General features: G+C 73.1%; 45 protein-coding genes and 1 pseudogene. 32 read left to right on the top strand and 14 right to left on the bottom strand.

Going from position 1 to position 45,364, the window contains the following annotated elements; all coding sequences use genetic code 11:
- Positions 1–185 precede the first annotated feature (185 nt).
- Both A6Q81_RS04940 and A6Q81_RS04935 read left to right on the top strand, forming a co-directional pair.
- Positions 186–2,699 carry an ATP-dependent Clp protease ATP-binding subunit gene (locus tag A6Q81_RS04940; RefSeq protein ID WP_253026947.1) on the top strand — a complete coding sequence of 838 codons (2,514 nt, stop codon included), beginning with the start codon at positions 186–188 and terminating at the stop codon, positions 2,697–2,699.
- 106 nt (positions 2,700–2,805) lie between these two features.
- On the top strand, positions 2,806–3,039 hold the full coding sequence (locus A6Q81_RS04935; RefSeq protein ID WP_286689730.1) for a hypothetical protein: 234 nt from the start codon (positions 2,806–2,808) through the stop codon (positions 3,037–3,039).
- 26 nt (positions 3,040–3,065) lie between these two features.
- Here the strand turns inward: A6Q81_RS04935 and A6Q81_RS04930 are convergent, their stop codons facing one another.
- Entirely contained in the window at positions 3,066–3,965 is a 900-nt protein-coding gene (locus A6Q81_RS04930) for an iron-sulfur binding domain-containing protein (RefSeq protein ID WP_286689729.1), read from the bottom strand.
- Between the two features lie 47 nt (positions 3,966–4,012).
- Between A6Q81_RS04930 and A6Q81_RS04925 the strand changes: the two genes are divergently transcribed.
- Entirely contained in the window at positions 4,013–4,777 is a 765-nt protein-coding gene (locus A6Q81_RS04925) for a hypothetical protein (protein WP_286689728.1), read from the top strand.
- A gap of 509 nt (positions 4,778–5,286) precedes the next feature.
- Here the strand turns inward: A6Q81_RS04925 and disA are convergent.
- The 4 genes and pseudogenes from disA to A6Q81_RS04905 all read right to left on the bottom strand — a co-directional run bounded on the left by disA (position 5,287) and on the right by A6Q81_RS04905 (position 9,312).
- Positions 5,287–6,354, bottom strand: coding sequence for a DNA integrity scanning diadenylate cyclase DisA (gene disA / locus A6Q81_RS04920; protein ID WP_286689727.1), 1,068 nt, complete (start codon positions 6,352–6,354; stop codon positions 5,287–5,289).
- 145 nt (positions 6,355–6,499) lie between these two features.
- Positions 6,500–7,690: pseudogene (radA, locus tag A6Q81_RS04915) on the bottom strand (DNA repair protein RadA); the annotation flags it as partial.
- Between the two features lie 145 nt (positions 7,691–7,835).
- Complete coding sequence (locus A6Q81_RS04910) at positions 7,836–8,474, bottom strand: VOC family protein (RefSeq protein ID WP_286689726.1); 639 nt, start codon at positions 8,472–8,474, stop codon at positions 7,836–7,838.
- Between the two features lie 79 nt (positions 8,475–8,553).
- Complete coding sequence (locus A6Q81_RS04905) at positions 8,554–9,312, bottom strand: DUF3109 family protein (RefSeq protein ID WP_067854498.1); 759 nt, start codon at positions 9,310–9,312, stop codon at positions 8,554–8,556.
- Positions 9,313–9,374: 62 nt separating this feature from the next.
- On the opposite strand from A6Q81_RS04905, the gene A6Q81_RS04900 reads away from it, so the two are divergent.
- From A6Q81_RS04900 to A6Q81_RS04890, 3 genes are all read left to right on the top strand, one after another.
- The gene (locus tag A6Q81_RS04900; RefSeq protein WP_067854501.1) at positions 9,375–10,286 is read left to right on the top strand and encodes a Ppx/GppA family phosphatase; all 912 of its coding nucleotides are present in this window, start codon (positions 9,375–9,377) and stop codon (positions 10,284–10,286) included.
- 2 nt (positions 10,287–10,288) lie between these two features.
- Positions 10,289–11,074 (top strand): sugar phosphate isomerase/epimerase family protein, encoded by a 786-nt coding sequence (locus A6Q81_RS04895; RefSeq protein ID WP_286689725.1) that lies wholly within the window; start codon positions 10,289–10,291, stop codon positions 11,072–11,074.
- Between the two features lie 141 nt (positions 11,075–11,215).
- Positions 11,216–11,863 (top strand): LysE family translocator, encoded by a 648-nt coding sequence (locus A6Q81_RS04890; protein WP_286689724.1) that lies wholly within the window; start codon positions 11,216–11,218, stop codon positions 11,861–11,863.
- A 13-nt stretch (positions 11,864–11,876) separates the two neighbouring features.
- Here A6Q81_RS04890 and A6Q81_RS04885 read toward each other — a convergent pair whose 3' ends face one another.
- A complete protein-coding gene (locus A6Q81_RS04885) occupies positions 11,877–12,830 on the bottom strand; it encodes a bile acid:sodium symporter family protein (protein ID WP_067854510.1) in 954 nt (317 codons plus the stop codon).
- A 56-nt stretch (positions 12,831–12,886) separates the two neighbouring features.
- Between A6Q81_RS04885 and proC the strand changes: the two genes are divergently transcribed.
- From proC to A6Q81_RS04855, 6 genes are all read left to right on the top strand, one after another.
- Positions 12,887–13,744 (top strand): pyrroline-5-carboxylate reductase, encoded by an 858-nt coding sequence (gene proC / locus A6Q81_RS04880; RefSeq protein WP_083516214.1) that lies wholly within the window; start codon positions 12,887–12,889, stop codon positions 13,742–13,744.
- Between the two features lie 9 nt (positions 13,745–13,753).
- The gene (locus A6Q81_RS04875) at positions 13,754–14,986 is read left to right on the top strand and encodes an acetoin utilization protein AcuC (RefSeq protein ID WP_083516215.1); all 1,233 of its coding nucleotides are present in this window, start codon (positions 13,754–13,756) and stop codon (positions 14,984–14,986) included.
- A gap of 185 nt (positions 14,987–15,171) precedes the next feature.
- Positions 15,172–15,357, top strand: coding sequence for a helix-turn-helix domain-containing protein (locus A6Q81_RS04870; RefSeq protein ID WP_067861267.1), 186 nt, complete (start codon positions 15,172–15,174; stop codon positions 15,355–15,357).
- Between the two features lie 66 nt (positions 15,358–15,423).
- Positions 15,424–15,525, top strand: a complete 102-nt coding sequence (locus tag A6Q81_RS04865; RefSeq protein WP_012359487.1) for a 30S ribosomal protein bS22 — start codon at positions 15,424–15,426, stop codon at positions 15,523–15,525.
- 5 nt (positions 15,526–15,530) lie between these two features.
- Complete coding sequence (locus A6Q81_RS04860; RefSeq protein ID WP_067854513.1) at positions 15,531–16,520, top strand: NAD-dependent epimerase/dehydratase family protein; 990 nt, start codon at positions 15,531–15,533, stop codon at positions 16,518–16,520.
- Complete coding sequence (locus A6Q81_RS04855; RefSeq protein ID WP_193786276.1) at positions 16,517–17,890, top strand: lysophospholipid acyltransferase family protein; 1,374 nt, start codon at positions 16,517–16,519, stop codon at positions 17,888–17,890. The genes A6Q81_RS04860 and A6Q81_RS04855 overlap by 4 nt, the downstream gene beginning before the upstream one ends.
- Before the next feature lie 71 nt (positions 17,891–17,961).
- Here the strand turns inward: A6Q81_RS04855 and A6Q81_RS04850 are convergent, their stop codons facing one another.
- The 3 genes from A6Q81_RS04850 to A6Q81_RS04840 all read right to left on the bottom strand — a co-directional run bounded on the left by A6Q81_RS04850 (position 17,962) and on the right by A6Q81_RS04840 (position 20,842).
- A complete protein-coding gene (locus A6Q81_RS04850) occupies positions 17,962–19,065 on the bottom strand; it encodes a DUF5667 domain-containing protein (protein ID WP_286689723.1) in 1,104 nt (367 codons plus the stop codon).
- Between the two features lie 100 nt (positions 19,066–19,165).
- Entirely contained in the window at positions 19,166–19,864 is a 699-nt protein-coding gene (locus A6Q81_RS04845) for a sigma-70 family RNA polymerase sigma factor (protein WP_286689722.1), read from the bottom strand.
- Between the two features lie 96 nt (positions 19,865–19,960).
- On the bottom strand, positions 19,961–20,842 hold the full coding sequence (locus A6Q81_RS04840; RefSeq protein ID WP_067854522.1) for an HAD family hydrolase: 882 nt from the start codon (positions 20,840–20,842) through the stop codon (positions 19,961–19,963).
- A 157-nt stretch (positions 20,843–20,999) separates the two neighbouring features.
- On the opposite strand from A6Q81_RS04840, the gene A6Q81_RS04835 reads away from it, so the two are divergent.
- From A6Q81_RS04835 to hemB, 7 genes are all read left to right on the top strand, one after another.
- A complete protein-coding gene (locus A6Q81_RS04835; protein WP_067854525.1) occupies positions 21,000–22,568 on the top strand; it encodes an AMP-binding protein in 1,569 nt (522 codons plus the stop codon).
- The gene (locus A6Q81_RS04830; protein WP_353681408.1) at positions 22,565–22,903 is read left to right on the top strand and encodes a glutaredoxin family protein; all 339 of its coding nucleotides are present in this window, start codon (positions 22,565–22,567) and stop codon (positions 22,901–22,903) included. Before A6Q81_RS04835 ends, A6Q81_RS04830 begins: the two co-directional genes overlap by 4 nt.
- A 167-nt stretch (positions 22,904–23,070) precedes the next feature.
- Positions 23,071–23,760, top strand: coding sequence for a redox-sensing transcriptional repressor Rex (locus tag A6Q81_RS04825; protein WP_083516218.1), 690 nt, complete (start codon positions 23,071–23,073; stop codon positions 23,758–23,760).
- A gap of 100 nt (positions 23,761–23,860) precedes the next feature.
- Positions 23,861–25,171: a glutamyl-tRNA reductase gene (locus tag A6Q81_RS04820; RefSeq protein ID WP_067854528.1), complete on the top strand. Its 1,311-nt coding sequence runs from the start codon at positions 23,861–23,863 to the stop codon at positions 25,169–25,171.
- Positions 25,168–26,127 (top strand): hydroxymethylbilane synthase, encoded by a 960-nt coding sequence (gene hemC / locus A6Q81_RS04815; RefSeq protein ID WP_067854531.1) that lies wholly within the window; start codon positions 25,168–25,170, stop codon positions 26,125–26,127. The genes A6Q81_RS04820 and hemC overlap by 4 nt, the downstream gene beginning before the upstream one ends.
- Positions 26,124–27,797: a bifunctional uroporphyrinogen-III C-methyltransferase/uroporphyrinogen-III synthase gene (locus tag A6Q81_RS04810; protein ID WP_286689721.1), complete on the top strand. Its 1,674-nt coding sequence runs from the start codon at positions 26,124–26,126 to the stop codon at positions 27,795–27,797. Before hemC ends, A6Q81_RS04810 begins: the two co-directional genes overlap by 4 nt.
- Position 27,798: 1 nt before the next feature.
- On the top strand, positions 27,799–28,812 hold the full coding sequence (gene hemB, locus A6Q81_RS04805) for a porphobilinogen synthase (RefSeq protein ID WP_286689720.1): 1,014 nt from the start codon (positions 27,799–27,801) through the stop codon (positions 28,810–28,812).
- Positions 28,813–29,525: 713 nt separating this feature from the next.
- Here the strand turns inward: hemB and A6Q81_RS04800 are convergent.
- Entirely contained in the window at positions 29,526–30,728 is a 1,203-nt protein-coding gene (locus A6Q81_RS04800) for a lytic transglycosylase domain-containing protein (protein WP_286689719.1), read from the bottom strand.
- A gap of 212 nt (positions 30,729–30,940) precedes the next feature.
- Here A6Q81_RS04800 and hemL point away from each other — a divergent pair, with 212 nt between their 5' ends.
- The 7 genes from hemL to A6Q81_RS04765 all read left to right on the top strand — a co-directional run bounded on the left by hemL (position 30,941) and on the right by A6Q81_RS04765 (position 37,998).
- Positions 30,941–32,254, top strand: coding sequence for a glutamate-1-semialdehyde 2,1-aminomutase (gene hemL / locus A6Q81_RS04795; RefSeq protein WP_286689718.1), 1,314 nt, complete (start codon positions 30,941–30,943; stop codon positions 32,252–32,254).
- A gap of 40 nt (positions 32,255–32,294) precedes the next feature.
- A complete protein-coding gene (locus A6Q81_RS04790) occupies positions 32,295–32,951 on the top strand; it encodes a histidine phosphatase family protein (RefSeq protein WP_067854547.1) in 657 nt (218 codons plus the stop codon).
- Positions 32,952–32,954: 3 nt separating this feature from the next.
- Positions 32,955–33,539 (top strand): TlpA family protein disulfide reductase, encoded by a 585-nt coding sequence (locus A6Q81_RS04785; RefSeq protein ID WP_067854550.1) that lies wholly within the window; start codon positions 32,955–32,957, stop codon positions 33,537–33,539.
- Positions 33,536–34,282 (top strand): cytochrome c biogenesis CcdA family protein, encoded by a 747-nt coding sequence (locus A6Q81_RS04780; protein WP_067854553.1) that lies wholly within the window; start codon positions 33,536–33,538, stop codon positions 34,280–34,282. Before A6Q81_RS04785 ends, A6Q81_RS04780 begins: the two co-directional genes overlap by 4 nt.
- On the top strand, positions 34,282–35,973 hold the full coding sequence (gene resB / locus A6Q81_RS04775) for a cytochrome c biogenesis protein ResB (protein WP_286689717.1): 1,692 nt from the start codon (positions 34,282–34,284) through the stop codon (positions 35,971–35,973). Before A6Q81_RS04780 ends, resB begins: the two co-directional genes overlap by 1 nt.
- A complete protein-coding gene (gene ccsB, locus A6Q81_RS04770) occupies positions 35,970–36,902 on the top strand; it encodes a c-type cytochrome biogenesis protein CcsB (RefSeq protein WP_067854559.1) in 933 nt (310 codons plus the stop codon). Before resB ends, ccsB begins: the two co-directional genes overlap by 4 nt.
- A 151-nt stretch (positions 36,903–37,053) precedes the next feature.
- Entirely contained in the window at positions 37,054–37,998 is a 945-nt protein-coding gene (locus tag A6Q81_RS04765; protein ID WP_286689716.1) for a DUF559 domain-containing protein, read from the top strand.
- A 35-nt stretch (positions 37,999–38,033) separates the two neighbouring features.
- On the opposite strand, the gene A6Q81_RS04760 is transcribed toward A6Q81_RS04765, so the two are convergent.
- Positions 38,034–38,309, bottom strand: a complete 276-nt coding sequence (locus A6Q81_RS04760) for a PLD nuclease N-terminal domain-containing protein (RefSeq protein ID WP_067854565.1) — start codon at positions 38,307–38,309, stop codon at positions 38,034–38,036.
- Between the two features lie 122 nt (positions 38,310–38,431).
- Between A6Q81_RS04760 and A6Q81_RS04755 the strand changes: the two genes are divergently transcribed.
- Together A6Q81_RS04755 and cds1 are read left to right on the top strand one after the other, a co-directional pair.
- Complete coding sequence (locus A6Q81_RS04755) at positions 38,432–38,698, top strand: DUF4229 domain-containing protein (protein ID WP_286689715.1); 267 nt, start codon at positions 38,432–38,434, stop codon at positions 38,696–38,698.
- Positions 38,679–39,764 (top strand): L-cysteine desulfhydrase Cds1, encoded by a 1,086-nt coding sequence (cds1, locus tag A6Q81_RS04750; protein WP_286689714.1) that lies wholly within the window; start codon positions 38,679–38,681, stop codon positions 39,762–39,764. Before A6Q81_RS04755 ends, cds1 begins: the two co-directional genes overlap by 20 nt.
- Positions 39,765–39,770: 6 nt before the next feature.
- Here the strand turns inward: cds1 and A6Q81_RS04745 are convergent, their stop codons facing one another.
- Positions 39,771–40,286, bottom strand: coding sequence for a metallophosphoesterase family protein (locus A6Q81_RS04745; RefSeq protein ID WP_286689713.1), 516 nt, complete (start codon positions 40,284–40,286; stop codon positions 39,771–39,773).
- Entirely contained in the window at positions 40,283–41,173 is an 891-nt protein-coding gene (locus A6Q81_RS04740) for a 1,4-dihydroxy-2-naphthoate polyprenyltransferase (protein ID WP_286689712.1), read from the bottom strand. Before A6Q81_RS04740 ends, A6Q81_RS04745 begins: the two co-directional genes overlap by 4 nt.
- Positions 41,174–41,222: 49 nt before the next feature.
- On the opposite strand from A6Q81_RS04740, the gene A6Q81_RS04735 reads away from it, so the two are divergent.
- Both A6Q81_RS04735 and A6Q81_RS04730 read left to right on the top strand, forming a co-directional pair.
- Positions 41,223–41,429 (top strand): hypothetical protein, encoded by a 207-nt coding sequence (locus A6Q81_RS04735; RefSeq protein WP_286689711.1) that lies wholly within the window; start codon positions 41,223–41,225, stop codon positions 41,427–41,429.
- Complete coding sequence (locus A6Q81_RS04730; protein ID WP_286689710.1) at positions 41,411–42,511, top strand: AMP-binding protein; 1,101 nt, start codon at positions 41,411–41,413, stop codon at positions 42,509–42,511. Before A6Q81_RS04735 ends, A6Q81_RS04730 begins: the two co-directional genes overlap by 19 nt.
- A 236-nt stretch (positions 42,512–42,747) precedes the next feature.
- Here A6Q81_RS04730 and A6Q81_RS04725 read toward each other — a convergent pair whose 3' ends face one another.
- Positions 42,748–43,401: an SDR family oxidoreductase gene (locus A6Q81_RS04725; protein ID WP_286689709.1), complete on the bottom strand. Its 654-nt coding sequence runs from the start codon at positions 43,399–43,401 to the stop codon at positions 42,748–42,750.
- Between the two features lie 126 nt (positions 43,402–43,527).
- On the opposite strand from A6Q81_RS04725, the gene A6Q81_RS04720 reads away from it, so the two are divergent.
- Both A6Q81_RS04720 and A6Q81_RS04715 read left to right on the top strand, forming a co-directional pair.
- The gene (locus tag A6Q81_RS04720; RefSeq protein WP_502692804.1) at positions 43,528–44,457 is read left to right on the top strand and encodes an o-succinylbenzoate synthase; all 930 of its coding nucleotides are present in this window, start codon (positions 43,528–43,530) and stop codon (positions 44,455–44,457) included.
- On the top strand, positions 44,454–45,364 hold a 911-nt coding region (locus A6Q81_RS04715; RefSeq protein ID WP_286689707.1), incomplete at its 3' end, for a thiamine pyrophosphate-binding protein. The genes A6Q81_RS04720 and A6Q81_RS04715, both read left to right, overlap by 4 nt.

The following is a 45,364-nucleotide window of genomic DNA, read 5'->3' as shown; positions in this document are numbered from 1 at the left end:
CTGCCACTGCGACGCGGGCCCCTCGCACGTCCGTCGAACGACCCGGCACGAGGCCAGTTACGCCCAGGGTGAACAACGGAACAGCGCACCCCGTGTTCCAGTTGTGTGACGTACGTGGACGTCGCGCAGTGCGGCGAGGCGGCCGCACCTAGACTGAAGAGAACACACCCGATCAAGGGGGCCACATGTTCGAGAGGTTCACCGACCGCGCCCGTCGCGTCGTCGTGCTCGCCCAAGAAGAGGCGCGCATGCTCAGCCACAACTACATCGGCACGGAGCACATCCTCCTCGGCCTCATCCACGAGGGTGAGGGCGTCGCCGCCAAGGCCCTGGAGAGCCTCGACATCTCGCTCGAGGCCGTCCGCGGGCAGGTCGAGGACATCATCGGCCAGGGCCAGCAGGCGCCGAGCGGGCACATCCCGTTCACGCCGCGGGCCAAGAAGGTCCTCGAGCTCAGCCTGCGCGAGGCGCTCCAGCTCGGCCACAACTACATCGGCACCGAGCACATCCTCCTCGGCCTGATCCGCGAGGGCGAGGGCGTCGCCGCCCAGGTCCTCGTGAAGCTCGGCGCCGACCTCAACCGCGTCCGCCAGCAGGTCATCCAGCTGGTCTCCGGCTTCCAGGGCAAGGAGGCCGAGACCTCCGGCGCCCCCGCCGAGGCCGCGCCCAGCACCTCCGCCGTGCTCGACCAGTTCGGTCGCAACCTCACGCAGGCCGCCCGCGAGGGCAAGCTCGACCCGGTCATCGGTCGTGAGAACCAGATCGAGCGCGTCATGCAGGTCCTCAGCCGTCGCACCAAGAACAACCCGGTGCTGATCGGCGAGCCCGGCGTCGGCAAGACGACGGTCGTCGAGGGCCTCGCCCAGGACATCGTCAAGGGCGACGTCCCCGAGACGCTCAAGGACAAGCAGATCTACACGCTCGACCTCGGTGCGCTCGTCGCCGGCTCGCGCTACCGCGGCGACTTCGAGGAGCGCCTGAAGAAGGTGCTCAAAGAGATCCGCACCCGCGGCGACATCATCCTGTTCATCGACGAGATCCACACGCTCGTCGGTGCCGGTGCCGCCGAGGGCGCGATCGACGCCGCCAGCATCCTCAAGCCGATGCTGGCCCGCGGTGAGCTGCAGACCATCGGCGCCACCACGCTCGATGAGTTCCGCAAGCACTTCGAGAAGGACGCGGCGCTCGAGCGCCGGTTCCAGCCCATCCAGGTGCCGGAGCCGTCGATCGCGCACACGATCGACATGCTCAAGGGCCTGCGCGACCGCTACGAGGCGCACCACCGCGTCACCATCACCGACGACGCGCTGGTCGCGGCGGCCACCCTGGCCGACCGCTACGTCTCCGACCGGTTCCTGCCGGACAAGGCGATCGACCTCATCGACGAGGCGGGCTCGCGGTTGCGCATCCGCCGGATGACGGCTCCGCCGGACCTCAAGGAGTTCGACGAGAAGATCGCCGACGTCCGCCGCCGCAAGGAGGGCGCCATCGACGCGCAGGACTTCGAGGCCGCTGCCTCCCTGCGCGACGAGGAGAAGAAGCTCATCCTCGCCAAGGCCGACCGTGAGAAGGCCTGGAAGGCCGGCGACATGGACGTCGTGGCCGTCGTCGACGAGGAGCTCGTCGCCGAGGTCCTGGCGCTCGCCACCGGCATCCCGATCGTCAAGCTGACCGAGGAGGAGTCCGGCCGTCTGCTCAACATGGAGGCCGAGCTCGGCAAGCGCGTCATCGGCCAGAACGAGGCCATCAAGGCGCTCAGCCGGGCCATCCGTCGCACGCGGGCGGGCCTGAAGGACCCGCGCCGTCCGGGCGGGTCGTTCATCTTCGCCGGCCCCTCGGGTGTCGGCAAGACGTGGCTCTCCAAGGCGCTCGCGAACTTCCTGTTCGGCGACGACGACGCGCTGATCCAGCTCGACATGAGCGAGTACAGCGAGAAGCACACGGTGGCGCGGCTGTTCGGTGCGCCTCCCGGCTACGTCGGGTACGAGGAGGGCGGCCAGCTCACCGAGAAGGTGCGCCGCAAGCCCTTCAGCGTGGTGCTGTTCGACGAGGTCGAGAAGGCCCACCCGGACATCTTCAACTCGCTGCTGCAGATCCTGGAGGAAGGTCGCCTGACCGACTCCCAGGGCCGCGTCGTCGACTTCAAGAACACCGTGATCATCATGACCACGAACCTGGGGTCGCGTGACATCGGCAAGGGCGTCTCGCTCGGCTTCGCCGACGCCGGCAACACGGTCGGCTCGTACGACCGGATGAAGGCGAAGGTCTCGGAGGAGCTCAAGCAGCACTTCCGTCCGGAGTTCCTGAACCGTGTCGACGAGATCGTCGTGTTCCCGCCGCTGACGCAGGACGAGATCATCCAGATGGTCGACCTCATGGTCGGCAACCTGGAGACCCGTCTGAAGGACAAGGACATGGGCATCGAGCTCACGCCCGCAGCCAAGGACCTGCTCGCCCGTCGTGGCTTCGACCCCGTGCTCGGTGCGCGCCCGCTGCGGCGCACCATCCAGCGCGAGATCGAGGACACCCTCGCCGAGAAGCTCCTCTTCGGTGAGCTGCGCGCCGGCGAGATCGTCCTGGTCGACGTGGAGGGTGAGGGTGTGGACGCGGTATTCACCTTCCGCGGCACGCCCAAGGCCGACCTGGAGCTGACCGAGGGCCACGACCCGCTCGCGGTCGAGGCCGGCACCTCCGAGTAGCCAGCACGCGCAGTCCGCGCGTCAGACGAGGCCCACCACCCCGACGGGTGGTGGGCCTTCGTCGTTCGACTGGACGCGACGAGCAAACCAGGACAGTCTTCTCAGCATGAGCCCCAAGGCACGCAACCTCCTGGTCGTCGGCGCGGTCCTGATCCTTCTCGGCGTCCTCGCCTTCGCCCTCCAGCCGGGCGAGCCGAAGGCCGTCTGCACCTCCGAGAACGGCCCGACGTCGGGCTTCGTCGACGCCGAGCAGGACTGCCCGATCTCCCAGGAGAGCTGGAACGAGATCGCCGACTACCGCTCCTCCCCGAAGCCCCGCCGCTCCCGCACGACGGAGTAGTCCCTCCCTCGCTCCGATACGGGCGACTAGAGGGTGAAGGTCCCATCGGCGTGGACCTGGGCGAGGCCTTCGTCGAGGAGCGCGTCGAGGCAGCGCTCGCGCTGCGCGGCGTCGTCCCAGACCGCGTCGAGCGCAGCCTTCGGCACCGGGTCGGTCGCGTCGCGCAGCACTGCGAGGAGGCGGCCGCGGCACTGGCGGTCGGTGCCGGCCCACGCCTGGCCGCGGCGTGGGGGACCGTCGTGGTCGGGGCGGCCGAGCGCGAGCCAGCGGCAGCGGTCGGCGACGGGGCAGACGTCGCAGCGGGGGGCTCGGGCGGTGCACACGAGGGCGCCGAGCTCCATCGTCGCGGCCGCCCACCGGTGGGCGTCGTCGGCGGGCAGCAGCGCCTGCGCCAGCCGTCGCTCCGCGGCCGTGATCGACGTCGACGGGTACGCCTGACCGAGGACGACCCGCGCCAGCACGCGTCGGACGTTCGTGTCCATCACGGCGTGCCGCTGGCCGAACGCGAACGACGCGACCGCGGCGGCCGTGTACTCGCCGACACCGGGCAGCGACAGCAGCGCGGCGTGGTCGCCGGGGACCCGTCCGCCGTGCTCGGCCGTGATCGCGACCGCGGCCGCGTGGAGGCGCAGCGCGCGCCGTGGATAGCCGAGCCGGCCCCACGCCCGCACGGCCTCGCTCGACGGCTCCGCGGCGAGGTCGGCGGGTGTCGGCCAGCGCTCCATCCACGCCTCGAAGACCGGCAGCACCCGCACGACCGGGGTCTGCTGCAGCATCAGCTCCGACACGAGCACCGGCCACGGGTCGGGGAGCACCTCGGACGTCCCGCGCCAGGGCAGGTCGCGGGCGTGATCGTCGAACCAGCCGACGACGGCGTCGTGAAGTCCGGCGAGGTCGTCGGGGAGGGGAGCGGACGGGGTCGGCATGGCGCGTCGATCCTCGCACGCGCGTCCACGCGAACTACCCTCGGAGCGTGAGCACGCGACCGACCCGCCGTCCGTTGCCGCGGGCGGTCTACTGGCGTCGTCGCTTCCTCCTCCTCGCCGTCGTGCTGCTCGTGGTCTGGCTCGTGGTGACGCTGTGGCCCGGCGGCTCCGACGACGCCCGTCCCGCCGCGGCGCCCTCCCCGAGCCCCTCGACGAGCGCGACGGCGTCGTCGTCCCCGTCGCCCAGCCCGACCCCCTCGCGGGCGGCCCAGAGCGACGCCCAGGTGACCCTGACGGCCACCAGCACGGCCTGCACGCCGGAGTCGGTGCGCATGACGCCGACGGTGCCGGAGGACCAGTCGGCGCGGCAGGCGGTGCGCGTCGAGCTGCTCATCTCGACTACCGCCAAGAAGGGCTGCACGCTCGACCCGGGCGACACCGACCTCATCGCCGTGATCAAGAGCGGCGACACCGCCGTGTGGGACTCCACGGTCTGCAAAACCGCTCTGCTCGACGAGTCGGTGGCGCTCAGCCCCGGGTGGGCGACGGCGGCGTCGGCGCGGTGGTCGGGCCGCGGCTCCGGCCCCGCCTGCTCGCCGCGCGAGGGCTGGGCGTCGCCGGGCACCTACACGTTGCGCATCGGCACGCTCGGTGGCGAGCCGGGCGCGACGACCTTCAAGCTCGTCCAGCCGAAGCCCAAGCCCCGACCCAGCGCCTCCCCGACGCCCAGCGCGAGCGCGTCGACAAAGCCGTCGGCGAAGCCGTCCGCCTCGGCCAGCCCCACTCCGAGCGCGTCGCCGAGCCGGGACTGAGTCGGGCCCTCCGCGTGCCTGGGCCGGTGCGGCTGGCGCGGTGTCCGGTCTCCGAAAGGGCTTCGACCGGCAGCGGGCCTGGAGGTGGCTCCGGCTCTCGGGGCCTGGTCGGGGCTCCCGTGTGTTGCACGATTCTTCGCTTCTGCTGTCTCGGGCCGGAGTTCTGCGGTGGCGCGTCCGGGCGGTGGATCGTGCGCGAGGTCGAACGCTTCTGCGTTCGCGACGGGATCACGTAGCAAAGGCAGAAGCGTCGGACCCCGGTGCACGAACGCAGAATCTAGCGTCCATCCCCAGCACGAACCCGCAGCCCGAGACCCCGGACCAGCGCCGCCGCCAGCTGCCCGGTCGAGGCCCTTTCGGAGGCCACCCCCAGCGAAGGCCGAGGCAGCGCACCAGAGAGCCCAGACCCCCTGCGGCAGCGCACGGGCGAGTCGCGACGACGGCAGCCGCGGGACCCGACCCGCGCCCCGAGCGCAAGCCGGTCCGACGTCAGCGTCAGACGTCGAACGTCAGACGTAGCGCTCGAGGATGCTGGACTCCGCGAGACGCGACAGGCCGTCGCGGACCCCGCGGGCGCGCAGGTCGCCGACGCCCTCGACGGTCTGCAGGTCGTCGATGCTGGCCGCCAGCAGCTTCTGCAGCGTGCCGAAGTGGTCGATGAGGCGGTCGATGACCGTCTGCGGCAGTCGGGGCACGCGGGCGAGCAGCCGGTAGCCGCGCGGTGCGAGCGGGTGGTCGAGGGAGTCGCCGGCGCCGATGCGCAGCGCCGTCGCCACGCTCGTGAGGTCGACGAGCTCGGTGGAGTCGATCTCGGCGAGGTCCTGCAGGACGGTGCTGACCGCCCGGCCCCGACGCCCCGACGGCATGTAGTCGCGGATGACGAGCTCGCGCTCGGCGTCGACCCCGCTGATCAGCTCCTCCAGCTGCAGCGCGAGCAGACGACCGTCGGTGCCGAGCTCGAGCACGTACTGGTCGATCTCCGCGGCGATCCGGCTGACCATCTCCAGGCGCTGCGCGACGGCCGCGACGTCGCGGACCGTGACGAGGTCCTCGATCTCCAGCGCCGACAGCGCGTCGGACACCTCGTCGAGGCGGCTGCGGTACCGCTCGAGGGTGGCGATGGCCTGGTTGGCGCGACCGATGATGGCGCCGGCGTCCTCGAGCACGTGGCGGGTGCCGTCGAGGTAGAGGGCGATGATGTGCATCGACGCCGACACGGAGATGACCGGCAGGCCGGTCTGCCGGGCGACCCGGTCGGCGGTGCGGTGCCGGGTGCCGGACTCGTCGGTCGGGATCGACGGGTCGGGCATGAGGTGCACGGCGGCCTGCAGGATCCGCTGCGCGCCGGAGTCGAGGATGATCGCGCCGTCCATCTTGGCCAGCTCGCGCAGACCCGTGGCCGTGAAGGGCACGTCGAGCGCGAACCCGCCTGTGCTGACCGCCTCGACGACCTTGTCCTGGCCGAGCACGATGAGCGCGCCGGTACGGCCGCGCAGGATGCGCTCGAGGCCCTCGCGCAGCGAGGTGCCGGGCGCGATCGCCGCGAGGACGGTGCGCAGGTCTGGTCGAGGGGCCACGGGCGACAGTGTAGGGGGAGGGTCCAGGTTCAGGACGGCTCGCCGCGTCCGCGGGCGCTCGGCAGGGCCAGCAGGCGTCGACCACGGCCTCGCGCAGCCGCTCGGCGGTGTGCCGCACGGGCCGCACCTCACCGGCGAGCCCGACCTCGCCCAGGACGACGAGGCCCGCGGGTGCGACCCGGTCGGCCTGGGCGGAGGCTGCGGCGACCAGGACTGCGAGGTCGACGGACGGCTCGACGAGACGCGCACCGCCGACGGAGGCGGTGTAGACGTCGTGGCGCGAGAGGTTGACGCCGCAGTGTCGGGTGAGCACGGCGAGGATCATGGCCACGCGCGAGGAGTCGAGGCCGCTGGAGGTGCGCCGCGGCGACGGCGCGTTGGTCTCGACGGCCAGCGCCTGCACCTCCGCGAGCAGCGGCCGCCGGCCCTCCATCGTGACGGTGACGCAGGTGCCGGGCACGGGCTGCTCGTGCCGGCTGACGAACAGGCCCGTCGGGTCGGGCACCTCGACCAGACCCGAGTCGGCGAGGTCGAAGCAGCCGATCTCGTCGACGGGACCGAAGCGGTTCTTCACCGCCCGCAGGAGCCTCAGGCGCGACGCGCGGTCGCCCTCGAACTGCAGGACGACGTCGACGAGGTGCTCCAGGACGCGGGGCCCGGCGACGGCGCCGTCCTTCGTGACGTGGCCGACGAGCAGGGTCGCGATGCCCTCGCTCTTCGCGCGCTGGATGACCGCGGACGCGACCTCGCGCACCTGGGTGACGCCGCCGGGGACGCCGTCGACGTCGGCCGAGCCGATGGTCTGCACGGAGTCGACCACCAGCAGGCTCGGTCGCACCTGCTCGACGTGGGTGAGCAGCGCGCCGAGGTCGGTCTCGGCGGCGAGGTACAGCTCGTCGTGGACCGCGCCGGTGCGCTCGGCACGCAGCCGCACCTGGCCGGCCGACTCCTCGCCCGAGACGTAGAGGGTGCGCCGGCCCTGCCGCGCCCAACGGGCGGCGAGCTCGAGCAGCAGCGTGGACTTTCCGACCCCCGGCTCGCCGGCCAGGAGTAGCACGCCGCCGGGCGTGACGCCGCCGCCGAGGACGCGGTCGAGCTCGCCGATGCCCGAGGAGACGGCCCGCGACGACTCGACCTCGACCTGCGTGATGGGGCGCGCCGGGGTGACGGTGGCGGCCGGCGCGGTGCGGCCGGCGCGTGCCGCCGGCGACGCGACGTCGACGGTGCCCCAGGCCTGGCACTCCCCGCACCGGCCCACCCACTTGCTGGTGGTCCAGCCGCACTCGGCGCAGGCGTAGACGGGCTTGGCGACCTTCGGCGCCTTCGCGGTGGGCATGCGTCCCACCCTAGGTGCGACGTCCGACAGCGGAGCCGTTCCCTCCCCAGGCGGTAGGTGAGGCGCTGAATGCCGTCCGGCGGTCGCCTACGCGCGTCATCGGGGCGGCTCGACGCGCGTGACCTACCGCCGGGGGGGGCGGGGCTCAGACGCGGACGACGCCGCCGGGCGTCTCGAAGGAGACGCTCATGATGCCGGGCAGGCCGTGCGGCGCGACCCACTCGACCGCGATCTCCTCGAGCGCGTCCACGGCGGGCTCGCCGAGCCAGTCGGACAGGCGGTGGGGCGAGCCGGCCATCTCGATGGCGGTGAGCGCGATCTCCGAGGGTGCCATCTGCGACGGGTGCTCCTCCGGCGGCACGTCCCAGCACGTGACGTACGGCAGCTGCGGGTCGGCCTTCATGCCGCTCGTGCCGATCTGGCGCCACTCCAGGTTGAAGCCGTCGGGGCGACGTCGGTTGCCGGGCACCGCGTGGCGGCCGATGCGCCGCTCCACCTCGGTCATGTCGTCGACCGACACGCACCAGGCCATCCAGCCACCACCGGCCTCCGAGCGCTGCCGGACGACCTGTCCGAACGCGGCCTTGTCGGCGGCGGGGTGGTCGAGGACCTCCACGACCTCCACGTACTGGCGGTTGCGGAGCGGGAGCACCATGTTGCGGGTGCCGAAGCGCGGGTGCGCGCCGCCGTCGAGGAACGTCGCGCCGAGAGCCGCGGAGAGCTCGGCCACGGTGGCGTCGAGGCCGGCGGGGCCGGCGGCGTACGAGAGGTGGTCGAGGTGCATGGGCCATTCTTGCCAGACGGCCCACGTCTCCCGACGACCGGGGTCCACCAGGGCGAGGTGCGGGGCCGTCATCGTGGTCTCACCTGCGGGCCGCCGCGGTCGCGGGGTGGACGTTCGGGGCGCCCGATGCGAGGTGGTCCTCGCACTGGCGCTCGAGCTCGGCGTAGCCGGCCTCGCCCATGAGCGCGACGAGCTCGGCGCGGTTGCTGACGTAGACCGGCTCCTGGCCCACGTGCGCCTCGGTGTTCGACGAGCAGTACCAGTCGAGGTCGTGTCCGCCCGGGCCCCAGCCCGCGCGGACGTACTCACCGATCTGCACCTCCGAGTAGCTGGTGCCGTCGCCGCGCTCGACGTCGCGGAACTGGCGGCGCAGCGGCAGCTGCCAGCACACGTCGGGCTTGAGGGTGAGCGGCTCGACGCCCTCCTCGAGCGCCAGGCCGTGCAGCGCGCAGCCGTATCCGCCCGCGAAGCCGCGGGGGTTGTGGAAGACGCACGCGCCGTCGAGGGCCCGCGTCTTGCGGTCGCCGTCGTCGTCGACCTCGGTCCAGGCCCCCTGCAGGGGCTGCGGGCCGTCGGGGTGGCGGTACCAGCGCTCGGGCGTCAGGCGCTCGACGGCGTCGGCCACCCGCGTCTCGTCGTCGGCGTCGGCGAAGTGCGCGCCGAGGGTGCAGCAGCCGGCGTCGGGGCTGCTCGCGTAGATGCCCGCGCAGCCGGCGCCGAAGATGCACGTCCAGCGCGACGTCAACCACGTCAGGTCGCAGCGGAACACCTCGTCGACGTCGTCCGGGTTCGCGAACTCGACCCACGTCCGCGGGAGTCCCAGGTCGACCTCAGGCATGCCTCCACTCTACGAACCGCCGGGGGAGCCCGGCCCGACGGGCGGCGTGGGAGGATGGACGCATGCGCATGGGCGTCCTCGACATCGGGTCGAACACCGGGCACCTGCTCATCGTCGACGCGTACCGCGGCGGACCCCCGCTGCCGGCCTACTCCTTCAAGGAGCCGCTGCGTCTGGCCGAGCAGCTCGGTGACGACAACTGCGTCACCGACGACGGCGTCGCCCGCCTCGTCAAGTACGTGGGCGAGGCGAAGGCGGAGGCGCTCGAGCGCGGCTGCTCCAGCATCGTCGCCTTCGCGACGTCCGCCGTGCGCGACGCCGACAACGCCGACGCCGTCCTGGCCGCCGTCCACGCCGCCACGGGCGTCGACCTGCGGGTGCTGCCCGGCGAGGACGAGGCCCGCCTGACGTTCCTCGCGGTGCGTCGCTGGTTCGGCTGGTCCGCCGGCAGGCTCGGCGTGTTCGACATCGGCGGCGGCTCGCTCGAGCTCGCCGTGGGCGCCGACGAGGAGCCCACGGTCGCGCGATCGGTGCCCCTCGGCGCCGGACGGCTCACCCGCGACTGGCTCGACACCGGCCGCACGCACGAGGAGCTGCGGCTGCACGCACGCTCGGTCATCGCCGACGTCGCGGGCCCGCTACTGCGCGGCGGCCACTTCGACCGAGCGGTCGCCACGAGCAAGACGTTCCGCTCGCTCGCGCGCATGTGCGGCGCGGCGTCGTCGAGCGAGGGCCAGTACGTGCGCCGCGTGCTGCGCCGCTCCGACCTGCGTCCGCTGATCTCGGAGATCGTGCACCTCGACGTCGAGGAGATCGCGCAGCTGCCGGGCGTCTCCCACGACCGCGCCCACCAGATGGTCGCCGGGGCCGTGGTGGCGGAGGCGGCCATGGACCTGTTCGGCGTCGACGAGCTCGAGATCTGCCCGTGGGCGCTGCGCGAGGGCGTGCTCCTCGAGCACCTGGCGCACCTCTGAGCATGGCCGCCCCCCTCCGCGTCTCCCTCTCGACGTCCTCGGTCTACCCGGGCACGACGGCGAGCGGCTTCGAGGCGGCCTCGCGGCTCGGCTACGACGGCGTCGAGGTGATGGTCGGCATCGACGAGGTCAGCACCGACGCCGAGGCGTGCCTGGCGCTGTCGCAGTTCCACGAGGTGCCGGTCGTCTCGGTCCACGCGCCGACGCTCCTGCTCACGCAGCGGGTCTGGGGCACCGACCCCTGGGGCAAGCTGCAGCGCAGCGCCGAGATGGCGCACACGGTCGGCGCGTCGGTCGTCGTCGTGCACCCGCCGTTCCGGTGGCAGCGCGAGTACGCGAAGGGCTTCGTCGAGGGCATCGCGGAGCTCGAGGACGAGCACGGGCTGGTGTTCGCCGTCGAGAACATGTACCCCTGGCGCACCGGCAAGCGGGAGTTCCACGCCTACCTGCCCGACTGGAACCCCGTCGGCGAGGAGTACGCGCACGTCACGCTCGACCTGTCCCACAGCGCCACCGCGGCCGACGACCCCGTCGCGATGGCCCGCGAGCTGGGGGAGCGGCTCGCGCACGTGCACCTCGCCGACAGCACGGGATCGCCGAAGGACGAGCACCTGGTTCCCGGCCGGGGCACGCAGCCGTGCGCGGAGTTCCTGCACGAGGTGGCGGCCTCGTCGTTCTCGGGCGAGGTCGTGGTCGAGGTCAGCACCCGCAAGGCGGCCGACCTGCAGGAGCGCGAGGCCGACCTGCTCGAGGCGCTCGCGTTCGCCCGCGAGCACGCCGCCCGCTGACCCACGACCCCCGCCCTCACCGCCGCTGGGTGTGACGTCTGCGGGGTGGATCGGTCGATCCCACCCCCGAAACGTCACGCTCAGCGGGAGGGGGCGGAAAAAGGGGTGTGGGGTGGGCGGCCCGTCGGGCAGGATGCGGGCATGATCACCGTCGACCAGCTGCTCGCCTTCGGCGTCGCCGCGCTCGTCCTCATCGCGATCCCGGGCCCGAGCGTCGTGTTCGTCATCGGTCGCGCCCTCGCCTACGGTCGCGCGGTCGCGCTCGTGACCGTCCTCGGGAACTCGCTCGGCCTGCTCGTCATCGTGCTGCTCGTGACCGCGGGCCTGTCGGTGCTGCTGGAGCGGTCCATCCTGGCGTTCACCGTCGTCAAGCTGGCCGGTGCGGCCTACCTGGTGTGGCTCGGCGTGCAGGCCGTCCGCCACCGCAAGCAGCTCTCGATGACCGACGTCGACGGCACCGCGACCCGCGCCCCGCTGTCGCTGCCGACGGCCCTGCGCCAGGGGTTCGTGGTGGGGCTCACCAACCCGAAGGCCTTCATGATCTTCGCCGCCGTGCTGCCGCAGTTCGTCGACCGCGGCGCGGGCCACGTGCCGGTGCAGATGCTGCTGCTCGGACTCGTCGCCTTCGCGATCGGCCTGGTCAGCGACGGTGTGTGGGCGGTCGTGGCCAGTGCGCTGCGCGGCTGGTTCGCCCGCTCGCCCCGCCGCGGCGAGGCCGTCGGCGCCCTGGGTGGAGCATCGATGGTCGGGCTCAGCGTCGCCCTCGCCGTGACGGGTCACCGGAAGTAGGGACCCGCTCGACCTAGGCCGCCGGCGCCGACCTCCCGAGCCGTCCGGCCAGCACCGAGCCGACCACGAGCTGCATCTGGTGGTAGATCATCAGCGGCAGCACCACGAAGGCCACGACGTCGCTCGGGAAGAGCACCGTGGCCATCGGCAGCCCGCTCGCGAGGCTCTTGTTGCTCCCGCAGAACAGGAGCGCCACCCGGTCGCCGCGGTCGAACCCGACCAGCCGGCCCCACGCGGTGCACCACGCGAGCCCCAGGGCGAGGAGGGCAGCCGCCAGCACGGCCACGACCGCGAAGTCGTGCAGCGGGACGGCCGACCAGATCCCGGCCTCGGTGCCCTCGCTGAACGCGACGTAGACGATCAGCAGGATGGTCGACCGGTCGAAGCGCTTCAGGCCCTTGTCGTGGCGCTCGACCCACGCCCCCACGAGCGGACGCAGCAGCTGCCCGAGCGCGAAGGGGGCCAGCAGCTGGAGCACGATGCGCAGCACCGACCCGGCGTCGACACGTGCCTCGCCGCCCATCAGGAGCGCGACGAGCAGCGGCGTCAGGAGCACGCCCAGCAGGTTCGACGTCGACGCGCTGACGACCGCCGCCGCGACGTTGCCGCCCGCGAGCCGCGTGTAGACCACGCAGCCCTGCACGGTCGACGGCACCAGGGTGAGCAGCAGCAGCCCCGCGGCGAGCTGCGGTGCGAGCCAGGAGTCCGGGAGCAGCCGCGTGCCGAGACCGAGCACCGGGAACACCACGAACGTGATGCTGAGGATGCTCAGCTGGAGCCGCCAGTGCTTCAGGTTGCGTACCGTCTCGGCCGTCGAGAGGCGTGCGCCGTAGAGGAAGAAGAGCAGCCCGATGCCGACGGTCGAGACCGTGCGCACGACCTCGAACGTCGTGCCCGTGGCCGGCAGGAACGAGCCGAGGGCCGCGGCGCCGAGCAGGAGCACGAGGAACGGGTCGATGCGGCGCACGGCCCGACGGTACGCCCGCGCCCGGCGGCGACCGCTGCGCGGCCTAGGGTGGCGCCATGAGCGGCACGACGACGGACCTCCAGACCGGTGGCCCCCACTCCGGCGGTACCGACCCCGACCGCATCGCCATCCTGGGCGGCGGGGTGATGGGCGAGACGCTGCTGTCGGCGTTCGTCGCGTCGGGCCGACGTCCCGGCGACCTCGTCGTGAGCGAGAAGGTCGAGGAGCGCGCCGCCGACCTGCGCGCCCGCTACGGCGTGCAGACCACCGACCCCGCCACGGCCGTCCAGCGCGCCGCCGTCGTGCTCGTGGTCGTCAAGCCGCAGGACGTCGCGGCGATCGTGCAGGACGTCGCCCCCCACGTCGACCCTGCGGCCACCGTGCTCTCCCTCGCGGCGGGCGTGCGCATCGCCGCCTACGAGGACGCCCTGGCCGACGGCGTCGCCGTGGTCCGCGCGATGCCGAACACTCCTGCGGTGGTCGGGGAGGGGATGTTCGGCGTCTCGCCCGGACGCGCGTGCGACGAGGAGCGGCTGGCCGCGGTCGTGGCGTTGCTGGAGACCGGTGGCCGCGTGGCGGTCGTGCCCGAGGAGCAGCAGGACGCCGTCACGGCCGTCTCCGGCTCGGGCCCGGCCTACGTGTTCTACCTGGCGGAGGCGATGATCGACGCCGGCGTCGACGCCGGGCTCGACCGCGAGACGGCGCGCACGCTGACGGAGCAGACGCTGCGCGGCGCTGCGGCGCTGCTCGCCGACTCCGACGACGAGCCCGCGGAGCTGCGGCGTCGGGTCACGTCGCCGAACGGGACGACGCACGCCGCGATCACCACCTTCGACGAGCACGGGGTCGACGAGGGCCTGCGCGCGGGCGTGCGGGCGGCGGCGCGACGCTCGGCCGAGCTGTCGGGGTCGTAGGCTTCGACCATGCCGGACCGCGCCCCGCACGGACCCGCCGACGAGGCGGAGCAGACCCCTGGCCAGGCCACAGGGGGGCCCTGCCTCGTCTTCGACGACCGTCTCACCGGCTACGACTTCGGAGCCGCGCACCCGATGGCGCCGGTGCGCGTCGACCTGACGATGGTGCTCGCGGGCGAGCTCGGCGTGCTCGACCACCTCGAGGTCGTCGGTGCCGAGCCGGCCACCGACGAGCAGCTCTGCACCGTGCACACGCCCGTCTACGTCGAGAAGGTGCGCAAGCTGTCGGTGCACCCCACCCACGCCGACCCCAGCGTCGGGCTGGGCACCGAGGACAACCCCGTCTTCGGCGGCATGCACGACGCCAGCGCGCTGATCGCCGGCGCCACGCTCGAGGCCGTACGGCGCGTGTGGACCGGGCAGAACACGCACGCCGTCAACGTCTCGGGCGGCCTGCACCACGCCATGCCCGGCTCGGCGAGCGGCTTCTGCATCTACAACGACCTCGGCGTCGGCATCGCCTGGCTGCTGGCCCAGGGTGCGCAGAAGGTCGTCTACCTCGACGTCGACGCGCACCACGGCGACGGCGTCCAGGCGATGTTCTACGACGACCCGCGGGTGCTCACGATCTCGATCCACGAGGGCCCGCAGTCGCTGTTCCCCGGCACCGGCTGGTCGACGGAGACGGGCGCGGAGGGGGCCGAGGGCACGGCGGTCAACGTCCCGCTGCCGCCCGGCACGTCCGACGCCGGCTGGCTGCGCGCGTTCCACGCCGTCGTGCCCGACGTGATCCGCGAGTTCGGCCCGGAGATCATCATCAGCCAGCACGGCTGCGACTCCCACATGGACGACCCGCTCACCAACCTCATGCTCAGCGTCGACGGCCAGCGCGCGTCGTACCTCGCCATCCGCGACCTCGCGCGCGAGGTGTGCGGCGGCCGGTGGGTCGCCACCGGTGGCGGAGGCTACGCCGTGACCGAGGTCGTGCCGCGGGCGTGGACGCACCTGCTGGGCATCGTCGCCGACCACGACGTCGACCCGGAGGCCGCCACCTCGCAGGGCTGGCGCGACCACGTCGAGCGGCTGCGGGGCGTGCGCGCGCCGCAGCGGATGACCGACGGACGCTCGGCCTCGTTCCGCGCCTGGGAGATGGGCTACGACCCGGCCAGCTGGCTCGACCGCAACATCCTCGCGGCACGCACCGACACCTTCCCGCTGCTCGGTCTCGACCCGCACCTCTGACCATCGGGGGCACGTCCACCCGGTCCTGGACCCGGGCCGGACGTCCCGATCACACGGGTCTCGTGGAACTCGTTCCGTCTCGGCTATCCCTGGAGCCCCAGGAGGCACTACGCTGCGAGCACGAGCCGCGCCGACTCCCGGAGGGGAAGCCGGGGGTGCGCGGTGCCCTGGAAGAGGTGAGGACCATGACTGCAGGAACGACCTTCCTGACCGTCGCGGAGGTTGCTGCGCAGATGCGCGTCTCCAAGATGACCGTGTACCGGCTCGTCCACAACGGCGAGCTGGAGGCCCTGCGCGTGGGCCGGAGCTTCCGCGTGCCCGAGCAGGCGGTGCGCGAGTACCTCCAGAAGTCGTTCTACGAGGCCGGCTGAGTCGGTCCGTCCACCGTCGCGTAGGCTGGTCCTCCGCCAGTACCGCACCGAGTAGAGGTTTGTTTCGTGGGTTCAGTCATCAAGAAGCGTCGTAAGCGGATGTCGAAGAAGAAGCACCGCAAGATGCTCAAGCGCACCCGCGTCCAGCGCCGCAAGCTCGGCAAGTAGGCCCCATGGGGCGGGTCGTCCTCGTCACGGGGGTCTCCGGGACCCTCGCGTCGCGCGTCTCGCGACACCTGGCCGAGCTCGGCGCGTCCGCCGGCATCGACCGGGTGGTCGGGATCGACCTGCGTCCCCCCGTCGGTGACCTCGGCGGCGTCAAGTTCGTCCGCGCCGACATCCGCACCCCGGTGGTGGCCAAGGTCATCGCCGTCGAGGACGTCGACACCGTCGTCCACCTCGACCTCGCCCCCGCGAGCCACCGCTTCGGCGGTGGTGGCGGCGTCAAGGAGCGCAACGTCATCGGCACGATGCAGCTGCTCGCCGCGTGCCAGCGGTCCGCGACCGTCTCCAAGCTGGTCGTCGGCTCGTCCGCGGCCGTCTACGGCTCCTCCTCGCGCGACCCCGCGCTGTTCCGCGAGTCCGACTCCGCCCGCGGCGGCGTCCGCACCGGGTTCCCGAAGGACGTCGTCGAGGCCGAGTCGTACGTGCGTGGCTTCAGCCGACGTCGCCCCGAGATCCTCATCACGACGCTGCGCGCCGCGCAGACCCTGCACCCGCAGATCGAGAGCCCGTTGCACAGCTACCTGCGCAACCCGCTGCTGCCGTCGGTGCTCGGGTTCGACCCGCGCCTGCAGTTCCTGTCGCTGCACGACACCCTGGAGATCATCGCCGAGGCGGTGACGAAGGATCGTCCGGGCACCTTCAACGCGGCCGGGCCCGGTGTCCTGCTGCTGTCGCAGATCGCCCGACGCCTCGGCAAGCCCACCGTCCCGCTGCCGGCGATCGGCTTCGGTGCCGCCGCCGCACGGGTCGTGCGCAGCATGGGCGGGGAGATCTCGCCCGACCTGCACCGTCTGCTCATGCACGGTCGGGCCGTCGACATCTCCGCCCTGCGCGACATCTTCGGGTACGAGCCGACGGCCACCACCGAGGAGGTGTTCGAGGAGTTCCGGGCCGCGCAGCGACCCGGGGTCCTGGCACGTCTGGGAGGTCACGGATGAACGACGAACGTCGCACCATCGGCACCGACGGCGCCGCGGGCCGGGGCACCCGCGGGGGTTCACCGTCGTCCGGCGCGCGGTCACTCGCCGGCGGCAAGGCCGCGCCGCGCAAGCCCGTCCGAAAGGCTGCGGCGTCGGCGACGACCGAGAGCAGCACCACCAAGCCCGCCCGCACGGCCAAGCCCGAGACCCCCACCACGCCCACGGTCGAGCCGACCACACCGGCGCGCGAGAAGCCCCGCAAGACTGCGGCGAACACGACGGGGGCGAAGAAGAGCGGCGCGGGTCGCCCCAAGGCCTCGACGTCGACCGCGAGCGGCTCGCCGTCGCGGCCTCGGCGGTCGACGAGCGCCTCGGGGCCCGACGCGACACCGCACCTGCGAGCCGTCACGGAGGAGGACGCCGCCGCTGCTGCGGCGGCCGCGGCCGAGGAGGCCGCCCGCGAGACGCGCACGGCGTCGGGTCGAGCCACCCTGCCGGGCCTGCCCGTCGAGGAGGTGCTCGTGGCGGTCGTCCAGGCGGCGCAGCGGATCCTCGGCAGCGACTGGGAGCACCGGCTGGCCGTCGCGGTCGCGGCGCTGCGCAAGCGGCTCTCGGGCGACTTCGAGGTCGACGACTTCGGCTTCGACCCGCAGCTCGCCGAGGTCCTCACGGCCGCGTTCGAGCCCATCGCGGAGAAGTGGTTCCGGCTCGAGGTCCGCGGTGCGGAGAACATCCCGAGCGAGGGCGGCGCGCTGCTCGTGGCCAACCACTCCGGCACCGTGCCGATCGACGGACTGATGACGGGCTACGCGGTCAAGCGCCACGGGGGTCGCGACCTGCGTCCGCTGGGTGCCGACCTCGTGTTCGCCCTGCCGTTCGTCGGCCAGGTCGCGCGACGTGCCGGCGCCACGCTCGCCTGCACGCAGGACGCCGAGCGTCTGCTGGGCTCCGGCGAGATCGCCGGCGTGTGGCCCGAGGGCTTCAAGGGCATCGGCAAGCCCTTCGCCGAGCGGTACAAGCTGCAGCGCTTCGGCCGCGGCGGGTTCGTGTCGTCGGCGTTGCGGGCCCAGGTCCCGATCGTGCCCGTCTCGATCGTCGGCGCCGAGGAGATCTACCCGCTGGTCGGCAACGTGCCGTCGTTGGCGCGGCTCCTGGGGCTGCCGTACCTGCCCATCACGCCGTTCTTCCCGCTGCTCGGACCGCTCGGCATGATCCCGCTGCCCAGCAAGTGGATCATCGAGTTCGGCGAGCCGATCCGCACCGACGCCTACGAGCCCGACGCGGCCGACGACCCGATGCTGCTGTTCAACGTCACCGACCAGGTGCGCGAGACGATCCAGCAGACGCTCTACCAGCTGCTCGTCGAGCGAGGCAACGCCTTCTTCTGAGCAGAGCCCGTGATGCTCGGGCGGTCACGGCACACCCGTGCCGCGCCGGGCCGACGACGACGTGGCGCGTGCTACTTCTTGGGGCCGAGCAGACCGCCGAGCAGGCCGGGCACGAGGCCCTCCTGGTCGTCGTCGCCCAGCAGACCGCCCAGCAGCGGGTCGGTGACGGTGCCGAGGCCCTTGCGCGGCGTCGCGGTGGGCGACGGCGCGGGCACGGTCGGCACCTGCACGAGCGGCGGAGTGGTGGACGGGGTGATCGTCGACGGAGCGGCGGAGCCACCAGCCGTCGACGGCGACGGCGCGGCGGAGGAGCGGCCAGCCGAGGCCTCGCGTCGCGACCCCGAGTCGGAGTCGGCCGGGGCGAGCACCGAGCGGACGACGCCGACCAGCGAGCCGAGGTCGGCGGTGCCGCAGCTGGCGCAGAGCCGGCCGGCCTGTCCGGCGAGGTCGGTGACCGCAGCGGCCGCAGCGGAGAACGACTCCGACGCGTCGGCGGGCACGTCGGCGGCGATGGTCGTGAGGTCGACCGCGGACGCGGCGGCGAAGTCGTTGACGGTCTCGATGGAGGCCGTCGAGCCGTCGGTGTCGTAGGCGTCGAACAGCGAGGCCGAGCCCTGCTCGGCCTGCGTGCTGAACTCGTCGAGCAGGGCGGGCACCTGCCCGCGCGCAGCGGGCGAGCCGTCGGCGATCACGGCGCGGACCTCGCGCAGCCGCTCGGTCGCGAGCTCGAGGCGCTGGGTGCCGCGCGCCTCGTCGGAGCGGTGCAGGGCGAGCTCGACGTCCTCGACCGTCCGCTTGACCGGGTAGAGCACGTCGCCCGGGAGGGCCGAGGCGCTGCCGGCCACGAGGCCTACGACGCCGAGGGACGACACGGCTGCGACCGCGGCGGTGGCGAGCCGGCGCCGTGCACGCGACGGGGCGGCGGCCGGTGCGCCGGCAGCCGCGTCGGCGGTGCGACGGGAGGCGCCAGGAGCAGGGACGAGGACGGTCTGGCCCTCGGTCATCAGACGCTCGCGCAGCGCCGAGGCGAACTCGGGGCGGGGTGCGACGGTGGCCGACGCGCGCAGGGTCTGCGCGGTGCGGACGAGCTCGGCGACCTGGCCCGTGCCGTGCGCACCGGACTCCCACGCGTCGTGGAAGTCCTGGGCGTCGTCGCGGCCCGGTCGGCGGATCATCGCGTCGTCCTGTCTGTGGTCGTGGTGGTACGAGGTCCAACGACCATGAAGACGTGCGGGTTACGGGAACGTGACGCGGTGCGCGCGAGGAATCTCGGACTCATCGTGCGTCCTCGGGCATCTTCTTCGCGAGGTTGCGCACGGCGCGCAGCTGCAGCTGCTTGATCGCACCCTCGGTGCGCCCGAGCGCGGCGGCGGTCTGGGCGATGCTCAGGCCCTGGATGAAGCGCATGAGGACGCACTCGCGCTGCTCCGTCGGCAGCTCGGCCACGGCGGCGAACAGCATCTCGTTGGAGAGCAGCGCCATCACGTCGTCCTCGGTGCTCGGAGCGCTCTGCGGGCCCTCCGGCACGTCGTCGGAGACGATCTCCAGCCGCGCACGACCGGACTTGAAGTGGTCGACCACCAGGTTGCGGGCGATCGTCGTGAGCCAGGCGCCGAAGTCCTTGCCCTGCCAGCTGAACCGCTGGATGGCCCGCAGCCCGCGCACGAACGTCTCGCTGGTGAGGTCCTCGGCCAGGGTCTGGGAGCCGACGCGGTAGTAGATGAACCGGTAGATGCCGGTGACGTAGTGGTCGTAGAGCTGGCCGAAGGCGTCGACGTCGCCCTCGCGGGCGAGGTCGACGAGGGCGCGCAGCCGCAGGGCCTCAGGGTCGCCGTCGGGATCCACGGGGCCGCTGGAGAACGCCGCGTGCGACGCGGGTGCCGGCTCGGCCAGCGCCATGGCCAGGCGCAGGTCGTCAGGCGTCAGCAGGGCGAGCCGCAGCGCGGCGCGCAGTGCTCCCGTCCAACCCTCCATGATCCCTCCCGAAGATCTGGACGATCTTAAGCACCTGAGGAGGTTCCTGTCAGGAGTTCTCAGGTAACGAGCCGGCCAACACGACGCCGGTGCAGGTCAGCGCGACCGACGCAGCGTCCGGACCGCCTGCCAGGCGGCGGCTCCCGCGACGGCCACGCCGGCGGCGCGCGTGCCGGCGAGCGCGACCTTGCGCCCGGTGCGGTAGTCGCGCACGTCCCAGCCCTGCGCCTTCGCGTGCGCGCGCAGCCGGGGGTCGGGGTTGATCGCACAGGGGTGGCCCACCAGCGAGAGCATCGGCAGGTCGTTGCTGGAGTCGGAGTAGGCGTAGCAGCGCTCGAGGTCGAGGCCCTCGCGCTCGGCGATCGCGCGCACGGCGACGGCCTTGCCCTCGCCGTGCAGCAGCTCACCGACCAGCTCGCCGGTGTAGGTGCCGTCGACGTGCTCGGCCACGGTGCCGAGGGCGCCCGTGAGGCCGAGGCGTCGGGCGATGACCGCCGCGATCTCGATGGGCGCGGCGGTCACGAGCCAGACCCGCTGCCCGGCGTCGAGGTGCTGCTGGGCCAGCGCGCGGGTGCCGGGCCAGATCTTGTGCGCCATGTGCTCGTCGAAGATCTGCTCGCCGATCTCCTCCAGCTCGGACACGTCGTGGCCCGCGATGAACGCGAGCGCCGAGGAGCGGGCCTTCGCGATGTGCTCCGGGTCCTCGACGCCGGCCAGGCGGAAGTAGACCTGCTGCCACGCGGCCTTGACGATGTCGCCCGTGGTGAAGAAGTCGCGCTGGTGCAGCCCGCGCGCGAAGTGGTAGATCGACGCGCCCTGCATGATCGTGTTGTCGACGTCGAAGAACGCCGCGGCGTCGGGGTCGGGATCGGGGGCGAGCCAGTGCTCGACCTCGCTCGCGGCCGCCGCAGCCTGGCCGGCGAGCACCGACCGCGACCGCAGGTTCGGCCCCGGCCGGGGGACCCGCTGGCTGGACATGACCCGAACCTATCGGGTTCCCCGTCCCTTCCCCGCGTTTTGCGGACCTGATGACGGAATCCGGCGCCGAAACCGGCGCAAGGTCCACGAAACGGGGGGACCGGAAGGGGGTGGGAGAGGGGCGCGGCGGGCTGGCCCTCTGTGGTTGACTCGCGTCGTGACCTCCTCGAACGTGTCCGCGCTGGTCAGCGCCGCCGCGCGACGCTCGCCCGAGGCCGTGGCCCTCGTCGAGCACCGCGGCGGACGGCAGGAGCGGACGTGGGCACAGCTCGACGCCGACGTCGACGCCGCGTCCCGCGCGCTGAGCGGCGTCGGCCTGCGCGCCGGGCACCGCGTCGCGCTCGTGATGGCCAACCGGATCGACCTCGCCGTCGCCTACTTCGGGATCCTGCGCGGCGGGATGGTCGCCGTCCCCGTCAACCCGCGCTCGACCGAGCGCGAGATCGGCCGCATGCTGGCCGACTCCGGCGCGCGGGTCGTGCTGTGCGACGAGAGCGCCGTGGAGCAGGTGCGTGCCGCGGTGGCCGACCTCGACGTCCTCGTCGTCGTCGACGGCACTTCGCCACGCGAGGGCGAGGTCGCGTTCGACCGTCTCCTGCGCGACGCCCCCGACGTGGAGCCGGCCGCGCCCCGCGACGAGGAGGCGCCGGCGGTCGTGCTCTACACGTCGGGCACGAGCGGCAAGCCGCGGGGCGCGATCCTGACGCACCGTGCCCTGCTCGCCAACATCGAGCAGACCGCAGCGGTCGAGCCGCCGATCGTCACGCCCGACGACGTCGTGCTCGGGCTGCTGCCCATGTTCCACATCTACGGGCTGAACGCCGTGCTCGGCCAAGCTGTGCGGCAGGGCGCGCGGGTCGTCATGGTCGACGGCTTCGACCCGGCCGGCCTGTTGCGCACGATCCGCGACGAGGGGGTCACGAACGTGGCCCTCGCCCCGCCGGTGGTCGCCGCGTGGGCGGGCCGCGCCGACCTGCGCGAGCACCTCGCCGGCGTCAAGCACGTGCTGAGCGGTGCCTCCACGCTCGACCCCGAGCTCGCCGCGGAGTTCGCGGCGTCGTCGGGGCACGTCGTCGAGCAGGGCTACGGGCTCACCGAGACCGCCCCCGTCATCACCGCGACGCTCGCGTCGGGCCGCCCGGACGGCGTGCCCCCGCGGCCCGGCTCCGTCGGACGTCCGCTGCCGGGCGTCGAGCTGCGCCTCGTCGACACCAGCGGGCAGGACGCCGAGCCCGGTGACCCGGCCGAGGTGTGGGTGCGCGGACGCAACCTCTTCTCCGGCTACTGGCCCGACGGGTCCGACGGTCCGCGCGACGACGGCTGGTACCCGACGGGCGACATCGGCTACCTCGACGACACCGGCGACCTCACGCTGGTCGACCGGGTCCGTGAGCTCGTGATCGTGTCGGGTTTCAACGTCTACCCGGCCGAGGTCGAGCTCGTGGTCGCCGAGCTCGACGACGTCGCCGAGGTGGCGGTCGTCGGTCTCCCGGACGAGCAGACCGGCGAGGCGGTCGTGGCGTTCGTCGTCGCCGGGGACGGTGCAGCCACGGACGGTCTCGAGGCCCGGGTGCTGGAGCACTGCTCCACGCGACTGGCCCGGTTCAAGCAGCCGCGCCAGGTCGTCGTGGTCGAGGGGCTGCCGCACTCCGCCACCGGCAAGGTCGCCAAGGGTCGGCTGCGGGCGCTGGCGCGCAGCCAGGACCTCGGCCTCCAGGCCCGATGAGCCTGTTCCGTCGCCGCGCCGGGGCGTCCGACGACGTGCCGTCGGCCCCCGGTTCCGCCGGGCACGCCCCTGCCGTGCCGCACGCTCACGACGCCCGGGTGGTCGTGTACAGCCGCGCCGGCTGCCACCTGTGCGAGGCGGCCGAGGCGGAGGTCGAGCGGGTCTGCGCCGAGCAGGGCAGCGACTGGGCACGGGTCGACGTCGACACCGACCCCGAGCTCGTGCGCCTCTTCCACGCGATGGTGCCGGTGGTGTTCGTCGACGGCCGTCAGCACGACTTCTTCCGCGTGACGCCGGCCCGGCTGGTCGCGGCACTCGACCGCCCTGCACGCTGAGCACGAGCGAGTGGGGCGGTGAGGAGCGGCGTCGCCCTACCACGGCCCGTGTGAGGAATCCCACCCACCCCCGTCGTCGATTTTGTTCCGTCGTTCACAAGCTCGTAAACTGATCCGTGCGCTGCCCGCCCACGTCGGGTGAATCCTTTGCGGCGCGATGGAGCACCGTGACCCTTCTGCGCGAGACCCCGACCGGGACCCCCGATCCCGCGGCGGCATCGGCGACCCGCGACGTCCCTGACGCGACGCTCGCCCGCCTGCCGCTGTACCTGCGGGTGCTGCAGACGTTCGCCGACGCGGGTGCCGCGACCTGCTCGTCGGTCGAGCTGGCCGAGGCCGCGGGCGTGAACCCCGCGAAGGTGCGCAAGGACCTCTCCCACCTCGGCTCCTACGGCACCCGCGGAGTCGGCTACGACGTCGAGTACCTGCAGTACCAGATCGCGCGGGGCCTCGGGCAGACGCAGACGTGGGACGTCGTCATCGTCGGCGCCGGCAACCTCGGCTCGGCCCTCTCGACCTACGGCGGCTTCGCGCCGCGCGGCATCCGCGTGGCGGCCGTCCTCGACACCGACCCGTCCCGCGTGGGCAGCACGGTCGGCGACGTCGAGGTGCGTCCGCTCGACGTGCTCGACGCCGTCGTCGCGGAGCACGCCATCGCGATCGCCGTGGTCGCGGTGCCCGGCGAGGCCGCGCAGGAGGTCGCCGACCGGCTCGTCGCCGCCGGTGTCACGAGCATCCTCAACTTCGCACCTGCCGTGCTGCAGGTGCCGCCCCACGTGCAGGTGCGCAAGGTCGACCTCTCGGTCGAGCTGCAGATCCTCGCGTACCACGAGCAGCGGAAGGCGGAGACGGCATGAGCGAGCGCCAGCTGGGGGCACCTCCCGCTTGCGGGGGCGCGAACGATGGGCACCTCGTGCCGGCACGTCCGTACCGTGCTCTTCCCACGGAGGTGTCGGCATGAGCGTGTTGGTGGTGGGCATGTCCCACCGGTCGGCCCCGATCGACGTGCTGGAGCGCGCGTCGCTCGACACCGACGCGGCGGTCAAGCTCGCGCACCGGGCGCTGGAGACCGCGTCGGTCACGGAGGCCGCCGTCATCTCCACGTGCAACCGGGTCGAGGTGTACGTGGAGGCCGACCGGTTCCACAACGCCCTGGAGGACGTCTCGCACCTGCTGGCCGAGCACGCGGGCCTCGGGCGCGAGGACCTCGTGTCGCACGCGTACGTGCACTACGACGACTCCGCGGTCGCGCACCTGTTCTCGGTGGCGGCGGGCATGGACTCGATGATCCTCGGCGAGAGCCAGATCTTGGGCCAGGTACGTCAGGCGCTGCACACGGGCCAGGCGGAGTCGACGGTCGGCTCGGCGCTGAACGCGCTGTTCCAGCAGGCGTTGCGGATCGGCAAGCGGGGGCACGCGGAGACCGGGATCGACCGGCTGGCGCCGTCGACGGTGACGGCCGGCCTCGACGCCGTGGGCGACGTGGTGCTCGAGCCCGACACCCGGTTCCTGGTGGCGGGTGCGGGCACGATGGCCAGCCTCGCCGTCCGCACGCTCGTGGAGCGTGGTGTCGAGCCGCGTCGGATCATGGTCGCGAACCGCACGTTCCAGCGCGCCTACGAGCTGGTCGCCACGTTCGGGGTGAGCGCCGTCCGTTGGGAGGCGCTCGACGTCGAGCTGGCGGCCGCCGACGTCGTCATCAGCTGTACCGGCGCGGCCGGGTCGGTCTTCGAGACCGACCGGGTGGCCGCTGCCCTCGCCCGCGGCGGTCGCCGGTCCGAGGAGATGGTGTTCGTCGACCTGGCGCTGCCGCGCGACGTCGCCCCTGGCGTGGGCGAGCTCGACGGGGTGACCGTCATCGACCTGGTCACGCTCGCCGCGCGCTCGGAGAACGCCGAGCTGGCCGGCGACGTGGAGCAGGTGCGGGCGATCGTCGCCGACGAGGTGCGCAGCTTCCTGGCCGCCAAGGCCCAGTCGCGCGTGACGCCGACCGTGAAGGCGCTGCGCAGCATGGCCACCGAGGTCGTGGAGGCCGAGACGGCGCGTCTGCTGGGCCGCCTCGACGGTCTCGCGCCGGAGCAGGTCGAGCAGGTCAGGATCGCGCTGAAGCGGGTCGCGGACAAGCTGATCCACGCGCCGACGGTGCGCGTGCAGCAGCTGGTCGACGGTCCGGCAGGTCTCACGTACGCCGACGCACTGTCGGACCTGTTCGCGCTCGACCCCGCCACGGTCGATGCCGTCACGCAGGTGAAGGGAGGCAAGGGATGAGCGACCGCGCCCCCCTGCGTCTCGGCACCCGTGCCAGCGCCCTCGCCACCACCCAGTCGGGGCAGGTGGCCGCCCGCATCACCGAGCTGACCGGTGTCGAGGTCCAGCTCGTGACGGTCAGCACCGAGGGCGACCGGAACCAGGCCCCCCTCACGCAGATCGGCGGCACGGGCGTGTTCGTCGCGGCCCTGCGCGAGGCGGTGCTGGAGGGTCGGGTCGACCTCGCCGTGCACTCGCTGAAGGACCTGCCGACGACGCCCGACCCGGCCCTGACCCTCGCGGCCGTCACGTCGCGGGAGGACCCCCGCGACGTGCTCGTCGCGCGCGACGGGCTCACCCTGGGCGAGCTGCCGCCCGGCTCCCGGGTGGGCACCGGCTCGCCGCGTCGCGCCGCACAGCTCAACGCGCTGGGGCTCGGCGTCGAGATCGTGCCCGTGCGCGGCAACGTCGACACCCGCATCGGCAAGGTCACGTCGGGCGAGCTCGACGGCGTCGTCCTCGCCCGCGCCGGGCTCCTGCGCCTGGGCCGGGAGGACGAGGCCACCGAGGTGCTCGACCCGATCCAGGTGCTCCCCGCGCCCGGCCAGGGGGCCCTGGCCTGCGAGTGTCGCGCCGACGACGCCGAGACCGCTACGATCCTCGCCGTGCTCGACGACCCGGACACCCGGGCCGCCGTCACCGCCGAACGTTCCCTGCTCTCCGCGCTGGAGGCAGGGTGCAGCGCACCCGTCGGTGCGCTCGCCGACGTCGTCTGGGGAGACGACGGCGACGAGCTGTGGCTGCGCGCTGTGGTCGGAGACCCCTCCGGCTCACCCACCATCCGCCTGTCCGCCTCCGGCCCGCTCAGCGAGCCGGCAGCGGTCGGCGAACGTCTCGCTGCCGAGATGCTCGCCGAAGGTGCGTCCGAGCTGATGGCCGACACCCCGTCCGGCACATCGATCGGACCCACCTCATGACCACCCGGCAGTCCAGGAAGAAGACCGACACCGTGACACCACCCACCACCGCCACCGTCGAGGCACCCGCGAAGCAGGACCCCGCGCCCAAGCGGAGCCCGAAGCCGCTGGGGCACGTCAGCTTCGTCGGCACCGGTCCGGGCGACGCCAGCCTGCTGACCGTCCGCGCGGCCGAGCTCATCGCCGAGGCCGACGTCGCCATCATCGAGCAGCCCGACCAGGCTGCCCTCGTGCCCGAGGGCGTCGAGGTCGTGGACGGCGGCGTCGGTGAGGACGGCACCGCCCTCACCCACGCCGCGCGCGCCCGGCTCGTCGTCCGGCACGCCAAGACCGGCGCGCACGTCGTGCGTCTCGTCAGCGGCGACCCGTTCACGTACGCCACGGCGCCCGAAGAGGCCGCCGCGTGCGCGAAGGCCGGCATCGCCTTCGAGATCGTGCCCGGCGTCTCGTCCGTCACCGGCGTCCCCGCCTACGCGGGCGTGCCGCTGACCAACAAGGCGCACCGCCAGTACCGCGTGGTCAGCGTCGGCGACGCCACCATCACCTGGGCCGACCACGCCGGCACCGACACGCTCGTGCTGCTGTCGGCGGTCGCGCGCATCGGTGAGGCCGCCGCCGGCCTGATCGAGGCGGGACGCTCCCCGGAGACGCCCGTCGCCATGACCCGCGTCGGCACCACGACCGAGCAGACGACCGTCGTGTCGACGCTCGCCGACATCGCCGTGGACGCGAAGGCCGCGGCCATGACGTCGCCGGCGATCACCGTCGTCGGCGAGGTCGTCGCGATGCGTGAGGCGCTGTCGTGGTTCGAGACGAAGCCGCTGTACGGCTGGCGCGTGCTCGTGCCGCGCACGAAGGAGCAGTCGGCCGGCCTGGCCGCGCGCCTGCGCTCCTACGGCGCGGTGTCGGAGGAGGTGCCGACGATCTCCGTCGAGCCGCCCCGCAACCCCCAGCAGATGGACAAGGCCGTCCGCGGCCTCGTCGAGGGCCGCTACGAGTGGGTCGCGTTCACCAGCGCGAACGCCGTGAAGGCCGTGCGCGAGAAGTTCGAGGAGTACGGCCTCGACGCGCGCGCGTTCTCGGGCCTGAAGATCGCCGCCGTCGGCGAGAAGACCGCCGAGGCGATCAGCACCTGGGGCATCCGCGCCGACCTCGTGCCAAGCGGCGAGCAGTCGGCTCGCGGCCTGGTCGAGGACTGGCCGCCGTTCGATGAGCTGCTCGACCCGATCAACCGGGTGTTCCTGCCGCGCGCCGACATCGCCACCGAGACGCTCGTGGCCGGCCTGCAGGACCTCGGCTGGGAGGTCGACGACGTGACCGCCTACCGCACGGTGCGGGCGGCGCCGCCGCCGGCGCCGACGCGTGAGGCGATCAAGACCGGCAAGTTCGACGCGGTGCTGTTCACGTCGAGCTCGACGGTGCGCAACCTGGTCGGGATCGCGGGCAAGCCGCACGCGTCGACGATCATCGCGTGCATCGGCCCGGCCACGGCGCAGACGGCGGAGGAGCACGGCCTGCGGGTCGACGTCCTCGCCGAGCAGCCGTCGGCGGACGTCCTCGCGGACGCGCTCGCCGAGTTCGGTGCCGCCCGTCGCCTTGCCTTCCTGGAGGCGGGAGAGCCGGTGCTGAAGCCGTCGCAGAAGAAGCCGTCGTCGCGGCGCAAGGCCTGACGTGACGTCCCAGGACCGACCGTCGCTGGGTCGTCGGTCGCCGGGCCGACCGCCCGTCCACCGACCGCGCCGTCTCCGCACGACGCCCGCCATGCGGGCGCTCGTGCGCGAGACGCGCACGGAGCCGTCGCAGCTGGTCCTGCCGATGTTCGTGGCGGAGGGGCTCACCGAGCCCAAGCCCATCGCGAGCATGCCGGGCGTCGTGCAGCACACGCGCGCGTCGGCCCGTGAGGCGGTGCGTGAGGCGGCCGGTCTCGGCCTGGGCGGCGTCATGCTGTTCGGCGTGCCCGAGCGCAAGGACGCGGTCGGCTCCGGGGCGCTCGACCCCGACGGCATCCTCAACGTCGCCCTGGCCGACGCCCGCGACGAGGTCGGCGACGACCTGCTCGTCATGGCCGACCTGTGCCTCGACGAGTTCACCGACCACGGCCACTGCGGCGTGCTCGACGACCAGGGTCGCGTCGACAACGACGCGACGCTGGAGATCTACGGTCGGATGGGCGTCGTGCAGGCCGAGTCGGGGGCCCACCTCGTGGGCCCGAGCGGCATGATGGACGGCCAGGTCGCGGTGGTGCGCGAGGCGCTCGACGACGCGGGGCACACCGACGTCGCGATCCTCGCCTACGCCGCGAAGTACGCGTCGGCGTTCTACGGACCGTTCCGCGAGGCCGTCGACTCCTCCCTCCAGGGCGACCGCAAGACCTACCAGCAGGACCCCGGCAACGCCCGCGAGGCGCTGCGCGAGACCTTGCTCGACGTCGCCGAGGGTGCCGACATCGTCATGGTGAAGCCGGCGCTCGCCTACCTCGACCTCGTCGCGTCGATCCGCGCCGCCGTCGACCTGCCCGTCGCCGCCTACACCGTGTCGGGCGAGTACGCGATGGTCGAGGCCGCCGCCGAGAAGGGCTGGATCGACCGCGAGCGCACCGTCTCGGAGACAATCACCTCCATCCGCCGCGCGGGCGCCGACATCGTCCTCACCTACTGGGCTGCCGAGATCGCTCGCCGCGCCTGAGCGTTCGGCTCTCTGTGAGGGACCTGCGGCTGCGTCGGTGTGGTTCGTCGGAGACCTACGGCTGCGTCGGCGTAGCTTCGCGGTCGAGGTGGGGCTGCGCTGGCGCGGCTTCGTGTGGGTGTGGTCTCCGAAAGGGCCTCGACCGGGCGGCTGGGCGGTCGCTGGTCCAGGGTCTCGGGCTGCGGGTCGCGTTCGGGATGGAGGCACGATTCTGCGTTCGCGCCCCCCCTGAGCGGTAGGTGTGCCACCCAATCGACGTTGGCGGTGGGTCTGCCACCCTTCCCAGCGCTCGACAGGTGGCAGGCCTACCGCTGAGCGGGGCAGGGATGGCAGGCCTACCGCTGAGCGGGGCAAGGGTCGCAGGGATCCTTCCTTCGCGCGCTGAAGCCCGAACACTTCTGCGTTGACGACGGGATCCCGTAGCGAACGCAGAAATCTTGGCCCCTCGACGCACGAACGCAGAATCTTGCGTCCCACGCGGGCCGCAGCCCGAGAACCCGACCCACCGCCGCACCCAGCTGCCCGGTCGAGGCCCCTTTCGGAGACCACACCCAGCGTCAGCCGTGTCAGCGCAGCCTCACCCAAACGAGAAGCCGCGCCAGCGCAGCCCCGCCCGAGCAGCAGGCCGTGCCGACGCACCCGCGGGGACTCCGGGAAATCCCCCGACGCGACGAACCCCCGACCACCGGCCGGGGGTTCGTCGTCGGGGCGGGTCAGCCCTTCGTGTACTTGTCCATGCAGGCCTTGAAGCGGGCCGCGTGGGTGTCGACGGGGAGGAGGGAGACCTCGACGGCGCAGCGCAGGTTCGCCTCGGTGGCGCTGAGCAGGTCGGTCACCGGCTTCGTGATGGGCGCGAGGGGGGTGTCCTTCACGGCACCCTGCACGGTGCCGCCGACGGTGGAGCCGCCACCGGACCCGCCGGTCGAGCCGCCGCCCGTGCCGCCGGAGCCACCCGAGCCGCCCGTGGAGCCGCCGGACGAACCGCCCGAGGATCCGCCGGTGGAGGAGCTGTTGCCGCGCGGCTTCTTCGTCGACTCCTGGACCTTCTGCTCCTGCTTGGCCGCGTCGCGACGCTCGGCGGGGGTGAGGGTCTGATCGAACGAGCGGCTGGTCAGCACCGAGCCGGTCGACGTGCCGTTCGGGGTAGCGGTGAAGTCGCCGCTCGCGTAGGCCTTGCTGATGCCGAGCACCAGGTCGACGTACTCCGAGGAGTTGTTGTACCGGCGGACCGCTGCGGCGGCGCCGTCCTGCGTCGACAGGTCGCCGCTGCCGGAGCACAGGTAGATGGCGGCCGCCGTGGCGGCGTCGTTGATGTTCTGGGGGTCCTTCTTGCCGTCACCGTCGGCGTCGACGCCCACCGAGCGCCACGTGCCGGGGATGAACTGCATCGGACCGACCGCGCGGTCGTAGACCGCGTCGTCGTCGAGCGCACCGTTGTCGGTGTCGCGGATCTCGGCGATGCCGTCGCGACCGTCGAGGGGGATGCCGTAGATGCCCGGCCTGGCCACGCCCTTCGCGTCGAGCGCGTTGCCGCCGGTGCGACCGTGGTTGGACTCGACCCGCCCGATCGCGGCGACGAGGTGCCACGGGAGGTTGCACGACGCGTCGGCCTTGCCCAGCAGCTCCTCCGCGCGGCGGTACGCCGACAGCGCGGCCGTCGGGATGCCGTTGGTCGACAGCGTCGCCAGGGTGCCGCTGGCGCCGGCGCGCGAGTCGACGCCCGGGGGCGCTGCCTGCACGCTCGCCGGCTGCTCGAACGCGGTGGCGGGGACGTCGGGGATGTCGTCGGCGCTCACCCGGTCGCTGGCCGTGGCCAGACCGGTGTTGCTGATCGCCGCTCCCCAGGCGACCACCAGCAGACTCATCGGCACCAGGGCGCTGGCCTTCTGCCAGCGGCTGAGCTTGCGTGCTCCCATACGTCTCGTGTCCCTCCCGCGACCGCCGTGGCGGCGGTCACAGTAACCAGATGTTACCGGCCACCACTCCCTCGTGGATGTGGCCTGCATCTCATCAACGACGGATGTGTCCCTCAGGTTACGTCCGAGTGGCCCGTGCGGCACGCCTGACGGACGACAGGAGCCCCCTGCCGCCGTCCCGGCGCTGGGCCCGACCCGGGACAATGGTGACCATGTCCTCCACCCCGCAGTCCCAGCAGTGGTTCGACCGCGCCGTCCAGGTGTCGCCGGGTGGCGTGAACTCCCCGGTGCGCGCCTTCCGGGCCGTCGGCGGGACACCGCGCTTCATGACGTCGGCCCAGGGCGCCTGGCTGCACGACGCGGACGGCACGCGCTACCTCGACCTGGTGGGCTCGTGGGGCCCGATGCTGCTCGGCCACGCGCACCCGGAGGTCATCGCCGCGGTCACCGAGGCCGCCGGCCGCGGCACGTCGTTCGGCACGCCGAGCCCGCCGGAGGTGGAGCTCGCCGAGGAGATCGTCGCCCGGACGCCCGTCGACCTCGTCCGCATGGTCACGTCGGGCACCGAGGCCACGATGTCGGCGATCCGCCTCGCCCGCGGGTTCACCGGTCGCACGCGGGTCGTGAAGTTCGCCGGCTGCTACCACGGTCACGTCGACTCCCTGCTCGCCGAGGCCGGGTCGGGTGTCGTCACCCTCGGCCTGCCGGGCTCGCCGGGCATCCCGGCGCACGTCACGGCCGACACGATCGTCCTGCCCTACAACGACCGCGACGCCGTCACCGCGGCGTTCGCCGAGCACGGCGACGAGATCGCCTGCGTCATCACCGAGGCCGCCGCCGGCAACATGGGCGTCGTCTCCCCGCTTCCCGGCTTCAACCAGTTCTTGTCCGAGACGTGCGCCGCGCACGGGGCGCTGCTCGTCAGCGACGAGGTCATGACCGGCTTCCGCGTGACCCGCTCCGGCCACTGGGGCCTCGACGGCGCCCAGGAGGGCTGGCGTCCCGACCTCCTCACGTTCGGCAAGGTCATGGGCGGCGGGTTCCCCGCGGCCGCGTTCGGCGGGCGCGCCGACGTCATGGCCCTCCTCGCGCCGAGCGGCCCGGTGTACCAGGCGGGCACCCTCGCCGGGAACCCCGTCGCGTCCACCGCGGGGCTCACCACGCTGCGCCTCGCCGACGACGCGGCCTACGCCCGCCTCGACGACTGGTCCGCCCAGGCCCGGGCGCTCGTGTCGTCGGCGCTCGACGACGCGGGCGTGCCGCACGTCGTGCAGAACGTCGGCAGCATGTTCAGCGTCGTGTGGGGCCTGACCGAGCCCGTGCACGACTTCGCCGGCGTGCAGCGCCAGGAGACGCACCGCTACACCGCCTTCTTCCACGCCATGCTCGACGCCGGCGTGTACCTGCCGCCGAGCGCCTACGAGTCCTGGTTCGTCTCGGCGGCTCACGACGACGAGGCACTCACTAGGATGGCCGAGGCCCTGCCCGCCGCGGCGCGTGCCGCTGCAGCGGCCACCCCGGCCTGACCGAGCCCGACGGCACACCGTCCACCGCGAGGAAACCCCCATGAGCGAACGCACCATCGTCCACCTGATGCGCCACGGCGAGGTGCACAACCCGCAGGGCGTCCTCTACGGACGGCTCCCGGAGTTCTACCTGTCCGACCTCGGGCACCAGATGGCCGAGCGCGCCGCCGACCACCTGTCGACGAACGAGATCGTGCACCTCGTCTCCTCGCCGCTCGAGCGCGCCCAGCAGACCGTGGCCCCGCTGGCCAAGCTGCTCGAGGCGCCGGTCACGACCGACGACCGCGTCATCGAGGCCGACAACCTCTTCGAGGGCCGCACGGTCGGTGCCGAGCCGAAGGCGCTCCTGCACCCCAAGAACTGGTGGCTGCTGCGCAACCCGTTCCGCCCGTCGTGGGGCGAGCCGTACCGCGAGATCGCCGCGCGCATGCAGGCTGCCGTCGCCGACGCCCGCGACGCCGCCCGCGGGCACGAGGCCGTCATCGTGTCCCACCAGCTCCCCGTGTGGATCGCGCGCCAGGCCTACGAGAAGAAGTCGTTCGTGCACGACCCGCGCACCCGCCAGTGCTCGCTCGCCAGCCTGACCAGCCTGACCTTCGACGGCGACCGCTACGTCGGCTTCACGTACGCCGAGCCGGCCGGCGACCTCCTGCCCGACGCCCTGAAGGCCGGCAAGAAGTTCGTCGGGGGCGCCTGAGCCGTGAGTCGTTCCTCGCGCCGCCGCGGCGCCGCCGTCGTCCTCGCCCTGGCTCTCGTCGTGCTCGCGGCGTGCTCCGGTCGCGGCACGGAGGGCTCCACCGGCGGCTACGTCAGCGCCAGCCGCTTCGTCACGTCGGTCCCCGTCGAGGACCGCACCGACGCGCCGGTGCTGGAGGGCGAGGACCTCGAGGGCAAGCGCATCAGCTCGGCCGACTTCGCCGGCAAGACCCTCGTCGTCAACGTGTGGGGCTCCTGGTGCCCGCCGTGCCGCAAGGAGGCGCCGGTGCTGGAGGAGGTGGCCCAGCAGTACGCCGACCGCGGCGTGCAGTTCCTGGGCCTGAACGTGCGCGACCAGACCGCTGCCGCGCGGGCCTTCGAGGAGCGGATCGGCACGACCTACCCGAGCATCGTCGACTCCGACGGCCGCCAGCAGCTCGGCTTCGCCGACAGCCTCCCGTCGCAGGCCATCCCCACCACGTGGGTGATCGACGCGAAGGGCCGGGTGGCCGCCCGCGTCATCGACCCCGAGCTGCGCGCCTCGACGCTGTCCGGCGTCCTCGACGACGTCCTGGCGAGCACCTCGTGACCGACTGGTTCGCCGACACCGTCCTGTCGGGGTCGCTGCTGCTGGCCGTGCCGATCGCCGTGCTGGCGGGCCTCGTGTCGTTCTTCTCCCCGTGCGTGCTGCCCCTGCTGCCCGGCTACCTCTCCTACGTCAGCGGCGTCGGCGTGCAGGACCTCGAGACGAAGGGTCGGTCGAGGCTGCTGCTCGGGTCGGTGCTCTTCGTCCTCGGCTTCACGGTGGTCTTCGTGACCGGCGGGGCCCTGTTCGGGGCGCTCGGGCAGGAGCTCTACGACTACCGCCGTGCCATGTCGGTGGTGCTGGGCATCGTGGTGATCGTGCTCGGACTCGTCTTCAGCGGCGTGCTGCCCATCCTGCAGCGCGACGTGCGCGTGCACGCGGTGCCCGCGGTGGGGGTCGCGGTCGCGCCACTGCTCGGGCTGTTCTTCGGCCTCGGCTGGCTGCCCTGCATCGGCCCGACGCTGGGCGCGGTGCTCACCCTCGCGAACAACTCCGGCACGCTCGAGCGGGGTGCGTTCCTGACCTTCGTGTACTGCCTCGGGCTCGGCGTCCCGTTCGTGCTCGCGGCGCTCGGCTTCGGCCGGTTCATGCACGCCGTCCGCTGGGCCCGCCGGCACCAGCAGACCCTCCAGCGGGTCGGTGGCGGCCTGCTCGTCGTCGTCGGCGTCCTGCTCGTCACGGGCGTGTGGGACGCGGTCGTCGTGCAGCTCCAGACGTGGGCCGGCGGCTACGGGGCGGCGATCTGATGGCCCGCTCCCGCAAGGACCGCGCGCCCGCGGAGCTCGCCCCGGCGCTCGGACCGGTCGAGACGCTGCGGTGGGCGTGGCGCCAGCTGACGTCGATGCGCACGGCGCTCCTGCTCCTGCTGCTGCTCGCCATCGCGGCGGTCCCCGGCTCGGTCGTGCCGCAGCGTGGTGTCGACGCCCGCGCGGTCGAGGCGTTCCAGGCCCGTCACCCCGACCTCTCGCCGTGGCTGGAGCGGCTCGGCGTCTTCCACACGTACACGTCGCCGTGGTTCAGCGCGGTGTACGTGCTGCTGATGGTCTCGCTCATCGGCTGCATCCTGCCGCGCACGAAGGTCTACCTGAGGTCGGTGCGCGCGCGTCCGCCGCGGGCCCCCCGCAACTTCGACCGGCTGCCGGCGTCGGCCACCTTCGAGACCGACGCCGACGTCGAGGAGGTGCTGGCCGTCGCGCGCGGTGCGCTGCGCGGTCCGCGGCTCCTGCCGAGCCGTGTCGACGTGGTCCGCGACGAGGCGGCATCAAGCACCGGCGGGGGTGCCGGGCCGGGGGCGGCAGAGAGCGCCGGCGGGGGTGCCGGGCGGGGGGCGGCAACAAGCACAGGCGAGGTGCGGGCCGAGCGCGGCTACCTGCGCGAGCTCGGCAACCTGGTCTTCCACACGAGCATCGTGGCGGTGCTGGTGGGGGTGGCCGCCGGTGCGCTGTGGGGCTACCGCGGTGCCGCGATCGTCACGCAGGGGGAGGGCTTCGCCAACGTCCTCACGCAGTACGACGAGTTCGCGTCGGGTGCGCTGTTCGACACGAACGACCTGCCGCCCTTCTCGCTGCAGCTCGACAAGATGGTGGCCCGCTTCTGGACGACGGGTCCGCAGCGGGGGGCGCCGCGCCTGTTCGAGGCGTCGGGCACGTACCGCGAGGGCGTCGACGGCCGCGAGAAGCCGTACGAGATCCGCGTGAACCATCCGTTGAACGTGGGGGGCACGTCGGTCTTCCTCGTCGGGCAGGGCTACGCGCCGGTCGTGAAGATCACCGACGCGAAGGGCGACGTCGTGTTCGACGGTGCGGTGCCGTTCCTGCCGGCCGACGGCACGTACACGTCGAACGGCGTCATCAAGGTGCCCGACGCGCGTCCCGAGCAGCTCGGCTTCCAGGGGTTCTTCCTGCCCACGGCGGTCTCGAACGGCACCGAGGAGGCGTCGGTGTCGGCGTTCCCGGGTGCCGTCAACCCGCTGCTCGGCCTGTTCGTCTTCCATGGCGACCTCGGGGTCGACGACGGGCTGCCGCAGTCGGTGTACGTCCTCGACCAGGACAAGCTCGAGCAGTACAAGAACGCCGACGGCTCGAACTTCCGGGTGAGCCTGAGTCCGGGGCAGGAGGCCGACCTCCCGGACGGCGGCACGATCGAGTTCACCGACCTGACGCTGTTCGCTCGGTTCCAGATCGCGTCGACGCCGCTCGTCTGGCTGCCGCTCGGCGGCATCAGCATCGGCATCGTCGGGCTCGTGCTGTCGCTGGCCGTGCGGCCGCGGCGCACCTGGGTCCGTGCACGTCGGGTGGGTTCGCGTACCGTGGTGGAGGTCGCCGCCCTCGACCGCGTGCCGCGCGACGACCTCGGCACGAGCCTCGAGGACCTGCTGGCGCAGCTGCGCAGCGGCCTCGGCGACCCACCGGACGACCCGGAGAAGGAGCCCCGATGAACCTCGCCGACTACACGCAGGTGTCGAACTTTGCCGTCACCTCCGGCATGATCGTCGTGGCGCTGGCGTTCCTCGCGTACGTGGCCGAGTGGGGCTTCGCCCGTCAGGTCGTCAAGGAGGAGCAGCCGGTCGCGGTCGGCGCCGGCGGCGTCCCCGCGGAGCCGGTCGAGCAGGAGTCGGCGAGCCGCTCCGACGTCCTGCGCTCCGTCGCGTACTCGCTGACCGTGCTGGGCACCGTCGTGCTCGGGCTCGCGATGGTCACCCGTGGTCTCGCGTCGCAGCGTGTGCCGTGGGGCAACATGTACGAGTTCGGCGTGGGCGGCGCGTTCATCGCGCTGCTCGTGTACGTCGTCGTCGCGCGCGTGTCGCCGATCGAGTGGGTCGGTGGCATCGTCACCGGGTTCGCGCTGGCGGTGCTGGGCCTGGCGGTCTCGACGTACGTCGAGCCGGGTCCGCTCGTGCCGGCGCTGCACTCCTACTGGCTCGTCATCCACGTGGCGGCGGTGATGATCGCGGGTGCGTTCTTCCTGCTCGGCACGGCGGCGTCGGTCATGTACCTGGTGCGTCAGCGGGCGGAGGACAACGGCACGGTCGGACCGCGTCTGTCGCGCTTCCCGTCGGCGGCGGTCATGGACCGGTTGGCCTACCGCGTGATCGCCGTCGGCTTCCCGCTGTGGACCTTCGGCGCCCTCATCGCCGGCCCGATCTGGGCGCACTACGCGTGGGGCCGCTACTGGGGCTGGGACCCGAAGGAGGTCTGGGCCTTCATCACCTGGGTCGTCTACGCCGGCTACCTCCACGCCCGCGCCACCGCCGGCTGGAAGGGCAAGCGCGCCGCGATGATCGCGATCGTCGGCTTCGCCACCTTCGTCACCAGCTACTACATCGTCAACCTCTTCGGCTCCGGCCTCCACTCCTACGCGAAGTAGTCCGCCGCCCCTCCTGCCCTCCCCGCGTTGTGGACACTTGCGGGGCGGTGTGTGAGGTCGGAATGCCCCGCAAGTGTCCACGACGAGGAGTCGCGTCGGCCGTCCACAGGGGTAGGTTGCTCGGACGGGCGGGCAGGGCCAGCGTCGGGGCATGGATCTTCCACGCGATCGACCGTTCACGCTGCGCGAGGCGCAGGCCCGTGGTGTCAGCCGCGACGTCCTGAGAGGGTCACGGTTCCGACGCCTGCACCGCGGCGTCTACGTGCGGTCCGACGTCCTTCTCACCTGGCGGGTCAGGATCGTCGCGGCGCTGCTCGTGCTGCCGGCCGACTGCGTCGTCAGTCACCTGACCGCCCTGAGGGTGTGGGGCTACGACACCGGCGGTGACGACGTGGACCTCTCCACTCGGACCGCGCTCCGGTCGAGGCTGCCGGGGGTCGTGCTCCACCGTCGTCTGCACGCGATCCCCAGCACGACCGTGGCGGGGATCCCCGTCACCCGGCCGGAGCGCACCTTCGTCGACTGCGGCACCCGTCTCGGGTTGGTGACGCTCGTCCAGGTGGCCGAGCACCTCCTGCGTGCGACGTCGTGCACGCGCGAGGGGCTCGAGTCGTTCTGCCACGCGCAGCACCTGCACGGCGTGACGCGGACGCGCCGGGCCATGACCATGGTGCGAGAGGGGTCGGAGTCGCCGATGGAGACGCTGCTGCGGCTCATGCTGGTGTTCGCACGTCTGCCGGAGCCGCAGGTGAACGTCGACGTCCTCGACGAGCGCGGTCGGTTCGTCGCTCGCGTCGACCTGCTGTACCCGCGGTGGAAGGTCGTGGTCGAGTACGACGGGCGCCACCACGAGACCGACCGCGCGCAGTGGGCACGCGACCGGCGACGTCGTGAGGCGCTCGAGGCGCTGGGCTACCGCATCATCGTCGTGGCTGCGGCGGACCTCGCCGCGCCGAGGCAGGTGCCGTGGCGCGTCCACGCCGCCCTCGTCGCTCGCGGGTACACGGGCCCTCGTCCGGTCACGAGCGTCCAGTGGCTCAGGTGGTTCACCCGCCCCGCCGTTCTGGACACTTCAGGGGGTCGGAGCGCCGCCTGAGCGCCCCGCAACTGTCCAAAAGTTGCTGGCTGGCGCTAGAGGCCGCGGAGGTAGTCGGGGTCGTCGTCGGGGCCGCGGGTGGGGGGACGGCCGCCGGGCCAGCCGTAGCCGGAGTCGCGCGGGGGGCGACCCTTGCGCGACTGCGTGCCGAGGAACATCCACGCGAGGGGGCCGACGAACGGCAGCAGGATGACGACGAACCAGGCGGGCTTCGGCAGCCCGCGGACCTGCTGGCGCGGCGTGGCCAGGAGGTCGAAGAAGGCGTACACGAGCAGCACGACGGCGACGATCGCGATCAGTGCCTTCCCCATGGCGCCACCGTACCTGCGGCCCTCAACCCGCGCCGCCCGAGCGTCGCCGCCGCGGCGACGACCGTCGCAGGCCTGCAACGGGTGCCGACGAGGGGCTTCTCGGCGCCGACTAGGCTCGACGCATGAAGGCGTTCTGGAGGTACACGCTCGCGCGGCTCAGCGTCCTGGCCGTCACCTACCTGCTGCTGTGGGGCGTCGGGCGCACCTTCCTGGAGTTCGACGAGCTCACCAACCTGCTCGTGCTGCTCGCCGCCATGATCATCTCCTCCGTCATCTCGATCTTCCTGCTCGCCGGCATGCGTGAGCAGGTCGCGCTCCAGCTGCAGGAACGCGCCGAGCGCATGACGTCGCGCATCGAGGAGTCCCGCAGTGCCGAAGACGTCGACTGAGGTCCGCGCCTGGATCGACGAGGCGATCCGTCGCGTCGAGGCCGACGCCAACCGCAGCGCCGACACGCACCTGCACGCGCTGCCCGTCGCCACCCCCGACGTCGACCTGTACCTGAAGGACGAGTCGGTGCACCCCACCGGCAGCCTCAAGCACCGGCTCGCGCGGTCGCTGTTCCTGCACGCCCTGTGCAACGGGTGGATCGGGCCGGGCTCGACGGTGGTGGAGGCCTCGAGCGGGTCGACGGCCGTCAGCGAGGCCTACTTCGCCCGCCTCGTCGGTCTCCGGTTCGTCGCCGTCATGCCGGCCGCGACGAGCGCGGAGAAGGTCGCGCTCATCGAGTGGTACGGCGGACGCTGCCACTTCGTCGAGAACGCGGCCGACGTGTACGACGAGGCGCGCCGGGTGGCCGAGGAGTGCGACGGCCACTACATGGACCAGTTCACGTACGCCGAGCGGGCGACCGACTGGCGTGGCAACAACAACATCGCGGAGTCGATCTTCGAGCAGATGTCGGCCGAGCGGCACCCGGTGCCCGCCTGGGTGGTCGTCAGCGCCGGCACGGGCGGCACGTCCGCGACCATCGGCCGCTACCTGCGCTACCGCCGCCACCCCACGTCGCTGCTCGTCGCCGACCCCGAGAACTCGGCGTTCCTCGACGGCTGGGAGCAGGACACGTCCGACGTCGTCACCGGGGTGTCGTCGCGGATCGAGGGCATCGGTCGGCCGCGGGTCGAGCCGTCGTTCGTCGGCGGTGTCATCGACGACATGCTGCGCGTGCCCGACGCGGCGTCGATCGCGACCATGCGCTGGACGAGCGACCGGCTGGGCCGTCTGGTGGGTGGCTCGACCGGCACGAACGTGTGGGCGTCGCTGACCGTCGCGACACGCATGCGGGCCGCGGGAGAGAGCGGGAGCATCGTCACCCTGCTGTGCGACGCGGGGGAGCGCTACCTCAGCAGCTACTACGACGACGCGTGGCTGGCCCAGCGCGGCATCGACCTCGCGCCGTGGACGCAGCGGCTGGCCGAGTACGACGCGACCGGGCTGCTGCCGGACGTCGTGTGAGCACGGTCAGCTGACCTCGACCAGCGTCCACGACTCGACGGCCCCGTCGGCGAGCACCAGTCGGCCGACGGTGCCGTGCGGCTGACGTCGCTTGTCGGTCGGCGAGCCGGGGTTGAGGATGCGGGGCCCGGCCTCGTCGGTCTCGTCCCACGGGATGTGCGAGTGCCCGAACACGACGACGTCGGCGTCGGGGAAGCGTCGCCGCATCCGCCGGACGCGACCCTGCTTCTGGCCGGCGTCGTGGATCATCGCGACCCGCACGCCCGCGAGGTCGAGCTCGAGGGTCTCCGGCGCGCCCCACGCCGCGACGTCGGCCCCGTCGTTGTTGCCCAGCACGACGTGCACCGGCGCGAGGGTCGCGAGCTCGTCGAGCACGGACGGCCGGCAGACGTCGCCCGCGTGCAGGACGAGGTCGACGTCGCGCAGCTCCTCGGCCACCCGCTCGGGCATGCCCTTCCAGAACCTGGGGGCGTGGGTGTCGGAGACGACGCCCACCACGAGCCTGCCCCGGTCGGAGGTCATCGGCCGAGGACGAGCCCGAGGGCGAGGCCGGCCGACCAGAGCAGCTCGGCGACGCCGGTGGCCTTGAGGACGGGGACGAGCGCCGGTCCGCCGGCACCCGAGAGCACGGCCCGCAGTGCGGGGGCGGCGGGCAGCAGGCCGGGCAGGGCGAGCAGGGCCCAGGGAGTGGCGCCGACGGCCAGCGCGACGGCGAGCACGGCGCTGAGCCCGACGAGTGCCGCGTAGAACTGGCGCGAGCGGGCGTCGCCGAGCACGACGGCGAGCGTCCGCTTGCCCGCCTCGACGTCGGTGGGGATGTCGCGCAGGTTGTTGGCGACGAGGATCGCGCAGGCGAGCGCGCCGACGCCGGCGGCTGCCGCCCAGGCCTCCCACGGCAGCCCCTCGACCTGCACGTAGACCGTGCCGAGGACGGCGACCAGCCCGAAGAACAGGAAGACGCTCACCTCGCCGAGCGCACGGTAGCCGTAGGGGTTCGGGCCGCCCGTGTAGGTCCAGGCCGCGCCGAGGGCGGCGACGCCGACGAGCAGCAGCCACCACGTCGTCGTGGCCGCGAGGGCCAGGCCCAGCAGCGCGCCGAGGCCGAGGAAGCCGAGCGCGGCGGCCTTGACCGCCGAGGGCCGGGCCAGCCCCGACCCGACCAGCCGCAGCGGACCGACGCGGTCGTCGTCGGTGCCGCGGATGCCGTCGGAGTAGTCGTTGGCGTAGTTCACGCCGATCTGCAGCGCGAGGGACACGCCGAGGGCGAGCAGCGCCTTGCCCCAGACCACGTCGGCCACGTACGCCGCCACGCCGGTGCCGGCCAGCACGGGGGCGACGGCGGCGGGAAGGGTGCGGGGACGGGCCCCCTCGACCCACTGCGAGAGGGTCGCGCTGCTGCGGTCGTTCACGATGCTCCTAGGGTTCAGCGGACAGTGTGCCAGCGCCTAGGGTGGGGGGATGACGCAGCCGCCGTTCCCGTTCGTCCTCGTGCTGCTGACGGGCATCTTCGTGTGGCTCGCGGTGACGTCCGACGGCGGCTGGCTGCCGCTCGCCGCCGGGTTCGGGGCCCTCGTGACGGGTGCCGCGGCGCTCTACCAGTCGCGTCCGGTGCGCGACCCGCTCGACGAGGAGCCGGAGTCCGAGGAGTGGGAGCCGGGCTCCTGACCGCGGCGGCGTCGCTGCGCCCGGTGTCGGGCTCGGCGCGCGACGTGCTCGACCTGCTGCGTCCGTGGGTGGCCGGCGACGACGTCGAGCCGCTCGTCGTGCGCACGTCGGGCAGCACGGGCGAGCCGAAGGACGTGCGCCTGTCGCGGGGCGCGGTGCTGGCGTCGGCGCACGCCACGCACGCACGTCTCGGCGGGCCCGGCCAGTGGCTGCTGGCGCTGCCCGTGACCGGCGTGGGTGGCCTGCAGGTGCTGGTGCGCTCCCTCCTCGCGGAGCAGGAGCCGGTGCTCCTCGACGACCACGACGACCTCGTCGACGCGCTGCGCGAGCTCGACGCGCCCCGCACCTACGCGTCCCTCGTGCCCACCCAGCTGCACCGCCTGGCGTCGGCGGGCCGGCTCGACGTGCTCGCGGCGCTCGACGCGGTGCTGGTGGGCGGTGCCGCGCTCGACCCGACGCTGCGCGAGCAGGCGACGTCGGCGGGTGTGCGGGTCGTGCGCACCTACGGGATGAGCGAGACGAGCGGAGGATGCGTGTACGACGGCGTCCCGCTCGACGGCGTCCGCGTGCGGGTGGCCGACGCGCGCGACGGCGTGGGTCGCGTGCAGCTGGCGGGACCGGTGCTGTTCGACGGCTACGGCGACGTCGCGCGCACCGACGAGTGGTTCGACACCGCCGACCTCGGCAGCGTCGACGCCGCGGGCGTGCTCAGCGTCGTCGGTCGGGCCGACGACGTCGTCGTGAGCGGCGGCGTGAACGTGCCGCTGCCCGCGGTCGAGCGGGCGCTGCGCGCGCTGCCGGAGGTGCACGACGCGGCCGTCGCGGGCGTGCCCGACGACGAGTGGGGCACGCGGGTGGTGGCCGTGGTGGTCCCGGCCGACGCCACCTGCCTCGACGCGGTGGCCGCCGACCGTCTGCGCGACGCGCTCGAGGAGCAGGGACTGCCGCGCCGCTGGGCGCCGCGCGACGTCACCCTCGTCGACACCGTCCCCCTCCTCCCGAACGGCAAGGTCGACCGCCTCGCCGTCCGCCGCCTCTTCCGACCCCACCCTTCCCGCCCCTTTGGGTTGGGCCCCACCTAAAGGGTGATGTCCCACCCCAGCGCTGGGGTGGGACGAACCCTTTGAGTGGGGGAGACGACCTCTGGAGGGCGTCCAGAGCTCGTCGTCGCAGCGTTGGGCCCGGTGCGACGCCACGCACGCGGCACGCGGCACGCGGCACAGGATGATCCCCCCCCCAACGCAAAGGGAACTCCCCCACGCAGCGCTGCGTGGGGGAGTCAGTCTTTGGGTGGGGCCCAACCCAAAGGGGGAGGGGGTCAGGCGGAGGCGACGGCCTCGTCGAGGGGCGTCTCGCCGGTCACGAGGTCCCACTGACGGCCGATGCCGGCGCCGGTGTGGAGGACCTCGGCGATCACGGCGGCGACGTCGGCGCGCGGGACCTCGCCGCGAGCCACGGAGTCGCCGAGCGTCACGCTGCCCCGCGCGGGGTCGTCGGTCAGCCGGCCCGGGCGGATGATCGTCCAGTCCAGGCCGCTCTCGCGCAGCGCGACGTCGGCGTCGCGCTTGGCCTCGACGTAGGCGCGCCACACGTCGTCGGTGTCCTCGGGCAGCGGCAGGTCGACGCCGATCGCGGAGACCTGCACGAAGCGTCGGACGCCCGCGATCCTTGCGCCCTCGATCGACTTCAGCGAGCCCTCGAGGTCGACGGCGCGCTTGCGGCTGATGTTGCCGTCGGGTCCGCCGCCGGCGGCGAAGACGACCGCGTCGCAGCCGTCGAACACGGACGCGAACGCGTCGGCGTCCTGCTGCTCGATGTCGAGCCGGCGCGCCGTGGCCCCCCGCTGCTCGACGTCGCTCGTGTGCGCGTCGTTGCGGATGAGCGCGACGACGTCGTGGTCGCGTGCGCGGAGCTGCTCGATGAGGTGGAGGGCGATCTGGCCGTGGCCCCCGACGATGGCGATGGTCGACATGTGTCCACCGTTGCACGGCGCACCTGACGTCGCAGTGCGGCTCGGGGTGGTTGTGCGCGACCTCACCCGCGGGCCCCGACGCTGCCGCGCCGCTACCCTCGGCAGGTGCACACGTTCGCGATCGGGATGCCCGTCCGGTTCCGTGGCATCCACCGACGCGAGGGCCTGCTGATGCGCGGCGCCGCCGGCTGGGGCGAGTTCAGCCCGTTCCTCGACTACGACGACGAGGAGTGCGTGCCGTGGCTGCGGGCCGCGCTCGAGGCCGCCCACGACGGCTGGCCCGAGCCCGTCCGCGACCGCGTGCCCGTGAACGCGACCGTGCCCGCCGTGGGACCCGAGCAGGCCGCGCAGATCGTGCGGACGTCGGGTGCCTCGACCGCCAAGGTCAAGGTGGCCGAGCGGGGCCAGACGCTCGCCGACGACGTCGCACGCGTCGAGGCGGTCCGCGACGTCCTGGGCAGCGGGGGTCGGGTGCGGGTCGACGCCAACGGCGGGTGGTCCGTCGACGACGCGGTCGCGGCCGTGAAGGCCCTGGATGCCGTCGGCACGCTCGAGTACGTCGAGCAGCCGTGCGCCTCGGTGGAGGAGCTCGCGCTGGTCCGCCGCAGGGTCGACGTGCCCGTGGCCGCCGACGAGTCGATCCGTCGCGCCGCCGACCCCTACCGTGTCCGCGACCTGGAGGCCGCCGACGTCGCCGTGCTCAAGGTGCAGCCGCTGGGCGGGGTGCGCGCGTGCCTGCGCGTGGCCGAGGAGATCGGCCTGCCCGTCGTCGTCTCGAGCGCCGTCGAGTCGTCGGTGGGCCTGGCCGCGGGCGTCGCGCTCGCGGCGGCGCTGCCCGAGCTGCCGTACGCGTGCGGCCTCGGCACCACGTCGCTGCTCGACGGCGACGTCACGAGCAGCCCGCTGGATCCTGTCGACGGCTGGCTCCCCGTGCGCACGGTCGACGTCGAGGAGGCGGCGCTGGCCGACGTCGCCGCCGACGCCGCGACCGACGCCGCCTGGCGTGCCAGGTTCGAGCGTGTCGACGCCCTGCGCCGCGCGGCGGTCGCGCGATGAGCGAGCAACGGTCGATCGGCGTGGCGCGCAGGTTGTTGCACGCCCTGCTCGGCCACCACGTCACCGACGTCGTCCTGGCGCCCGGCTCGAGGTCGGCGCCCCTGGCACTCGCGTTCCACGCAGCCGAGCAGGCGGGACGCATCCGCCTGCACGTGCGGGTAGACGAGCGCGAGGCAGGCTTCCTCGCCCTCGGCCTCGCGAGGACGTCGCACCGCGTGGTGCCCGTGGTGACCACCTCCGGCACTGCGGTGGCGAACCTGCATCCGGCGATGCTCGAGGCGCTGCACGCCGGCGTGGGGGTGCTGGCCGTGACCGCCGACCGTCCGGCGAGGCTGCGGGGCACGGGCGCCAACCAGACCACGGTGCAGCCGGGCATCTTCCCGGGGGTCGCGTACACGGACCGCGTGAAGGGTCTGCTCGGCGTCGCCCGGCCCGACGCGCCAGGCCACCTGAACCTCGAGCTCGACGAGCCGTTGGTCGAGTCGGTCGACTGGTCGCTCGACCGCGACCCCGACGCCTTGATGCTCGGCCGGGTCGGCTCCTGGCGCGAGCCCGGTGTCCTGACGACCCTCGACCTGGGCCCCCGCACCGTCGTCCTCGCCGGCGACGACTCCGGCGCCCGCGCCCGGGTGCTCGCCCGCGAGGCGGGCTGGCCGCTGCTCGCCGAGCCGACGTCGGGCTCCCGCACGGGTGGCGCGCTGTCGACCTACCGCCTGCTCCTCGGTCACGAGCCCCTGGCCGGACGGGTCGAGCGGGTGGTGTCGTTCGGCCACCCGACGCTGAGCCGTCCGGTCACGCGGCTGCTGGCGCGCGCCGACGTCGACGTCGTGCACGTGGGCACGCAGGCGACCTTCCCCGTGCCGGCCGGCCCCCGCGTCACGTTCGTCGACGACGTCGCGGCCGGCAG

The sequence above is a fragment of the Aeromicrobium sp. REDSEA-S38_B2 genome (assembly GCF_001628525.1).
Taxonomy (GTDB): domain Bacteria; phylum Actinomycetota; class Actinomycetes; order Propionibacteriales; family Nocardioidaceae; genus Aeromicrobium; species Aeromicrobium erythreum.
Note: the sequence above shows the minus strand (reverse complement) of the source record. Positions and strands in the feature narration are given on the sequence as shown.

What these genes read in the sequence shown, in the direction of transcription:
- A6Q81_RS04940 (WP_253026947.1), top strand. Translation starts at nt 186, where the DNA reads ATGTTCGAGAGGTTCACCGACCGCGCCCGTCGCGTCGTCGTGCTCGCC.
- A6Q81_RS04935 (WP_286689730.1), top strand. Translation starts at nt 2,806, where the DNA reads ATGAGCCCCAAGGCACGCAACCTCCTGGTCGTCGGCGCGGTCCTGATC.
- A6Q81_RS04930 (WP_286689729.1), bottom strand. Translation starts at nt 3,965, where the DNA reads ATGCCGACCCCGTCCGCTCCCCTCCCCGACGACCTCGCCGGACTTCAC.
- A6Q81_RS04910 (WP_286689726.1), bottom strand. Translation starts at nt 8,474, where the DNA reads ATGCACCTCGACCACCTCTCGTACGCCGCCGGCCCCGCCGGCCTCGAC.
- A6Q81_RS04905 (WP_067854498.1), bottom strand. Translation starts at nt 9,312, where the DNA reads ATGCCTGAGGTCGACCTGGGACTCCCGCGGACGTGGGTCGAGTTCGCG.
- A6Q81_RS04900 (WP_067854501.1), top strand. Translation starts at nt 9,375, where the DNA reads ATGCGCATGGGCGTCCTCGACATCGGGTCGAACACCGGGCACCTGCTC.
- A6Q81_RS04895 (WP_286689725.1), top strand. Translation starts at nt 10,289, where the DNA reads ATGGCCGCCCCCCTCCGCGTCTCCCTCTCGACGTCCTCGGTCTACCCG.
- A6Q81_RS04890 (WP_286689724.1), top strand. Translation starts at nt 11,216, where the DNA reads ATGATCACCGTCGACCAGCTGCTCGCCTTCGGCGTCGCCGCGCTCGTC.
- proC (WP_083516214.1), top strand. Translation starts at nt 12,887, where the DNA reads ATGAGCGGCACGACGACGGACCTCCAGACCGGTGGCCCCCACTCCGGC.
- A6Q81_RS04875 (WP_083516215.1), top strand. Translation starts at nt 13,754, where the DNA reads ATGCCGGACCGCGCCCCGCACGGACCCGCCGACGAGGCGGAGCAGACC.
- A6Q81_RS04870 (WP_067861267.1), top strand. Translation starts at nt 15,172, where the DNA reads ATGACTGCAGGAACGACCTTCCTGACCGTCGCGGAGGTTGCTGCGCAG.
- A6Q81_RS04860 (WP_067854513.1), top strand. Translation starts at nt 15,531, where the DNA reads ATGGGGCGGGTCGTCCTCGTCACGGGGGTCTCCGGGACCCTCGCGTCG.
- A6Q81_RS04855 (WP_193786276.1), top strand. Translation starts at nt 16,517, where the DNA reads ATGAACGACGAACGTCGCACCATCGGCACCGACGGCGCCGCGGGCCGG.
- A6Q81_RS04850 (WP_286689723.1), bottom strand. Translation starts at nt 19,065, where the DNA reads ATGATCCGCCGACCGGGCCGCGACGACGCCCAGGACTTCCACGACGCG.
- A6Q81_RS04845 (WP_286689722.1), bottom strand. Translation starts at nt 19,864, where the DNA reads ATGGAGGGTTGGACGGGAGCACTGCGCGCCGCGCTGCGGCTCGCCCTG.
- A6Q81_RS04840 (WP_067854522.1), bottom strand. Translation starts at nt 20,842, where the DNA reads ATGTCCAGCCAGCGGGTCCCCCGGCCGGGGCCGAACCTGCGGTCGCGG.
- A6Q81_RS04830 (WP_353681408.1), top strand. Translation starts at nt 22,565, where the DNA reads ATGAGCCTGTTCCGTCGCCGCGCCGGGGCGTCCGACGACGTGCCGTCG.
- A6Q81_RS04820 (WP_067854528.1), top strand. Translation starts at nt 23,861, where the DNA reads ATGAGCGTGTTGGTGGTGGGCATGTCCCACCGGTCGGCCCCGATCGAC.
- hemC (WP_067854531.1), top strand. Translation starts at nt 25,168, where the DNA reads ATGAGCGACCGCGCCCCCCTGCGTCTCGGCACCCGTGCCAGCGCCCTC.
- A6Q81_RS04810 (WP_286689721.1), top strand. Translation starts at nt 26,124, where the DNA reads ATGACCACCCGGCAGTCCAGGAAGAAGACCGACACCGTGACACCACCC.
- A6Q81_RS04800 (WP_286689719.1), bottom strand. Translation starts at nt 30,728, where the DNA reads ATGGGAGCACGCAAGCTCAGCCGCTGGCAGAAGGCCAGCGCCCTGGTG.
- hemL (WP_286689718.1), top strand. Translation starts at nt 30,941, where the DNA reads ATGTCCTCCACCCCGCAGTCCCAGCAGTGGTTCGACCGCGCCGTCCAG.
- A6Q81_RS04790 (WP_067854547.1), top strand. Translation starts at nt 32,295, where the DNA reads ATGAGCGAACGCACCATCGTCCACCTGATGCGCCACGGCGAGGTGCAC.
- resB (WP_286689717.1), top strand. Translation starts at nt 34,282, where the DNA reads ATGGCCCGCTCCCGCAAGGACCGCGCGCCCGCGGAGCTCGCCCCGGCG.
- ccsB (WP_067854559.1), top strand. Translation starts at nt 35,970, where the DNA reads ATGAACCTCGCCGACTACACGCAGGTGTCGAACTTTGCCGTCACCTCC.
- A6Q81_RS04765 (WP_286689716.1), top strand. Translation starts at nt 37,054, where the DNA reads ATGGATCTTCCACGCGATCGACCGTTCACGCTGCGCGAGGCGCAGGCC.
- A6Q81_RS04760 (WP_067854565.1), bottom strand. Translation starts at nt 38,309, where the DNA reads ATGGGGAAGGCACTGATCGCGATCGTCGCCGTCGTGCTGCTCGTGTAC.
- A6Q81_RS04755 (WP_286689715.1), top strand. Translation starts at nt 38,432, where the DNA reads ATGAAGGCGTTCTGGAGGTACACGCTCGCGCGGCTCAGCGTCCTGGCC.
- A6Q81_RS04745 (WP_286689713.1), bottom strand. Translation starts at nt 40,286, where the DNA reads ATGACCTCCGACCGGGGCAGGCTCGTGGTGGGCGTCGTCTCCGACACC.
- A6Q81_RS04735 (WP_286689711.1), top strand. Translation starts at nt 41,223, where the DNA reads ATGACGCAGCCGCCGTTCCCGTTCGTCCTCGTGCTGCTGACGGGCATC.
- A6Q81_RS04725 (WP_286689709.1), bottom strand. Translation starts at nt 43,401, where the DNA reads ATGTCGACCATCGCCATCGTCGGGGGCCACGGCCAGATCGCCCTCCAC.
- A6Q81_RS04720 (WP_502692804.1), top strand. Translation starts at nt 43,528, where the DNA reads ATGCCCGTCCGGTTCCGTGGCATCCACCGACGCGAGGGCCTGCTGATG.